Raw genomic sequence first — 57,671 nt, 5'->3', positions numbered from 1 at the left:
GCCTGCGGCATGAGCGACGGTGCGACGAATGGCTCAACTGCGGAAATGGGCGATAGCACGTCGATTTTTTGGTCAGGCCTGCCAATTCCCATATAGCGGCGCAAACCTGTTCCGGCTTTGCCCGTCTCGAGCAATTTGGTTGCTTCACCGAGATCTTCAAGATAGAAGGAATTCAGTAGCGAAGGTTCAGGCGGCGCCTTGGTCTTGAAATGATGAAACACCTTAATCGCGAATGTGGGTGGCTCAACCAAATGCTCGGGTACACCGAACTGAGACACAAGCCATTTATAAGCGTTAAGAACGACATCCAAATCGATCGGTATGGGTTCTCCATCCTCGTTGTGGCGGCGAACCATTCGATCCAGATGCTCGATAATGCGCGGTTCAACATTCGGCCAATTCCCTAAGCTCCCAAGCTTCTGGTCGAGAGCCGGCTTGAGTGCCCAGGCAAAACTGGAAACGGCAACGCCTTTGTCCTCAAGCACATAGCCTTCTTTGTCGATCAGGATCGAGCCGATGGCCGCTTTCTTACCGTCCGGGCGTGAACGCTCCTCATCCTCGCCAAAAACCTCGACCAGCTCGTCCGTCGCCTTGTCGAGAGCGATGGAGCCGAGGACGATCTCGAAATAAAGCTTATAACTGGGCTTGCTGCGGGCATTTGGTCCCCATGGAACACCTCGCTCCAATAGAGCAACCCTGGAGCGGTCGCCGGTTGCCATATCCTCTGGGCGTTTATAACCTTGAGGCGATAGTGCTTCGAGGGCTGTCCATGCTGCCAGTATTGCTCGCGCATCATTCGCCTTATCCGACGGAGAGAAAGACGAGAGTGGACCTAGATCGATTTGGCCTTTGTCGAATTGCTGTCGCTTGGCAGTGTCTGGGATAGCCTTCGGTTGCATTTGCTCTACAGCTGCAGGTGCATTGTGGGGCACAGCTTGAGAAAATTGTATGGACGCCGAACCGGGATTACATGTTGATGGGCTGGAAGCCGACATGGCGACCTCGCTGCGGTCGCTAAGTGCAGTTAGAGATTGCTCGATTTTAGACGTCAGCGTCCGCGCCCTGGCAGTGTTGCGAAAGGTCAGCTCGCTCAACAGCTGTTCAAGTTCACTAACATTGTTGCGGGACTGTTCGAAGATTGTTTCCAGATCGAAGATAGATTTTTGCGCATACTGCCGTGTCTTCATTTATTTCTGCGGCTCCATATCCCTTCAGTAAAGAGATATTATGCTAATTTGCTTGATTTCTAAATGTATTAACTTGCGTTCCTGACACAGATCCAGATCTCGGTGGGATGGCTGGTTACGTGTGAAGACGCACTGTGTGCAAATCAATATAATGCAGGTTCGTTGGTATATGACTCGATGGTTGATGGCTAGTGACCCTGACCCCGAATATGATCCTTGCATAATCAGGAATAACCGGCTTCAGGTTGGCTGTTTATTCTGGCAACCTGCAGATTTTTCGGCGAATTCGGATGGGGTCATCCACCCCGGCGCAGAATGGGGACGATTCTGGTTATAGTGTATGCGCCAAGCCTCGATTTTGCGCCGGGCATCCTCCATGGACATAAACCAGTTCTCGTTCAGGCACTCCTGACGCAACCTGCCGTTGAATGATTCCACCGTGGCATTATCCGTGGGCGTACCTGGCCGTGAGACGTCAATCCGGATATCACGTTCGTACACCCACTTATCCAGCATTTTTCCCGCAAATTCAGAGCCATTATCTGTTTTAGGAGCTGCGGTAACGGACGTCTCAACGCGATGATATTCAGCATCCCAGCCACTTCTGAAGAGCGCAGGTTCTGGCCTACGCAGATGCCCAGATATTCGCGCGTGTAGAGATCGATTACCGTCAGCAGGCGAAGCCGCCCACCGTCAAACCGCGCATCATAGACAAAATTCATTCCCCATAAGTGATTGGGATACAGCCCCTGCGGCTGGGGTTGACGTTTCAGCGCAGATTTATTGCGGCGGGGGCGTTTTAACCGCAGCGATAATCCCAGCTCGCTGTAAAGCCGATAAATACGCTTGTGATTATCGCGCCAGCCTTCCCGTTTCAGCATGACGTGAATCCTGCGGTAGCCATAGTGGACGCGGGTTTCGGTTATCTCCCTGATGCGCAGCCGCAGCGCGCAGTCGTCAGCCGCAACAGAGCGGTAACGGAACGAACTGCGGCTGATCTTAAGCGCGAAACAAACCTGTCTTTCACTGGCGCTGTAGCGGGTCTGCAAGTCCCTGACCCACACGCGCAGGCGTGCCAGCGTCAGCTCTTTTTTGCCAGAACGTCCTGCAGCATGGCCTTGTCGAGGCTCAAATCTGCAACCAGCTTCTTCAGGCGTAGGTTTTCCACCTCGAGCTGCCGCATATGCTTCAGTTCTGAAGGAGAAATCCCGCCGTACTTTTTGCGCCAGGTGTAAAACGTGGCATCGTAGATGCCCAGCTTGCGGCGGACTTCCGGTACGGGCGTACCCAGTTCAGCCTGCTTCAGGGCAAAGACAATCTGCTCTTCGGTGAATCGTGACTTTTTCATCGGCACAACCTCCGCTCAGGGAAGTGAATATCATGCCGGAATTCTGTTTCTGAATGGAGCAGGATTTCGGGTCAGGGTCAGTACTCACTTAAAATGAAGATGGAAGATTGTTGTACTCATCAAAGTACTCATTTTTGACAGCGTTGTTACGAGATGAATTGAGACATTCTGAAATGAAAAATCCACGCAATTGCGTGGATTTTATAGGGTTTTTCTGTTGTTATGAGATTCAGCGAAACCTGATGAGACAGCAGATTTTATTTAGACGTTGAACAGGAAGTTCATCACGTCGCCATCTTTCACGATGTACTCTTTACCTTCCGAGCGCATCTTGCCGGCTTCTTTCGCGCCTTGCTCACCTTTGTAGGTGACAAAGTCATCAAACGCGATGGTCTGTGCGCGGATAAAGCCTTTCTCGAAGTCGGTATGAATCTTACCGGCAGCCTGTGGCGCGGTCGCACCCACAGGGATGGTCCATGCGCGCACTTCTTTCACACCAGCGGTGAAGTAAGTTTGCAGGTTGAGCAGGGCATAACCTGCACGGATCACGCGGTTCAGACCCGGCTCTTCCAGACCCAACTCCGCCATGAACTCGTCACGCTCTTCGTCATCCAGCTCAGCAATGTCGGATTCAACGGCTGCGCACACTGGCACCACCACTGAACCTTCGGCTTCCGCAATCGCACGCACCTGATCGAGGTAAGGGTTATTTTCAAAACCGTCTTCGTTAACGTTGGCGATATACATGGTTGGCTTCAGGGTCAGGAAGCTCAGGTAGCGGATGGCCGCTTTCTCGTCTGCATCCAGTTTCAGCGCGCGCAACATGCCAGCTTCGGACAGGTGCGGCAGGCACTTCTCTAATGCAGCCAGTTCAGCTTTAGCATCTTTGTCGCCGCCTTTGGCTTTCTTCTGGCAACGCTGAATGGCACGTTCACAGGTATCCAGATCGGACAGCGCCAGTTCGGTGTTGATGACGTCAATATCTTCCGCCGGGTTCACTTTGCCGGAAACGTGAATAATATTGTCGTTCTCGAAGCAACGCACCACGTGGCCGATAGCTTCGGTTTCACGGATGTTGGTCAGGAACTGGTTACCCAGACCTTCACCTTTGGATGCGCCTTTCACCAGACCGGCGATATCGACGAATTCCATGGTGGTCGGCACAACACGCTGCGGCTTAACGATTTCGCTCAGCTGATCGAGGCGCAGATCGGGCATTGGCACCACACCGGTGTTAGGCTCGATGGTGCAGAACGGAAAGTTGGCTGCTTCGATACCCGCTTTGGTCAGCGCGTTGAACAGGGTGGATTTACCGACGTTCGGCAGGCCCACAATACCGCATTTAAATCCCATGGTCTGATTACCTTTCTCACTGAGTGTGCGGCACTGGCTGGCAGCGCCGACAGATTCAAAAAATTTCGCGCATTATACACAGAATTGCCTTCTGCGGCGCGGGAATTGGCCTTAGCCAGCCTTGAACGCATGCAGGCGGTTCATCGCCTTGATTTTGTCTTCTTTCAGCCACAACTCAGTACAGCGCACCGCTTCATCCACGGCATCATCAATCAGCTTTTGCTCGCTGGCTGGGGGTTTACCCAGCACGAAGCCGGTGACTTTATTACGATCGCCGGGATGGCCAATGCCAACCCGCAGGCGATGGAAATTGTTGTTATTGCCCAGTTTACTGATGATGTCTTTCAGACCGTTGTGTCCGCCGTGTCCACCGCCCTGTTTAAATTTGGCGATGCCCGGAGGCAGATCCAGTTCATCGTGTGCCACTAAAATCTCTTCCGGTGCGATGCGATAAAACGTCGCCATCGCGCCCACCGCTTTGCCGCTGAGGTTCATAAAGGTAGTGGGCACCAACAGGCGCACATCTTCACCCGCCAGTGACAGGCGCGCGGTATAGCCGAAAAATTTTGGCTCTTCTTTTAACGACTGATTATGTCTTTCGGCCAGCAAATCCACATACCAGGCACCCGCGTTATGACGCGTTGCGGCGTATTCAGCGCCGGGATTGGCCAGCCCCACAATCAGTTTAATGCTGCTCACGATGTTTATCCTGTCTTGCTGCGGAAAGGGCGATAGTTTACTGCCTGCAAGCGGCGATGACAAAGGGTGCTGAGCACAGATGATACCTCTGAGTGACTTATCAATTTCTATCGAAATCAAGCCTCTGGCCGTAAAGAAATGTCAGAAATTGTGAAGGATGTGTGATCCTGCCCGCAACTTAACCTGCGGTCATTGCCTAAACTTATGACAAGTTAACCATACGTGCTGTTTTGCTTTTTCATAAGGATGGGGGTGAATCATGAAACGTCAACAATGCCGCTATTTAGGTAATGGCCTGATGTGTTTAGGTTTACTGACGATGGTGTTAGGCGTCGGCTATTCCATTATTAATCAGCTGCCTGCGTTAAACCTGCCGCAATTTCTTGCCCATGGTGCCATGTTCAGTATCTTTGTCGGGGCACTGCTGTGGCTGGTCGGCGCGCGTGTCAGTGGACGTGAGCGTGTTGAAGACCGTTACTTCTGGTTGCGCCATTACGGTGACAAACGCTGCCGCCGCGATCACTCCTCACATTAAGAGAGAGCCGCTTCCTGCATCGGCTGTAACTGCACGAAATAACGCTCGACGCGGTTACGGCCACTGGCTTTTGCACGATACAACGCTTCATCTGCCAGCCCGAGTAAAATCGGGAAGGTGTGATCGCGATGATAAGCGGTGGCATAGCCAATACTCACCGTGTAGCAAACATCGTTAGGCTGTGAGAGCTGCGTGGCCAGTCGGATTCGCTCACACACACGTTCCGCAGCTTCACTATCGCCTGGTAAAATCGCCGCAAACTCTTCGCCACCCAAACGGGCGAAGTGACCCTCTGCGGGTAATAACGCCTGCACCACCTGACAAAAATCGATCAATACGCGGTCACCCTGCTGATGGCCGTAACGATCGTTGATGCCTTTGAAATGGTCGAGATCAAACAGCACGGCCGAGTAAACCAGGGGTTGCGGATTACGCGTGTTGCGTAAAACTAATCTGTCGGCTTGCTCGAACAGGGCGCGACGATTCCAGACGCTGGTCAGGGGATCGTGAAGCGAAGCGCGTTTGTGAGCTATCTGCGTGCGTTCGTTGACCATCGCCAGAATGGTAAAAGTCAGGCCAATCACAAACAGAATGGACTCCAGAATCACATAAACCGAAAAACTCGAACCTGCTATTGCACCGCGCACCGGTGTGGCGATGGCGTCATCAAGGAAGATACGCGCCACGTGAAACAACAGATGGATCCATAGCAACATCTGTGCGGGCCAAAAAGTCACTTGCAGGGCATCGCGTGATTGCCATAACAACCTTATCAGTGCGCCGGTGTAAATGATACACAGCAGGCACAGCACTAAAACGCGTTTAGGCTGACTGGCATAAAACTGTGGGAACGTGCAAAGAATGGCCCATAACAGTGCGCCCGCTAACCAGCTGAAGCCTAAGGGCTTATTGCAGAAAGCACGGAAAGCATTGAGCAGATTGCCGTAGGCCAGCAGCATCACCACGTTGCCAACAGCAATGGGGAGAAAAACAAAGCCAGCACTGCGCAGACTGCTGAGGAAGACCGCCATCAGGGTCAACGTGAGCGCCAGCGTAGTGAACCCCAGCACGCGATCGTACTGTGCACCTACCCAGGCGAACACCAAAATAATGCTCAAAAACCCCAGCACATAGAGCTCGCAAACAAACAGCGTGTAGATGTCGAGAGTCATAGTGGTCGGAGTTCTCAGAAAAAAGTGTGGAGAAAATACCACTAATCAATGGCCCGCTAAAGCGAAGCATCGCATGTCGTTTGAAAAGAGTGTAAGGCAGGGAGAATAGCGAGTTTTAACGAAATTTATCGCGAAAATATCTGCGCTGAAAGCGGCTTAATCGGTAAATGAAGCGGATGGTCAGAAATAAAAACCGGGCGCGGGGCCCGGTTTCATGCAATGTATTAATGTTCGAACATTGCGGAGATGGACTCTTCGTTACTGATACGGCGAATCGCTTCGGCCAGCATGCCAGAGAGCGTTAAGGTACGCACGATTGGCAACGCTTTCATCTCGTCTGACAGTGGAATGGTATCGCACACGATAACCTGATCGATCACTGACTTACGCAGGTTTTCCACCGCGTTGCCAGAGAAGATTGGGTGAGTCGCATAAGCGAAGACACGTTTCGCACCGCGTTCTTTCAACGCTTCAGCTGCTTTGCACAGCGTACCGCCGGTGTCGATCATATCGTCGACCAGTACACAGTCACGACCCGCCACGTCACCGATGATGTGCATCACCTGAGAAACGTTCGCACGCGGGCGACGTTTATCGATGATAGCCATGTCAGTGTCATTGAGCAGTTTAGCAATAGCACGCGCACGCACGACGCCGCCGATGTCCGGGGAAACCACAATCGGGTTTTCCAGGCCAATCTGCAGCATATCTTCCAGCAGGATTGGGCTACCGAACACGTTATCAACCGGGACATCGAAGAAGCCCTGAATCTGTTCGGCGTGCAGATCAACCGTCAAAACACGGTCAACACCTACGCTGGAGAGGAAATCGGCGACCACTTTGGCGGTGATAGGCACACGAGCAGAACGCACGCGGCGGTCCTGACGGGCATAACCAAAGTAAGGGATAACAGCAGTAATACGACCAGCAGAAGCCCGACGCAACGCGTCGACCATCACAACCAGCTCCATCAGATTATCATTGGTGGGGGCACAGGTGGACTGGATGATGAAAATATCACCACCGCGTACATTTTCGTTGATCTGTACACTTACTTCACCATCACTGAAACGGCCGACAGCGGCGTCTCCGAGGCTAGTGTAAAGGCGGTTGGCAATACGTTGTGCTAGTTCCGGGGTGGCGTTACCAGCAAATAGCTTCATATCAGGCACGAGAAGAACCTCAGGCTTGGCGTCCAGAGAATGAACGTTTCAAAAGTAACCGGCGAATACTTTTGAAGTCGTTCATACGGGTGTGTTAATGCGTCACGTGCAGTGCCTGGAACAGGGTGGCACTGTCACGCAAACGCTTAGAGCCCGGAAAGGGTACGTTGCAACGGCGAGTGATTAAGCCCGCGAGCCACAAATCCGTTAATCCATTTCGGGGCAAGCTCCAGCACCTGACGAGCAGCGGACTCGGTGTTAAATTCAGCAAACACACAAGCTCCCGTCCCGGTCAGGCGCGACGGCGCGTATTCTAGCAGCCAGGAAAGCAGCGCATCAACCTCGCGAAAACGTTTTCTTGCCACAGCTTCACAATCATTGTGAAAAGGACGCTGTAACAGTTCATCTAATGTGCGTATCGGTGAATTGCGCGTCAAGTCAGGATCGCGAAAGATATCCGGCGTGCCGATGCTGATGCCAGGATGCGCCACCAGATACCATTTTTCTTCCGGTTCGGCGGGCTGAATCTCTTCGCCAACCCCTTCAGCAAAGGCAGCGTGACCGCGCACGAACACCGGAACATCGGCACCGAGCTTGATACCCAGCGTGGCTAACTCATCCACGTTAAGACCGGTTTGCCACAAATGGTTGAGCGCCACCAGCACGGTCGCGGCGTCAGATGAGCCTCCACCGAGACCGCCACCCATCGGCAGGCGTTTCTCCAGCGCAATTTGCGCACCCGCGTTTTCGGGCAGCGTACCGCGAACGGCCGCTGCCTGTTTTAACATTCGCGCCGCCCGCACGATCAGGTTCTCGTCGTCGGCAACGCCCGCCAGAGGCGTCAACAGCGTAATTTTCCCGGTGCTATCAGGCGTGATTTCCAGCGTGTCGCCGTGATCAAGAAACTGAAACAGCGTTTGCAGATTGTGGTAGCCGTCAGCTCGACGGCCAGTAATGTAGAGAAACAGATTCAGTTTTGCCGGAGCAGGCCAGGTGGTGATCATTGCGTGGTCCAGCTATCCATGCGCAGTTTGATACGCTGACCACCTTCTGTCAGTTCCAGGTTGGCCGGCAGCGGTGGATTGACCTTGCTGTCATAATCAGCGATGTTCACTTTCCACTGCTGGCCATTACGGCTGTAATTCACACTCTGCAACTGATAGCTGTTGTTGAGCTGATAATCCGTGGCATCACCCGGCAGACCCATCATCCACTGACGCAGATTCGCGAGTGGGATATCCATGCCGGTCAACTGTGAAATCATCTTCTCAGCGTCATTGCTCACATAGCGCTTGCCTTTGTTATCGACGATTTGCACCACCGAACCCTGCGCATCAAGTTGCAACTCGGTGCTGCCTAGCGGATTGGTTAACAACAGACGATAGCGATCGGCGGCAGTTTGCTGCCAGTTAAAGCGCGCATAGACTTTTTGCTTGTCAGAGAGATAAGCAAAGGCGCCACGCGTTTGATATTGGGTGATTTTCTCAACGGCTTGTTGATGCTGCTGCCATTGTGGTGACGTGGTGCTGGGGCCAGGACCTTGTGGTTTGTTGATGCTACAAGCAGCCAGCAATACGCTGGCAAGGGGCAAAAGGCGCAACAGCTTGCGCGGGGGCAAATGCATCACGTGGTCGTCTCCTCAGACACGTTTTTACTTCGTAACCGATAACGCTAACCATCCAATACTATGCCGTCAATGCCGATGTAAGGATAATTGCGCACGATCAGTTTAATCTTATTACAGTCATAGCCTTTGTATGGCTTTTCTTGATCTGTGGCATCTTGTAGAATGCGCTTCACAAAGCCCTGACAAATATTGGGACATCCCAACCCGAATCACCATGACGCTGCTTGCTCTCGGAATCAACCACAAAACCGCACCTGTTGCGCTGCGCGAACGCATTGCGTTTCTGCCAGACACGCTGGATCAGGCTCTGAATAGCCTGCTATCTCAGCCGATGGTTCAGAGTGGTGTGGTGCTCTCAACCTGTAATCGTACTGAACTCTATCTCAGCGTAGAGCAGCAGACAGATTTGCAGGAGAGGTTGGTGCGCTGGTTGTGCGAGTATCACGATCTGCGTGAAGAGGATGTCCGCGCCAGCCTTTACTGGCATCAGGACAACGCCGCCGTCAGCCATCTGATGCGCGTTGCCAGCGGTCTGGATTCGCTGGTATTGGGCGAACCGCAAATTCTCGGCCAGGTTAAAAAGGCCCATGCTGATTCTTCGCGTGACCATGCGCTAAGCAGCGAGCTGGAACGCATGTTCCAGAAAACCTTCTCCGTCGCCAAACGTGTTCGCACCGAAACTGAAATCGGTGCCAGCGCGGTCTCTGTCGCCTTCGCTGCCTGTTCTCTGGCGCGTCAAATCTTCGAATCACTCAGCACGGTAAATGTGTTGCTGGTGGGCGCCGGGGAAACCATCGAGTTGGTGGCGCGTCATCTGCGTGAACATAAAGTGCAGAAGTTGATGATCGCCAACCGCACGCGCGAACGTGCACAGTTGCTGGCCGATGAAGTGGGCGCCGAAGTGATTGGGTTGGGCGATATTGAAACGCGCCTCGCCGATGCGGATATCATTATTTCTTCTACCGCCAGCCCGCTGCCGATTATTGGCAAAGGCATGGTGGAGCGCGCGTTGAAAGCACGTCGCAACCAGCCGATGCTGCTGGTGGATATCGCCGTACCACGTGATGTCGAACCTGAAGTGGGCAAGCTGGCGAACGCCTATTTGTATAGCGTCGATGATCTGCAAGCGATCATCGAGCAGAATATGGCGCAGCGCAAAGCCGCTGCCGTCCAGGCCGAAAGCATTGTCGTGCAGGAAAGTGGCGAATTTATGGCGTGGCTGCGTGCGCAAAGCGCGGGCGACACCATTCGCGAATACCGCTCACAGGCTGACGACGTGCGTGCCGAGTTGCAGGAGCGTGCGATTGCCGCGCTGCGTCAGGGCGCGGATGCCGAGAAAGTCTTGCAAGAGTTAGCGCACAAGCTGACCAACCGACTTATTCATGCACCAACCAAATCACTGCAGCAGGCCGCGCGCGATGGCGACAGCGAACGCCTGCAGATCTTACGTGACAGCCTCGGTTTAGAGTAATCTGGTCTGTCACGACTTATCACTGGGATACCCTCTATTACATGAAGAGCTCTATTGTTGCCAAGCTGGAAGCCCTCCAGGAACGCCACGAAGAAGTTGAAGCGTTGCTGGGCGATGCCGGCGTCATTGGCGATCAGGAACGTTTTCGCGCGTTATCACGCGAATATGCACAGTTGACCGATGTGACCCGTTGCTTCCGCGACTGGCAGCAGGTGCAGGAAGATATCGAAACGGCTGAAATGATGCTCGACGATCCTGAAATGCGCGAAATGGCTAACGAAGAGTTAAAAATCTCGCGTGAGAAACGTGAAGACCTGGAGCAGCAGCTTCAGGTGCTGCTGCTGCCGAAAGATCCTGACGATGAACGTTCCTGCTTTGTTGAAGTGCGCGCCGGAACCGGCGGTGACGAAGCGGCAATTTTCGCGGGCGATCTGTTCCGTATGTACAGCCGTTATGCTGAAGCACGCCGCTGGCAGGTTGAGATCATCAGCGCCAACGAAGGTGAGCACGGCGGCTATAAAGAGGTGATCGCGCGTATTAATGGTGAAGGCGCTTATGGTCGCCTGAAGTTTGAATCCGGCGGTCATCGCGTTCAGCGTGTACCGGAAACCGAATCACAGGGCCGTATTCATACCTCTGCCTGTACCGTGGCGGTGATGCCGGAATTGCCTGAAGCAGAAATGCCAGAAATCAACGCGGGCGATCTGAAAATCGATACCTTCCGTTCTTCAGGGGCTGGTGGTCAGCACGTTAACACCACCGACTCGGCGATTCGTATTACCCACTTACCCACTGGTATTGTGGTGGAGTGCCAGGACGAACGTTCGCAGCACAAAAACAAAGCCAAAGCGCTGGCGGTGTTGGGTGCGCGTATTCATGCCGCCGAAACCGCTAAGCGTAATGCGGCAGAAGCCTCAACCCGCCGTAACCTGTTAGGCAGTGGCGATCGTTCCGACCGCAACCGCACTTACAACTTCCCGCAGGGACGAGTGACCGATCACCGCATTAACCTGACGCTATACCGCCTGGATGAAACCATGGAAGGCAAGCTGGATACGCTGATTGAGCCGATTGTGCAGGAGTATCAGGCCGATCAGCTGGCCGCGCTGGCTGGACAGGATTGATGATGATTCGCCACTGGCTCAAGCACGCAGTGGTCGCGCTCTGTGGCGGAGACAGCCCTAAACGGGATGCGGAGATTTTGCTGGGGTTCGTAACGGGAAAATCACGCAGTTGGCTGGTGGCGTTTGACGATCACGAACTGGACGCCTCCCAGCTTGCCCAGCTCGATGCGCTTCTGGCGCGTCGGGTAAACGGCGAACCGATTGCGCATCTGGTGGGTGAACGTGAGTTTTGGTCGCTGCCGCTGCGCGTTAATGATGCCACCTTGATTCCACGGCCGGATACCGAAGTGCTGGTGGAGCAGGCGCTACTACGCATACCCGCAACTCCATCCTTCTTACTCGATCTTGGCACCGGCACGGGCGCTATCGCGTTAGCGCTGGCGAGTGAACGTCCTGACTGCCAGGTGCTGGGCTGCGATCGAATCCCACCAGCTGTAGCGCTGGCGGAAGAGAACGCTCAGCGGCTGCATATCAGCAATGCACGTTTCCTGCTTAGCCACTGGTTTAATGACATTCCCGCTCAGCGTTTCGATGTCATCGTCAGTAATCCTCCTTATATCGACGCCGCCGATGAACATCTGCAGCAGGGAGATGTGCGCTTTGAACCGCTCAGCGCACTGGTCGCCGACGAGGCCGGGCTGGCCGATTTACGTTTGATTATTCACCTTGCGCCGCAGTGGTTGCAGCCTGGCGGCTGGCTGTTGCTGGAGCACGGCTGGCAGCAGGATAAAGCGGTGCGCGAGATCATGACGCAGCACGGCTACCAGCAGGTCAGCAGCATTAACGATTATGGCGGCAATCCGCGCGTCACACTTGGGCAATTTTTTTGATTTGAGGAAGCACCATGGCAAGCTGGTATCCGCTGGTTAAACATTTTCACCTGCTGACGGTAGCGTTGACGATCAGCTTGTTTCTGCTGCGCTTTTACTGGTTAACCACCGGCTCAGCGATGCTTCAGCGCCGCTGGGTACGCATTGCGCCGCATATTAATGACACCTTTTTACTGCTCAGTGGCGTGTGGCTGGTGGTGATCACACACTTTTATCCGTTCTCACCACAAGGAAGCTGGCTGACGGAGAAGCTGTTAGGGGTTATTATCTACATCGCCTTAGGTTCCGTGGCATTGAGCCGTCGCCCACGCAAGATGGGGACACGTTGGATCGCTTGTCTGATTGCAATCGTAGCACTGCTGTTTGTGATTAAGCTGGCGATGACCAAAATGCCGTTATTGGGGATAGTATGACCTCGCCAGAGCTAGTTGATTACAGTGAAACACCGTTGAGTGAAGCGGTGATTGGCGCAACCTGCGCCATACGCAATGATTTTTCTGCGCCATCCGTTCAGCAACAGCTGGCGGCATTAGTTGAAGAAGCACGGGAATACGTCAGCAGCGAACAGGATGCCGACTTGCAACTGGGCAAGTTGCTTGAATTGTTTTATCGCCAGTGGGGCTTTGGTGGCGCCAGCGGCGTCTACAATTTGTCCGATGCGCTGTGGATCGATAAAGTGCTGAAGAGCCGACAGGGCACCGCCGTATCGCTGGGGGTGATTCTGTTACACATCGCCGACGAGCTGGAGCTGCCGCTGATCCCGGTGATTTTCCCCACTCAGCTGATTCTGCGTGCAGACTGGCTGGACGGTGAAATGTGGTTGATCAACCCTTTCAACGGCGAAACGCTGGACACACATACGCTGGAAGTGTGGCTGAAGGGCAATATCAGCCCGACCGCGAAGCTCTACAATGATGATCTGGATGAAGCCAAAACCATCAACGTGATGCGTAAAATGCTGGATACGTTGAAAGCGGCGCTGATGGAAGAGAAGCAGATGGAACTGGCGCTCAACGTCAGCCAGGTACTGCTGCAGATTGATCCCGATGACCCGTATGAAATCCGCGATCGGGGGTTAATCTACGCTCAGCTTGAGTGTGAACATATCGCACTGACCGATTTGACCTACTTCGTTGAACAGTGTCCAGAAGACCCGGTCAGCGAAATGATTAAAGTGCAGATTCACGCAATTGAACAGAAACAGGTGACGCTGCACTAAGCGTCATCTCGACAATAAGGAAAGGGCATGACTCAGAAAGTAGTAAATATCGGCGATATCAAGGTCGCAAACGATCTGCCATTTGTTCTCTTCGGTGGCATGAACGTGCTGGAATCGCGCGACCTCGCCATGCGTATTTGCGAACACTATGTAAAAGTGACCGATAAACTCGGTATCCCTTACGTGTTCAAAGCCTCTTTTGACAAAGCTAACCGCTCTTCCATCAAATCCTACCGTGGCCCGGGTCTGGAAGAGGGCATGAAGATTTTCCGGGAGCTGAAACAGGCGTTCGGCGTGAAAATCATCACTGATGTGCATGAAGCTTCACAGGCGCAGCCGGTGGCGGATGTTGTTGATGTGATTCAGCTGCCTGCGTTCCTGGCGCGTCAGACCGATCTGGTGGAAGCGATGGCGAAAACCGGTGCAGTCATCAACGTTAAGAAACCGCAGTTCGTGAGCCCAGGCCAGATGGGTAACATTGTCGATAAATTCGCGGAAGGCGGTAACGACAAAGTGATCCTGTGCGATCGTGGCAGCAACTTCGGTTACGACAACCTGGTTGTTGATATGCTGGGCTTCAACGTGATGAAGAACGTCACCAACAACAGTCCGGTGATTTTCGACGTGACCCACGCTCTGCAGACGCGTGATCCGTTCGGCGCGGCTTCTGGTGGACGTCGTGCGCAGGTCGCTGAACTGGCACGCGCGGGTATGGCGGTGGGTATTGCCGGTCTGTTTATTGAAGCGCACCCAGAACCGAACAGCGCGAAATGCGACGGTCCATCCGCGCTGCCGCTGGACAAGCTGGAGCCATTCCTGGTGCAGATGAAAGCGATTGATAATCTGGTGAAGAGCTTCCCGGAACTGGATACCAGCAACTAATTGCGCTATCCAGATGTAAGAAAGGCGCCGATGGGCGCCTTTTTTTTGCTTTTAATCTGAGCGTCCCACGCTACAACATAATTGTCAGTAAATAGCCGGCGAACAGTGCCAGATGCGCGGCGCCGTTCAGCACATTGGTACGCCCGGTTGAGAACGAAATATGGCACAAAATCAGTGCGGCACTCATGATCACCATATGTGGTGGCTCAAGACCAAATATCAGCTGCTGACCGGTCAGGGTCGCGATGATGCTCACCGCCGGCACCGTCAGGGAGATGGTGGCTAATACCGAACCAAAGAACAGGTTCATCGCGCGCTGTACCTGGTTCATTAACACCGCTTTGATTGCCCCTAACCCCTCCGGCGACAGAATCAGCAACGCCACCAGGAAACCGGTGAACTGCTCAGGTGCATTGAGTTCTGTCAGCAGATGCTCCAGCGTGTTGGCGTTCATCTTGGTCACGCTGATCACGGCGATCAGATGAATGATCAACCATACCGTGTGCCACAGTGAGCTATGCGCGGAAGGTTTACCGTGATGCGGGTCGCCATCGTCACCGTCATCCTCATGCTCATAAACAAACAGGCTCTGATGTGTTTTGGTCTGAATCAGCAGGAACACGCCGTACATCGCAGCGGAGATCGCGGCAATGATCAACGCCTGAGCCGTGGTGAAGTTACCGCCTGGCAGCGCATTCGGAAACACCAGCACCAGAATCGCCAGCGGGAAGATGGCAATCATGTACTGCTTTACGCCCGCCAGATTGACATATTGGGTGGCGAATTTGCGTCCGCCGAGCAGCAGCGCAAAGCCCACCAGACCGCCGGTCACAATCATGATGATGGAGTAGAGCGTGTCGCGCATTAGCGCAGGTGCGGCATCACCGGTGGCCATCAAGGCGGAGATCAAACTGACCTCCAGAATCACCACGGAGAGGCTCAAAATCAGCGAGCCATAGGGTTCACCCAGGCGGTGTGCCAGCACGTCAGCATGTCGCACCACGCTGAAAGCACTGCAAAGGATGGCGACCAGCGCCAACAGGTTGATGCCGATAACTGGCAATAATGCCGTCTGACCGCCAAAGAAGCTCAGCACCGTCAGCGCGACAATCGGGAAAATCAGTGAGTACTCGGTATGTCGGGTTTTCTCATGTGTAGCCATTCACCATCCTCTCCGGCAAAAAGAACAAAACAGGCGATCAGTGCCTGATAAATATAATGACTTTTCTGACGCAGCGCAGTGTAACTTTTCAACAGTTGTGTTTCAGGCTTTTTACGCGACTTTACTTAGTCAGGTTTTTAATGCTAACAGGTCAAAATTAGGTGTTATCAACCAATAACAACTAATTTTCATGCTGTTGAAAAATAGTAATGTCACTCTTTGGATAAAATAATTCCTGTTTTTACCTAATTGGAATGCGGTTTATTGGCGCTTTGGGGATTAAAAAAACCTTGTGTAACTAAAGTACATGTTTGCAATTTTTCCGCTATCTTCCAGACTTAATAGGATCCATAAATCAGGAGGAATCATGCCGTATTCATCCAATCGTGAATTGCCTGACAGCGTGCGCCATGTCCTGCCAAATCACGCTCAGACCATTTATCAAAAGGCGTTCAATAGCGCCTGGGATCAGTATAAAGATGAAGAAGACCGCCGTGGTGATGAATCACGTGAGCAGGTTGCGCACAAAGTTGCCTGGGCAGCAGTCAAGCATGAGTACGCCAAAGGCGATGACGACAAATGGCATCCTAAGCACTAGCCACACTCGCGGGTCATAGCGACCCGCTTCACTGTTTTCATTCCCCCTATTCAAGTTATCTGCCAGGCAGCCGATGCTATTTACAAAGAATTTCCCCTTTGTGATCGGGGTCAATCTTGAAACTTTTGTTAAAAATGCATTAATGTCTTCTCTTAAGTCGACGCAACGCGTGTTGCCTTTAAGACATCATCTTTGAGGAGCCGAACCGACAGGATGTCAGCGCAGTAGAGGAGGTCGCATTGTTAACCCGGGAATTTCTTTTAAAAGCGGATTGTAAAACATCGTTTGGCGATATCGACGAAGCGCTGCTGTGGAGCTGTGAAAAGCGTGCCGCGTCACTCGCTGCCACACTGGCTTGTCGCCCTGACCAAAGCCCGGTGTGGATTTTTGGCTATGGCTCCCTGATGTGGAACCCGGTTTTTGAGGCGGAAGAAGTGGCTTCCGGACGACTCGAAGGCTGGCATCGTGCTTTCTGTCTGCGTCTGACCGCCGGCAGGGGCACGGTCTCGACGCCCGGTCGTATGCTGGCGCTAAAAGAAGGCGGTTCAACCAGTGGTCTGGCTTTCCGTTTACCCGAAGCGCGGCTGCATGACGAGCTGGAGCTGCTGTGGAAGCGCGAGATGATCACCGGCTGTTATCTGCCCACCTGGTGCGAACTGGAACTGGACGATGCTCGCAAAGTGACGGCGTTGGTATTTATCATGGATCCGCGTCACCCGCTGTATGAAGCAGACTCCTGTCGCAGCACCATCGCACCGTTGATTGCCCAGGCCAGCGGACCATTGGGCACCAATGCTCAGTATCTCTACTCCCTCGAACAGGAGTTGGGTAAACGCGGCATGCAGGAAGACGCGTTGACGCGTCTGGCTGCTGAGGTGAGGGCGCTGCAGCAATCTGCAGCGCGTTAACTACGGTTTACCCGGATTAATCAGCCAGGTTCCGGGCTTGTCGATGGTCAGTGATTGGCTCATTACCTGGCTGCCATTTTGCACTTCAATTCGATAACTTCCTGCCGCCAGATTGAGTGAAGCAAAGCCACTGCTGGTGGGTTTCACATCCTTCGCTTCGCCGTTGAGCAGCACTTTCTCGCCCTCCTGCAAGCGCAGATAGACGGTTGCCATACCTGGCGCGCTGGCTGCTGCACTCTGACTCGCCACCGGCGCTGACGCAGAAGGGGTCGCGGCTATCGGAGCGGTTTCACTGTGGCGATTGGTTTTCCACACCACCACCACCACGGCCAGAATGGCAATGGCCGCGGCGGCGACCAGACCAGGCGAAAGGCGACGCACGTTGCGTGGCGTGACAGGTTCAATCGCCGCCGCGGCATGATTCACCGCCATCACCTGCGGTTCAGGCACCGGCACTACGGCGACGGGTTCAGGCGTTGGGGCTTCTAAGGTGACCGGGAAGGTGGTGACAAGTGCTTCAACATCACTCACCGGCAGATCGATCAGGCTGGCAAACGCATCAATACTCTGCGGACGGTCACCGGGTTTCATTGCCAGCGCACAGTCGATGGCATGCAGTAGCGGCAGCGAATAGCCTGCTGGCTTGCGTTCAACCAAAGGTTGATAGTTATCCTCGATGCAGCGCACCACGCTGACAGGCGGCGCGTGGCCGGTAATCAGATTGTGCAGCACCGCGCCTAGCGCATAGATATCGGTCCAGGGGCCTTGCTCTACCTCACCTTCTTCGCTGTATTGCTCAATCGGGGCAAAGCCGGGCTTCAGCATGATTTCGGTTTCATCAGAGAGATTACCGATCTCCTTACGGGCTGAACCAAAATCGAGTAACACCGGCAGCTGATTTTCCTGGATTTGGATGTTATCCAGCGAAATATCACGGTGCAGATAACCTGCGGTATGGATGGTGTTAATTGCGCCAAACAGCGGCGGTAACAGCCGACGAATCCAGGACTCATCGATACTGTCCGGGCTGGTCACCTGCCACTCTTTTAATGTCATCCCGCTGTAATAGAGTGTGCCCATGTAGGCGGTGCCGTTCTCTTCCCAGAAGCGCAACACGTGCAGCAGGCCGGGATGATTGAAGCGTGCCAGCAGACGGGCTTCCTGAATAAAGCTGTTTCGTCCGGCATTGAACAGTTTCTGGAAACGTTCGCCGCGCAACTCCAGTGACAGATCCGCGGCACGTACTGCCAGCGAGACGGGCATGTACTCTTTGATGGCGATGGTGCGTTCCAGCTGATGGTCCCAGGCACGGTAAACAATGCCAAAGCCGCCGCCGCCAATCACTTCCTTGATTTCAAATTCATTAAACCGGTAACCCGCAGGCAGGGCATTCGGTGTGTGGTTTTCGTTTGCCGACATAGTGAACTCTCTGAACACGTCCTGTAGCGCCTGCCAGTCTGTTGACGTCAGGCGACGACCGCTAATTAATTAATGTTACGCCAGGCACCAATCGCCGGATCGGCAAGATCCGCATGCAGGGTGTCAATCAGTAACACAGTCACTTTTTGCTGTGGCATAAACTGCGACGACCAGGCGCCGCGTAAAGTTTCAACCCGGCTCTTCACCGCATCACTGTCCTGTCCTGCTGTCTTATCCATTTTAATCAGCAGGTTGCCAGTGAATCGCCATACATGTTGCTGGCTGTCGAACGGCAGCACTAGCCAGCTATCTTCGGCATCCGGACGCGCCACAATCATGCGCTGTTTGTTCACTGCCACCACTTCCAGTGCCGGGCCGCTGAGTTTCAGATTGGCAATGGGATAGCCCTGATAGAAATTCACCGCCAGCGAGCGCGTTTTGTCTCCGCTCATCAGTGTTAACTCACTGGGGCCTTCCAGCCAGCCTTCAGTAGAACAGTGCTGTTGTGGGTTATCCGGAATAAACAGCGAGTCGCCGTTTTCGTCCCAGGAGGTGCGGAAATGGCAACCTGCGGGTAAAGCGAAGTGTTGCAAAGGGCTGTTATCTGCCGGTCGCGAAAGATCCAGCGGGGCGGCATTGCTGGCACTGGCGCTGGCGGTGGCATCGTTGATCACGATTGGCCGCCAGTTCTGCAGTTTTGCTGCGCTGCCGTTGGCCAGTACGCTGCCGTCTTTGTTAGTCATCTGCCATGGGATTTCGTCCAGCGTGCCGCATTGATTCGCCAGCAGTGTGCCAACGCGTGGCAGGAAGCTGGTCAGAATGCTGGAATCGGTGCTTTTGCCGGAAACAATACGCAACGGCAAGGTCTCTTTGCACCAGTCGTTGGGTGAATTGCTGGCCACATTATCGATATAGACTTCAAGCGACAGACTCGGCGAATAGACCACACGATAATCATCAGCTTGTGCATTTAGAGCCAGCAACAGGGTCGCTAAGCCCGGCAACCACACTTTCATAAGGGTCCTTGGGATCAATAACGTGTCGGCAGAAAACGTGCCGCATCAGCCTGGGAATAAAGCAGCGTCGCTTCCTGCGGTTCGCCAATCCAGATGGCCAGAGCGCTGAGATTGTCGCTTTTTACACTGCGGTTAACGGCTTGTTCCATCAAAGTCAGCCACTCTTCGCAGGCATTGACCATGCGCAGGGCTTGTTCCATCTCGTGAGTGGTCAGATTGAGCCAGAACCCGTCCGTGCAGACGAGAAACGCATCGCCATCCGTTAAGGGAATCACTTCACTAAAGGTGGCGGGACGGGCAGGCTCAACGCCGAGCGCATTATAGAGTAAATTACTGTTAATTCCGGTATTTTCATAGCCTGCTTCGCGCAGCTGCTGGGCCAGACTATGGTCACGTGTCACCTGACTCAACACCCCATGACGGAAGTGATAAACCCGGCTGTCACCTGCATGCGCCCACCATGCGCGCTGTGTCTCGCGGTCAATAAACAGCGCGGCCAGCGTGGTGCTCATGCGTGCATATTTCGGATTTTTTCCCTGCGCCTCAAGCAACACCTGCTGACAGTGCTCAATCGCTGCGCGTGTGCTTTCGGGCGTGAACGTCGGACTGTTGTGTAACTGTGTCAGCAGCGTATCGCGCACGATTTGCGCCGCTTTATCACCGCCAGGCAAACCGGCCACACCATCGCAAACCAGAAAGCAGGCTTTGTGCTCATCCAGCTCGGCCCCGGTGCGATCCTGGTTTTCATCGCGCATTCCCTGCTGGCAACGGCTGGCAAACATCATTTTCATGCGTCTGTCCGAGTCTGGGAATCTTTATATTGATTCACTTCCATGTCATACGCGTGCAGGAAGGCTTCACCAAACAGGGTATGGAAGTCATCTTCAATTTCACCGGCAGTGCGTTGGTAGTGGCGTGAAAAGTAATCCCACAAGGCCGCTTTACGGCCGCCGTTAAACGGTAGCTTAGGCAACACGCCATCTTTACGTGCTTCCTCTTCCAGCCGTTGCGGATTGAAGGATTGCAGCATCGCCGCGATGATCGCGCGGATGCCAGCGATCATACCCAGTTGATGCGCCTGCAAATCCACCAGTGCATCGCGCACCGCCGCTTCTGGCGGCATAAAACCGGGCATCTGACTCTGATAAATCTGCATCAATACCGTTTTGCCCGAAGGCAAAATTTTAAACGGATTGTTGGCTTCATTGAGGATCATCGTCATATCGGCTTTCACGCCGCGTTTGAGGATCGAACGGGAAGAGAGCAGGGCAACAGTGCCTTGCGAGAACAGGCTCAGCATGCGGCCCGTCACGCGCATCTGCTCTTCGGTGATCGTCGTGAGATGGCCATTATTTAACCCCATGCCTTCCAGCAGCGCGGCCATTAACTTGTCTTGATCCGCATGCGGCAACGTGGCGGGAGCCGAAGGAGCATCACTTTGTGGATCAATACCCAGGCGTGGGTCAGTACGGCGCTCCGGACGCGCCGCAGTGGGTTCCGGCACCACGTCGAATGCCTGCTGCATACCGAGTGGATCGGCTGCACTGTCCGCGAAGAACGTGAGCGGGTCATCCTGCTGGGTGCTCTGGCAGGCAGGATCGCGCACTTCAAGGCCATAATCGCCGATTTGCAGTGCATCACCATGCTGTAATTGCACTTGTGAACCGCGCTGTAGCGCCACACCGTTCAATACCACCGAGGTCACACTGCCCTGATTGGTCAGGCGACACTCACCTTCCGGGGAGATATGCACTAACGCCTGCAAGCGTGAAATGGCGCGCGATTCGTCAGGCAGTACCAGATCGTTATCCTGACTGCGGCCAATGGTTCCCCCAGGCGGTTTAAAAGCAACCGTCTTTGCTGGCACATCCGTATTGCACTGCACAATGGTAAATTGCATGAGTCATCCTGTTAACAAGGCAAACGCTGCGGCTCATTCAAACATGGGTGGATAGAGGCCGTTGCGTCCCGGCTGTGCACCTGCCGCCGGGTTAAACAGTAACGCAAAAAGTTGCGCGGTGAGCGGCCCACTGTGTTTATGTGTGGCGTGGGCAAAACCGTCACTGCGATTACTCCACCAGTAGCTAATGTGCTGCTGGGGGTCAAATTTATCCGCCACTTCACGCCAGCTCAGCGTACAGGGCAGATCATCAAAACCAATCACATCCATAATATCGCTGTGCTGATTATCCGGGACCACCAGCGGCGTCACGCGTTGCATCTGCTGCTCCAGCGCATCGGGGTTCAGCCGGTCACGCACGCCGCGCAGTAGCAGCGTGCCCAGCTCCTGAAACCAGTCGCCCGACATGGCCAGCTGAGCGCTGTGCCAGTGGCTGAGCGGAAAACTTCGCAAGGCCAGCAGCGGCCAACTGCGCCCCACGCGATCGCACGAGGGCAGCAGGCAGCCCATCTGCACCTGCTGACGCAGCGGCGACAGCGGCAGAACAAAATTCCAGACAGGTGCGCGCAGAAACAGCTGAGTGGAGGCATCGGGTTGCTGATGCCAGTGCATGAGCCCCTGTTGAAACCAATGGCTCCAGGGCGTCACGGTATTCTCACTCAGGCGCTGGCGCAGGAAATCGCCGGTAGCCGGCAATTTGCCGTACCAACCCGGCGCGGTGTGCGTCGCCATGGTTACCTCACCATTACTCACTGTGTCCGGTCAATCGCTGCGAAGCCCGCTGTGGTGCAATCGCCAGCGAACTGCCATTCGCATCAGCAATTTTCAGATTTTCTGCAAGCTTGCGCATCATTAGTGCGTTATCTCGCGCATAAGGTGACGACTGAATCTGCTGATCCAGAAGCTGGCTAAGATGCCAGTCAAGCTGCTGCAAATCCCGGGCGCTGACATCATCTGGCAGATTGCGTTGAAGATTCTGCATCAGCCAGGCACGCAGGAATTCGCCGTCATAATTGCGCGGCTGATACAACATCTGATAGGCACGCAGCGCATTGCGGCTGTATTCATTGTCGTTACCGGGATCATCACGCAGCAAATTGGTGATTTGCTGGGCCACGCGCGGTAACAGCAGAGACTTAAGCGCATTTTGATAAAGCACCCATGCCGCATCGCTTACCTGGTTGCCACGATACAGACCCACGCGCATGCTAAGCGGTGGATTGTCGAGGGAAAAGCGCTCCGACAAAGGCAACTTCACCAGGTTATTTAAGAAGGGTAGCAGATCAAAGATATTATCGGCTGGCTGATGAATCACCTGCTGACTCTGACGAGTCATCGGCTCAATACGCGCGGCGACCTGGTTAAGATATTGCTGGTTCTGGAAATAGCTGGCCAGCCATAAACCGGAGAGCAAGAGCAGTGCACCAGTCAGAGCACCGTAGCCAATCCAGTGAAACAGGCGATTGCGGTATTCCCAGTGGCGGTTGCTGCCCGCCAGGCCACTTTCGCGGAACACCAGATCGCTCAGCAGGTCACGGATAAAGAAGCTCTGGCCTTTGTTGCCAGGGATGGGATTATTACGAGTCACGCTATCCCAGGTTGCGAAGCTACTCTCACCGGTGTGCGGCAACTGCAGCTTACGGTTGAGTTCGCCCATGATGCGGTCAAACGGTAAGCCTTCCTGCGTGCCGCTGGTAAAGAATAAGCCGCGCGCTGACCAGGCAATCTCATCCTCATGGCGCGAGAACACCACATCAAGGTACTCATTCAGCAGCGGGCGCAGGGAGCTGAACTCCTGGGGAAACAGGAAACAGTCTGCACGCAGGGTGAGATCGCGTTCGTTTGCCATCACCGTCGGCAGTTGCTGCTGCAGGCGCTGTTCTAAACGCTGATATTGCAGGCTAAAGCTGTTATGCCAGTCATCTTTGTGCGGTTTGCCGGGTTCCCAGGGGAAGGTGAATCCCCAAATGGCGTCGCGCTGTGGTTTGCTCAAGCCTTCGTTAAAGCTTAAAAAACCTTTCAGCAGATCGGTCTTGGTCACCATCACATACACCGGGAAATGAATACCGGTTTGCTGATACAACTCCTGCATGCGGCTACGCAACGCGCTGGCCTGCGCATGGCGTGCTTCCGCGGAATCGGTGAGCAGATCAGCCACGCTGATGGTCATGATCACACCGTTGATTGGCTGGCGTGTGCGATAGCGTTTCAGCAGGTTAATGAAACTCTGCCACTCGGCGCCATCGCGCGCACGCTGGCTCTCCTGCAGGGCATATCGCCCTGCGGTATCGATCATCACCGCACTGTCGGTAAACCACCAGTCGCAATGACGCGTGCCGCCGACGCCGCGAATCGCCGCTTTGCCAAGACTATCAGTCAGCGGAAACTCCAGTCCGGCATTAAGCAGGGCGGTAGTTTTGCCCGCGCCGGGCGCCCCAATCATGACATACCAGGGCAGCTGGTAAAGATAGTGGCTCTGAAAGCGTGCCAGCCAGTTCTGTTGATGACGACGACCAAACTGTGTGCGTTTCAGCCGCAGCGCTGCTTCGCTGAAGCGCTGAGCCAGCAGCGTATCAGTGGCCTGACGATCGGACAGCTCTTCGTGACTCATCTCCTGCAAGCGGTTGAGGAGTTTACTGTTAAACCAGCCACGCCAGATCGCCGGGATAAACTGGAACAGCACCCAGCAAAAGAACAGCAAACCGACCAGCAGTTGACGAGGAAACACCGGCTCAAGCGGACGGGTGTCTCCCCAACTCCACAGCGGGCCGAGCATCCACAGCACACAGCTTAAGGCGGTGACACCAATCAGGCTCCACAGCAGGCGGTGGGTTAACAGATGTTGCAGCGATGCGCGCATCACTCACCTCCTGGATGATTGCCGAGGGTTTCCGGTGCGGCAAACAGAGTGATCTCCACACGCCGGTTGCGCGCGCGGTTTTCATTGCTGTCATTGGGCAGCAGCGGATTACTGTCGCCGCGACCTTCCGCTTTCACACTGTGCCCTTCAGCCAGTTGCGGATTCAGCAACTGGGTCACCGCGCGTGCGCGCGCAAAGGAAAATTCATAGCTTGAGGCAAAACGCCCATCCACCGGGCTGTTATCGGTATACACCGACACCAGTACCGTGCCTTTAACGGTTTTCATGGCGCTGGCAACGTGCGCCAGCAACGCGCGACCGACCTGATTGACTACGGTACCGTCCGGGGAGAAGAGTTTATCGGCAGGTATGATCACTTTACTGCCAAATGCGCCATCGCTGACTTCCAGCTGACCGGCGGCAATCACATCATTCAAACGCTGATGCAAATCCAGCAACGCCTGCGGTGAGGTAGGTCGACGGCCAGGCATAATTTGTGGCAGCGGGGTTTGATAGATGGCGCGCAGCAGCGGCTCGGCCGCATTGCCCAGCCGCCAGTTCAGGCCGCTGTAAATCAGGCAGGCAATCAGGGCCGCTAGCATCGCGCAGGCCCAGAGCGGTACCATCGGACGGGTTAAGCGACTGACCAGAGGATGCACCTCCACCAGTGGCGCGGCCGGGTTAGCGGTCGACGGGCGGGTTTCCTGGATCAGTTGAGCGAGACGTTTACGAATCCCTTCACACTGTGCACGGCCAGCATCGCTGCCGCGATAACGGCCTTCATAACCCAGCAGCAGACAGTAATGAATCAGCTCCAGCAACCACAGGTGTTGCTGCGGGCTTTGCGAGACGCGGGAAAGCAGCTGAAATACTTTTTCGCCGCCCCAGCTTTCATTATGGAAAGTGACCAGCATGCCGTTCCCGGACCACACACCACGCGTACCCCACGGGGTTTGCGCGGCGGCTTCATCCAGTACGCTGCATAAGCAGTAGCGTGCACCAATAATCATCTCAAACGGCAAACCGGCTTGCTTGCAGCGATGTTCGAATTGGCGGATCTCTTCAATCAGTAACTGACGTAAACCGGCGGGATCGTCATGCGTAGCAGCCTGCCGTATACGGACAACGGCATTCAATATCGGTGCTGCGGCATTAAGCAAAAGGTTATCGTTGCCCGCGACAATGCCATCGCGGACAACAGAATCCTGGGTCATTAAATATCTTTTTTCCTGGCAATGGCGCCAGGGAGCGTCCACAGAGTGCGACCTTGCTGTGAACAATCTGCGCCATATTGCATTATCAGTCTAGGATCCAGGTCGCGGTATCGTTGGTGCGGCAAGCCTTGCTGGCACCGCCAACGGCCACGCAGACCTGTTTAGTACGGCGGGGACGTGGACGGTCGCTACGCACGGTGGCGTCATAACGGCTACTTTCAACCCCGGCTTTCGGCGGGATGTAACCAATCAGCTGTCCATTGGGTTCATCGGCAACGGCTAACCAACTGTGGTCGACACGTCCTAGTACTTCAAACGGTTTCGCGTTATCGAGATAACGAACAACCTTGCCGCCATAATCAGGCGTGGTCATCACCGACGCCGCATAGAGTGCGCGGAAACTCTCATTAACCGGCGTGAATTCGCCTGGCGCTGCCACCGCATGACGGTGGACCAGCTTGACACCATTGACCTCACTGGTGACCAGGGTGTCATCAGTCATCGGCGGTGGTGGCGCTTTACAACCCGCCAACGTCAATACTGCCAGCAGAGTGAGCAACAGACTCTTATTCACCATGAACCTCAAATTTCATCAGATTAGCTGCAGATTAATATGTGGCACACGCATCTAAGGCGGGCAGAGTATGCAGCGGGAAAGCCATCAAAAAACAGTCAGATTACAGAAAGATAGTGCTGTGCTCAGTCTACCTAAGACTTTTGAGAATTCAATCCATTGCATAGCGAGAAAACCCGTGCTATTGGGCGAAAATAGCGCATATCAGGGGGATAGAAAAACTGTGCCTGTAGTGATAGATAAGCTGAGTTTACTTATTTAGTCGTGTAAGCGTGTGACGCAGGCGATAAAGCCGAAGAGCCGCAGAAAGATGTCTCGGTATTGATAAGTAATCTTAATCTTTCCTTAAGGTTGAAAAAAGATTGCGCAGGTAAACAATTTTCTTACTTTCGGAATTTCCGCGCGCATTTCCGCCAGTGCTAAAGCCAGTCCGGCACGGCTTTTGCTTAAAATCGTTATGTCTATTTTGCGCGAGAAAACGTGATGAGCCGGGCCCTAGAGTATTTGCATGCCAGCCGCGCCAGCGAAATTGCAAGCTTGCGACGGCTAATGCGCACAGGCGAACAGATTCTCGCCATCAGTGAGTTGATTCACGTGCTGCAACGTGAACGCGGTGCCAGCAACATCTGGATCTGTTCAGCCGGACGGCTGTTTGGAGATGAGCTGGACGCGCGCGCGCGTGAGGTTGAGCAGCGTCAAAAAATTGCCTTAACAGTCCTGCCGGAAGCGGTGGCACAGCCGGGTTACAGCCGTTTCTGTATGCTGATTGCGGCAGCACTGCAGTCGTTAGAGAGTCTGCCATCACTACGTCAGCATATTCGGGAGGGGCAATACAGCCATGCAGAGGCGATGGAGGGCTTTAATCACATTATTCGTACCTTACTGAATCTGGTCTTCGAGGCTACGGATACCGCCAGTGAGCCCGCAATTTCCCGTGCACTGATTGCGCTCTTTAGCTTTATGCAGGGTAAGGAGCTGGCGGGTCAGGAGCGCGCCACGGGGTCTGCCGGTTTTGCTGCCGGGCAGTTTACCCCGGAACAGCGTCAGCGGATTCAAATGTTGATCGCCGCTCAGGAGCAAAGCTTCGCAACCTTTAGTCAGTTCGCGGATGCGCAAAATCAGCAGCAATGGCTGTTGATGGCGGATGCGGACAGCCAGATTGAGCGTCTGCGTCGCATTGCCTGCACCGGCGCGCAGTGCGGTGAAAATGGTGTGTTGCAATGGTTCACGCTGCTGAGCCAACGTCTCGATCAAATGAAACAGATCGAGGATGGGTTATGCAGCACATTAATGGCGTGTTGCCAGCGTGCCATTACCACCAGCGAACAAGCTGAACCGCAACACCTGGCGACCAATCAGGACGCGAGCTTCTCCTTGTATGTCGCAGGCGCCAGCTGGCTGGGTGAACAGGAAGCAACGCTGGACAGTAACGGCCTTGCCCCTCAACTCGGCCGCTCGGTGTTGTCGCTGATCCGTGAGCAGGCGCAACGTTTACAGGCGCAGGCGGATGAACTTGCCACCATGCGTGCTTCTCTGGATGAACGCAAAATCATCGATCAGGCCAAAGGATGGCTGATGCAGCAGCACGGTTTTAGCGAGCAAGATGCCTGGCAAGCGCTGCGTAAAAGCGCCATGAATCAGAACAAACGCATGCTGGATATTGCGCAGGCGATCCTCGCCGTGGCGGCGACGCTGAAGCCATAACCCAAAGGAGGTAGCTGCACAAACCTTGTGCGTATTGTGCGTCAGGGCAGTGCAAAGCGTCGTCAGCTTCCTGCGTCATACCCGCGGTAATATTGATTTTTCAGTGAAAAATTTTCTGGCACAGGCTTTGCAATATTTCATAGACATTGCGCATTTGTTTCGCCAACGGCGGTGAAGTGAGTGCTTTGGATAAAGGCGTCCGGCCCCATGTTTTAACGACATGCGGGAGGACGCCTTTTTTTATTTCTTTTTTTCAGGAAGCGCATGATGAGTAAAACGCGGTTTGCAGTCTCACGTCGTCAGTTCCTGCTGGGTAGCGCGGTGGTGTGGAGCAGTTATTTACTGCCAGGCTTACGTAATGCGGTGTGGGCCGCCGGTTCAGATGCGCCCGAAAAGAGCAGCGTGCGCGTCGGCTTTATTCCACTCACTGACTGTGCTCCGGTGGTGATGGCGTCGGTAAAAGGTTTCGACAAAAAATACGGGCTGACGCTACAACCGAGTAAAGAAGCCAGCTGGGCGGCGGTGCGTGACAAACTCACGGCCGGTGAACTGGATGCCGCGCACGCGCTGTACGGCATGATCTACGGCTTACAGTTGGGTGTGGCAGGGCCACAACACGACATGGCCAACCTGATGACGCTGAATAACAACGGTCAGGCCATCACGCTCGCTAATCAATTGAAAGAGCAGAAGGTCACAGATGCTGCCAGCTTGCAAAAGCTGATCGCCAGCCAGGCCAAAGGCACTTACACCTTTGCGCACACTTTCCCCACCAGCACCCACGCGATGTGGCTCTATTACTGGCTGGCAAATGCCGGCATCGATCCGTTTGAAGATGTGCGCACCGTCGTGGTGCCACCGCCGCAGATGGTGATGAACATGAAAATGGGCAACATGAGCGGATTCTGTGTGGGCGAGCCATGGAATCAGCGTGCCATCAGCGACAACATCGGTTTTACCGCCACCACTACACAGCAAATCTGGCCCGATCATCCGGAAAAAATTCTCGCCACCCGTGCGCAATGGGTCAAAGAAAACCCCAATACCGCGCGTGCGATGACGGCAGCGGTACTGGAAGCCGCGCGCTGGATCGATGCTTCTGATGAAAACCGTCAAGAGACCGCTGCTGTGTTAGCCGGGCGGGCATGGATCAACACCAAAGTTGAAACCTTAGAAGGGCGCATGCTCGGCCAGTACGAAAACGGACTGGGCCAGCAATGGCAGGATGCCCATGCCATGCGTTTCTTCCACGATGGCGAAGTGAGCTACCCGTGGCTGTCCGACGGCATGTGGTTCCTGACGCAAATGAAGCGCTGGGGCCTGGTGAAAACCGCACCGGACTACGCTGCTGTTGCCCGTCAAATCAACCGTATCGATATCTATAAGCAGGCTGCCACGGCAGTCGGCAGTATTTCTGTTCCCGCCAGCGAAATGCGCAGCAGCACGCTTATCGACGGCAAAGTGTGGGATGGCAGCAACCCTGCCGCCTATGCCGACAGTTTCACCATCAAACGTAGTTAAGTGAGGTCAGCATGAAATCTGAAGCTCGTACGCTGAACGCCGCGACGCCCGTCGTCGCTCAACCGGCGCAGGTGATTGCGCTTAACGTGCCAAAGAAACCGCGCGCACGTCAGCGCTGGCTGCGACCGCTGCTACAGCGACTGATCCCGGCGAGTTGCGGCGTCATTCTGCTGCTGTTTGTCTGGCAACTGGCATCGATGTCGAGCAAAGGCTTCCCAACGCCTTTTGCCACCTGGCAGGCGGCCGTGACGTTGTTCGCCGATCCCTTCTATAACAACGGCCCCAACGATCAGGGTATTGGTTGGAACGTGGTGGCCTCGCTGCAACGCGTGGCGGTGGGATTTGGGCTGGCGGCGCTGGTGGGCATCCCCGCCGGTTTCCTGATTGGCCGCTTCACCTTTGTGGCGCGCATGTTTAATCCAATCATCGCGCTGCTGCGTCCGGTCAGCCCACTGGCATGGCTGCCGATTGGTCTGCTGCTGTTCCAGCGTGCGGAACCCGCTTCCAGCTGGACCATTTTCATCTGCTCGATCTGGCCGATGGTGATCAACACCGCCGAGGGCGTGCAGCGTATTCCGCAGGATTACCTCAACGTCGCCCGCGTGCTGCAACTCAACGAATGGACGGTGATGCGGCGCATCCTGTTCCCGGCGGTATTGCCCGCCGTGCTCACCGGCATGCGTCTGTCGATGGGTATCGCATGGCTGGTGATCGTCGCTGCCGAGATGCTGACCGGTGGGCTCGGCATTGGTTTCTGGATCTGGAACGAGTGGAACAACCTCAATGTGGAAAACATCCTGATCGCAATCGTGGTGATTGGCGTGATCGGGCTGTTGCTGGAGCAGGCACTGATGCTGCTGGCACGTCGTTTTAGCTGGGATAAATAGGGAGCCGATGATGAATCCGATTATTCGCGTACAACAGGTGAGTCAGCGTTTTAATACCGCCAGCGGTGAATTTCTGGCTCTCGATAACGTGAGTTTTGATATCCACGCGGGCGAAACATTGAGCCTGATTGGTCACTCCGGCTGCGGTAAATCCACCTTGCTCAACCTGATTGCCGGCTTAACCCAACCCAGCAGCGGTGTGCTGCTGTGTGAAAACCGTGAAATCAGCGGCCCCGGCCCCGAGCGTGCGGTGGTGTTCCAGAACCATTCGCTGCTGCCATGGCTCACCGCGTATCAAAACGTCGAGCTGGCGGTGCAGCAGGTGTTTAAAGGGCAAATGAGCAAGGGCGAGATGAGTGAGTGGATCGAACACAACCTCAATCGTGTGCAGATGGGCCATGCCATGCACAAGCGCCCCTCGGAAATCTCCGGCGGCATGAAACAGCGCGTGGGTATTGCACGTGCGCTGGCGATGAAACCGCGCGTGCTGCTTTTAGATGAACCCTTTGGGGCTCTCGACGCCTTAACGCGCGCCCATCTGCAAGACAGCGTGATGCGCATCCAGCAGGAGCTGAAAACCACCATTGTGCTGATCACCCATGACGTGGATGAAGCGGTGTTGCTGTCGAATCGCGTGCTGATGATGACCAACGGCCCGGCGGCGCAGGTTGGCGAGATCCTCACGATTGATCTGCCGCGTCCACGTTCCCGCGTGGTGCTGGCGGATGAGCCGCGCTACCACCAGCTACGCCAGCAGGTTCTGCATTTCCTCTACGAAAAACAGACGGCAGTGGCGTAAGGAGCGGGCGATGGTACAGCAGCTGGTGGTGATTGGTAACGGGATGGCGGCGATGCGCATGGTGGAAACCTTGTTGCAACGGGCGCCAGGCTGCTATGCCATCACGGTGATTGGCCGTGAAGCACAGGGCAATTACAACCGTGTGCTGCTGTCACCGGTGCTGTCTGGGGAAAAAGACTTCGCTGATACGCTGATTCATACGCCGGAATGGTATGTCGCACACGACGTGCAACTGCTGATGGGTGAAGAAGCGCTGCAGGTGGATCTCACTGCACGGACGGTGTTCACCGACCAACGCACGCTGCACTGGGACAAGCTGGTGTTCGCCTGTGGTTCACAACCCCGAATGCCGGATCTGCCGGGTGTTGAGCGTCCGCAGGTGTTGGGATTTCGCACCTTGCGCGATGTCGACACCATGCTGGCGCAGGATGGACCCGTGGTGGTGCTGGGCGGCGGATTGATTGGCGTGGAAGCGGCTGCGGCGCTGCGTCTGCGCGGTCGCGACGTCACGCTGCTGCATCACCGTCCATGGCTGTTAGATCGCCAACTGGATCAACAGGCAGGTGCGCTCTTGACCCAGCATCTCACCCAACGCGGGATCCACTGCCGCCTTGGCGTGTCGCTGCAATCGATCCATCGCGATCACGTTACGCTCACCGATGGCACGTCACTGCCTGCTCAGCAGGTGGTGATGGCGATTGGCGTCGTGCCTGAAATCGCACTGGCACAGCAGGCTGGCGTACCGTGCCAGCGCGGGATTCTGGTCAACCGTCAGCTGCAAACCTCGGTCGCTCACGTCTATGCACTGGGCGAATGCTGTGAAATCGACGGTGAAACCTTTGGTCTGGTGGCGCCTTGCCTCGCTCAGGCTGAGGTGCTGGCGGCACAGCTGGCCGGCGAGCCAGTGGCGGATTTTTACCATCAGGAGAGCGGTACGCGGCTCAAAGTCACTGGCATTGAGATGTTCAGTGCAGGCGACATCCGCGAAGGTGAATCCATCATCAGTTTTGATCCTTTCGACGGCCACTATCGCCGTCTGTTCTTACGCGATGGCGCACTGCGCGGCGTGCTGCTGTTTGGTTACAGTCAGGGCGCCAGCATGCTGCTAACCCAATTACAACAGGCGGAACACGTAGGCATTCACGCGCTGTTCGGTCTGGATAATCCCTTAACGCAGCCTGGTGCTGCAGGAAGCAATGTGATGAGCAAACCTCTTCTCGCCGTGGTGGGCCACGGCATGGTCAGCCACCATTTTCTTGAGCAGCTGGTGAGTCGCGAACTGCATCACCACTACCATGTCGTGGTGTATGGCGACGAACCTCAAATGGCGTATGACCGTGTGCACCTGACGGAATACTTCACCGGAAAAAGCGCCGACGATCTGTCACTGGTCAGCGAGAACTTCTTCGTGCAACACGGAATAGAACTGCGCACGGGGTGCGAAGTGCTGGCGATTGATACCGACAAGCGCAGTCTGCGTGATGCCAGCGGAGCAGAACTGGCGTGGGACAAACTGGTGCTGGCCACGGGTTCCGTACCCTTTGTGCCACCGGTGCCGGGGCGAGAGAGCCCACGCTGTTTTGTCTATCGCACGTTGGCCGATCTGGATGCCATCGCGGCCTGCGCCAACCAGGCCACGCGCGGTGTGGTGATCGGCGGTGGTTTACTCGGGCTGGAAGCGGCTAATGCGCTCAAGCAACTGGGACTGGAAACCCACGTGGTGGAGTTCGCTCCACGTCTGATGGCGGTGCAGCTGGATGACGGTGGCGCGCAGATGCTGCGCGGCAAAATTAGCGCACTGGGCGTGCAGATCCACACCAGCAAACAGACCGAAGCGATTGAAAGCCAGCCGGACGGCAGCGTGCAGCTGCGCTTTGCCGATGGCAGTGTGTTAGAAACCGATCTGATTGTGTTCTCCGCGGGCATCCGACCCCGTGATGCACTGGCGCGGGCGGCGGGTATTCAGCTCGGCGAACGGGGCGGCATTGCCATTAATGACGGCTGTGAAACCAGCGTCGCAGGCGTCTATGCGATTGGCGAGTGTGCGCTGTGGCAGGGACAGATTTTTGGGCTGGTCGCGCCGGGGTATCAGATGGCGCGGGTGCTGGCAGCACAGCTGGCGCAGGAGGAGCTGGCGTTCAACGGCGCGGACATGAGCACCAAACTCAAACTGCTTGGTGTAGAAGTGGCATCGTTCGGTGATGCGCATGGCCGTACCGCAGACAGCCAGAGTTATCACTGGACCGACAATCCCAAAGGCATCTACAAAAAGCTGGTGGTGTGCAAAGACAGCAAAACATTGCTCGGCGGGGTACTGGTCGGTGACAGCGGTGATTACAGCAACCTGTTACAGATGATGCTCAACAAGATGCCACTGCCGAGTGAACCAGAAAGCCTGATTCTGCCGCAGCTGGCAGGCGCGCCCTCTAAAGCGCTGGGCGTGGCCGCGTTACCGGAAACCGCACAAATCTGCTCCTGCCATAACGTCAGCAAAGGCGACATTTGTGACGCCGTGCAGGCTGGTTGCGGCGATATGGCCGCGATCAAAAGCTGCACCAAAGCCGCTACCGGCTGTGGCGGCTGCAGCGCACTGGTGAAACAGGTCATGGAACTGGAGCTGGCGAATCAGGGCGTGGTGGTAAAAAAGGATATCTGCGAGCACTTTGCCTACTCTAGGCAGGAGTTGTATCACCTGATTCGCGTCGGCAAAATCACCACCTTTGATCAACTGATTCAGCAACATGGTCGTGGCCATGGCTGTGAGGTGTGCAAGCCGCTGGTGGGCTCGCTGCTGGCTTCGTGCTGGAACGAGTATCTGCTTAAACCGCAGCATTTACCGTTGCAGGACACCAATGACCGCTACTTTGCCAACATCCAGAAAGATGGCACTTACTCGGTGGTGCCACGTGTGCCTGCCGGGGAAATCACACCCAAGGGGCTGATTGCGATTGGTGAAGTGGCGGCACGCTACGATCTCTATACCAAGATTACCGGCGGACAGCGCATCGATCTGTTTGGTGCACGACTCGAACAGTTGCCGGACATTTGGGAAACCCTCATTGCCGCGGGCTTTGAAACCGGCCATGCCTATGGCAAATCATTGCGCACCGTGAAGTCCTGTGTGGGGTCGACCTGGTGCCGTTATGGCGTACAGGACTCCACCGCGTTCGCTATTACGCTGGAGAACCGCTACAAAGGGCTGCGTGCCCCGCACAAAATTAAAATGGCGGTGTCGGGCTGCACGCGTGAGTGTGCAGAGGCACAGAGCAAGGACATTGGGGTGATCGCCACTGACAAAGGCTGGAACCTTTATGTCTGTGGTAATGGTGGCATGAAACCGCGCCATGCCGATCTGTTCGCCAGCGACCTGGACGATGCGACACTGCTACGTTATGTCGACCGCATTCTGATGTTTTATGTGCGCACCGCCGACCGTTTACAGCGCACCAGCGTGTGGATGGACAACATGGAAGGTGGGCTCGATTACCTGCGCAGCGTCATTATCGAGGATGCCCTCGGCATTGGCGACATGCTGGAGCAGGAGATGCAACGGGTGGTGGATCGCTACCAGTGCGAATGGCAGAGCACGCTACAGGATCCCTCCCGTCGCGCACTGTTTCATACCACGATCAACAGTCAACAAATGGATGAGACCCTCAACTATGTGCGTGTGCGCGAACAACGGCAACCTGCCGCCATGGACATCATTCCGGTCACCAATGTACCTGCTGAACCCTGGAGTGAAATCTGCGATGTGACCGCCATTCCTGAAGCTGCGGGCATGGGCGCACGACTGGGAAGCCAACGCGTGGCGCTGTTCCGTTTTGGCGAAGCCTTTTACGCCCTGGAAGATATCGAACCGGGCACGCAAGCCAGCGTGCTGTCTCGCGGCATTCTGGGTGATGTTGCGGGTGAGCCGGTGGTGATCTCCCCGCTGTACAAGCAGCGCATACGTTTACGTGATGGGCAAAGTTTAGATAACGCCGAGCATCAACTACGCTGCTGGCCAGTGCGCGTGGAGGGCAGCAAAGTGTGGCTGGGCCATCAACCCATTCTTGCGCTCGCGGCGGCATCATGAAAACCACCTGCCCATACTGTGGCGTCGGCTGTGGCGTGGAGATTAAGGCGCCGGATCAGCCGGTAAGCGGTGATCTGCAGCATCCGGCGAACTTTGGTCGCCTGTGTGTCAAAGGATCTGCGTTGGGTGAAACGCTGTCTCATGAGGGGCGTTTGCTTTGGCCGCAGATCCATGGCGAACGCGTCAGCATGGATCAAGCGCTGGATCATGTTGCACAGGGCTTGCGCGATATTATCGACAAGCATGGCCCGCAGGCCGTGGCGTTTTACGGTTCCGGCCAGCTGCTTACTGAGGATTACTACACCGCCAACAAGCTGATGAAGGGCTTTATCGGCGCCGCCAATATCGATACCAACTCACGGTTATGTATGGCATCGGCGGTGGTGGGTTACAAACGCGCATTCGGTGCCGATGCCGTGCCCTGCTGTTATGAAGACATCGAGCAGGCGGATATGGTGGTGCTGGTGGGTTCAAACGCGGCGTGGGCGCATCCGGTGGCGTGGCAGCGCCTGGTGCAGGCGAAAACCGATCGACCAGAAATGCAGCTGGTGGTGATTGATCCACGCCGCACCGCCAGCTGTGATATCGCCGATCTGCATCTGGCCCTGCAGCCGGGATCGGACAGTGCGCTCTTCGGCGGGCTGCTTAACTGGCTGACCGAGAATGAGGCGGTAGATGAAACGATGCTGCCGCATCTGGCGAACGTCGAAACCACGCTGGAGGCCTGCAAAGCGTGGGATCTGGCCACGGTGGCCGTCGCCTGTCAACTCAGTGAGCACGCTATTCTCAGCTTCTGGCAGCGGTTTGCTGCACGACCACGCGTACTCACGCTGTGGTGTATGGGCATTAACCAGTCACAAACCGGCAGTGACAATAACAATGCGATTATTAATGCACATCTGCTGAGTGGAAAAATCGGCTATGCAGGCGCGGGTCCCTTTTCATTAACCGGACAGCCGAATGCCATGGGCGGGCGTGAGGTCGGTGGCTTAGCGAATCAGTTGGCGGCGCACATGGGGTTCAGCGCAAAGGAAGTGGATCGCGTCAGTCGCTTCTGGAACAGCCCTCATGTGGCGCGTCAGCCCGGTTTAACCGCGGTTAATCTATTCAATGCGATTGATCGTGGCGAAATCAAAGCGGTGTGGATCATGGGCACCAATCCGGCGGTGTCGATGCCGGAAGGCAATCGTGTCGCTCAGGCATTGGCCCGGTGCGAATTGGTGGTGGTATCGGAAGTGAGCGCGCGCAGTGATACCGCTGATTTAGCTGACGTATTGCTGCCTGCGCAAGGGTGGGGCGAAAAGAACGGCACGGTGACCAATTCAGAACGCCGTATCTCACGTCAGCGCAGTTTTATCGCCCCAGCCGGCGAAGCGAAACCTGACTGGTGGTTACTGGCGCAAGTCGCTCAGCGTCTGGGATATACCGAAGCCTTTGCCTGGCAGCACCCCAGCGAAATTTTTGCGGAACATGCCGCACTGTCTGGCTTCGAAAACCATGGCCGCCGCGCCTTCGATATCAGCGCACTGGCACATATTACGCGAGAACAATATGACCAGCTCGCACCCGTACAGTGGCCGTTGAATGACCGCGCGCCGACGGGCACCGCACGACTGTTTGCCGATCGTCGCTTCTTCCACGCGGATGGCAAAGCACGTTTGCTGCCGCCCGCCATTCCGGTCAAGACGCTGACCAGCGCGCATTATCCCTTATTGATGAACACCGGGCGCATTCGTGATCAGTGGCACACCATGACGCGCACCGGCAACGTGCCGCGCCTGATGCAGCATTACGATGAGCCTTTTGTCGCGCTGCATCCGCATGATGCTGCGGCGCACGGCTTGAGCCAGGGCGACCTGACACGCGTACAGTCTGCGCTCGGCTGGTGGAGCGGCCGCGTCGTGATCGATAGCGGGTTAATGCGTGGTCAGCTGTTTATCCCGATGCACTGGACACGTCAGTTTAGTGTACAGGCAAATGTAGACGGCTTAGTGGCGGCTCACTGCTGTCCTGACTCTGGGCAACCTGCGTTGAAGCAGACCGCCGTGCGTTTGCAACCGCTGCGTCCGGCATGGCAGGGATGGCTGTTCCTGCCTGAGGTGATAACGCCGCAGCCAGTGCTGTATTGGTCGCGTGCGCCGCAGCAGGGGGCACAGCGTTATGTGCTGGCGGGCGAGGCGCAGGCAGCGGATTGGTTAATGCAGCTCCCCGCGATGCAGGAACTGCAGTGGCAACAGGCGCGGGCGGGACAGCAGCTGCACATGCTGGGCTGGCGCAACGGTCGTTTAATGTGTGCGTTTTATGCAGCTCCCTGGCTGCCAGAGATCGATCATGGCTTTGTGGCGCGAGCTTTTACGGAAACACCCTCTTCTCCACAGCAGCGCCATGTGCTATTGGGCGGACGTCCCGCATTGGGTGAAAGCCAGGGGCGGACGATTTGCAGTTGTTTCGGCGTGGGTGAAGTGGCAATCCGTCGGGCGATTGAGCAGGGCTGCGATTCTCCAGCGGCACTCGGTGCAGCGCTGAAGTGCGGCACCAACTGTGGCTCCTGTATTCCGGAGCTAAAAAACTTACTGGCAACCCTGCGCGTGGCGCAGTAGCGGAGAGCATCATGACTCAGGCCATTGGGCGTCTCGATAAACTGTTCAACCCCCAGAATGGAGAGGCGACGCCAGGGGGTGTCTGGCTGGTGGGGGCCGGGCCGGGCGATGTCGAACTACTGACGGTAAAAGCGTTGCGTTTGATCAAAAGCGCGGACGTGGTGGTGTATGACCGCCTGGTGAGCGACGCGATCATGGCTGAAGTCCCGTCCGGCACGCTGGCGATTGATGTCGGTAAAAAGCCCGGCAGCCATGGCCTGAAGCAGGCGCAGATTAATCAGCTGCTGGCGGATCTGGCGGCCAGTGGTCGATTGGTGGTGCGTTTGAAGGGCGGCGATCCCTTTATTTTCGGCCGCGGCGGGGAAGAGATGCTGTTTCTGCAGCAGGCGGGCATTGCCTGCCATGTTGTGCCCGGTATCACCGCAGCGGCAGGTTGTGCGGCGGCAAGTGGCATCCCATTGACGCATCGGGACTGTGCGCAGTCTTTGCGGTTAATTACCGGACATGGCAAAAGCGGCGAGCCGCAACTTGGCGACGCCAGCCTGGCTGCCCCCAATCAGACGCTGGTGTTCTATATGGGGCTGAAGTGGAGCGAGAGCATCAGCGCCCAGTTACAAGCCCATGGACGCGCTGCCACTACGCCAGTGGCGATCATTGAAAATGGTACACGGCCTGACCAGCGCGTGATGGTGACGACGCTGTCGGACCTGAGCGCCACTATTGCGCGTGAACAGGCGCAATCCCCCGCATTGTTGCTGGTGGGAGAGGTGGTGCGTTTTTATCGCCAGCCCCATACTGCTGATCTCAGCGCAATTTCACTTATGGCTAAATAAACTCGTATTTTCCCCCCTTAATCCACGCTTTAGCCTTGGCGGGTTTTGGCATCCTATGCTCAGAATTCCTGCCAGCTGAGGTATGTCGTGGCTGAAGAGAGCGACGAGGACAAAACAGAATCGCCCACGGCGCACCGACTAGAGAAGGCGCGAGAAGAGGGGCAGATTCCGCGATCGCGCGAGCTGACATCGGTACTGATGCTGCTGGCGGGCTTGCTGATCCTGTGGCTCGGCGGCGAACTGATGGCTGAACAGCTGGCCAGCATGTTGGCTACGGGCTTTCGTTTCGATCATGCCATGGTGACCGATGACAAAATGATCATCGCCCACATCAGCAACCTGATCGGCCAGGCAGTGATGGCGCTGCTGCCGTTGATGGCAGGTCTGGTGATCGTGGCGATTGCTGCACCGATGCTGCTGGGTGGGATAAATATCAGCGGTAAATCGATCAAGCTGGATTTCAACAAGCTGAACCCGTTGAGTGGTCTTAAACGCATGGTTTCCTCCCAGACATGGGCAGAACTGCTAAAAGCCATTTTGAAGGCGGTTTTGGTGGGGCTGGTGGGTGGCTGGTACATCTGGTCACACTGGCAGGAGATGCTGCGGTTAATCAGTGAATCACCCATCAACGCGCTTCATCACGGTTTAACCATGATTGCTATTAGCTGTGCGTTGATCATGCTGGGCCTGGTACCCATGGTCGGTTTCGACGTGTTCTGGCAGCTCTACAGCCATTTCAAAAAGCTGAAAATGTCCCGCCAGGAAATCCGCGACGAACACAAACAAAACGAAGGTGACCCGCACGTCAAAGGGCGCATTCGTCAGGCGATGCGTGCGGCGGCCCGTCGTCGCATGATGGCAGATGTACCGAAAGCCGACGTTATCGTCACCAACCCAACGCACTACTCGGTGGCGTTGCAGTATCAGGAAGGCAAGATGAGCGCGCCAAAGGTGATTGCGAAAGGGGCCGGAGATATTGCGCTAAAAATTCGTGAGCTGGCAAAAGAACATCGCATTCCGATTTTAGAAGCACCGCCGCTGGCGCGTGCGCTGTATCGACACACGGAAATTGGTCAGTTCATCCCCGGCGCGCTTTACGGTGCCGTGGCGGAAGTGCTGGCCTGGGTATGGCAACTGCGTCGCTGGAAACGTGAAGGTGGCCTGATCCCAACCAAACCAAAACAGCTGCCGGTTCCGGCAGACATGGACTTTGCAGGAGAGAACAGAAACGATGGCTAATCTGGCCGAAAAGCTGCGTTTACCGGGCAACTTTAAAGACACGCAGTGGAAGGTGCTGGCTGGACCGATACTGATCATGTTGATCCTGTCGATGATGGTGCTGCCGTTACCTGCCTTCATTCTCGACCTGCTGTTCACCTTCAACATTGCCTTATCGATCATGGTGTTGTTGGTGGCAATGTTTACCCAGCGTACGCTGGAATTCGCTGCATTCCCGACCATTTTGCTGTTCTCTACGTTGCTGCGCCTGGCGCTGAACGTCGCCTCAACGCGTATTATCCTGCTCGAGGGTCATACAGGGGCCGATGCTGCCGGACGCGTGGTTGAAGCTTTCGGCCACTTCCTCGTGGGCGGTAACTTTGCCATCGGTATCGTGGTGTTCATCATCCTCGTTATCATCAACTTTATGGTTATCACCAAAGGTGCCGGACGTATCGCCGAAGTGGGCGCGCGTTTTGTGTTGGATGGGATGCCCGGTAAGCAGATGGCGATCGATGCTGACCTTAACGCCGGATTAATCGGCGAAGAGGAAGCCAAACGTCGTCGTAGCGAAGTGACCCAGGAAGCCGATTTCTACGGCTCAATGGACGGTGCGAGTAAGTTCGTACGTGGTGACGCCATCGCCGGTATTTTGATTATGGTGATTAACGTCATCGGCGGTCTGCTGGTGGGCGTGGTGCAGCACGGCATGGATCTGGGGCACGCAGGTGAAACCTATACACTGCTGACCATCGGTGACGGCTTGGTGGCACAGATCCCGGCGCTGGTCATCTCTACCGCTGCGGGTGTTATCGTGACGCGCGTCAGCACCGATCAGGATGTGGGCGATCAGATGGTCTCCCAGCTGTTCAGCAATCCGCGCGTGTTGATGCTGAGTGGTGGTGTTATCGGTCTGCTCGGCCTGGTGCCGGGTATGCCCAACTTTGTCTTCCTGCTGTTTACCGCCGCGTTGCTCGGTCTGGCCTGGTGGTTGCGCGGTCGGGAGATGAAACCGAAGACTTCCTCGGAACCCACTAGTCTGGTCAAAACGCAGGAGACCCCCGCCACGGTGGAAGCTTCCTGGAAAGACGTACAGCTGGAAGATTCGCTGGGTCTCGAAGTGGGTTACCGCCTGATTCCCATGGTTGATCATCTGCAAAACGGTGAGCTGCTGGGCCGCATCCGCAGTATCCGTAAAAAAGTCGCACAGGAGGTGGGCTTCCTGCCGCCGGTGGTGCACATCCGTGACAACATGGAGTTGCCGCCTGCGCGTTACCGCATCCTGATGAAAGGCGTGGAAATTGGCAGCGGTGATGCCTATCCGGGCCGCTGGATGGCGATCAACCCTGGTACCGCAGCCGGCTCTTTGCCGGGTGAACCGACAGTCGATCCTGCCTTCGGTTTAGCGGCAATCTGGATTGATAGTGCGTTGAAAGAGCAGGCGCAGATTCAGGGCTTTACCGTGGTAGAAGCCAGTACCGTGGTGGCAACGCATCTGAACCACCTGATTGGTCAATACGCCAGCGAGCTGTTTGGCCGTCAGGAAGCGCAGCAGCTGCTGGATCGTGTGACCCAGGAGATGCCGAAGCTGACGGAAGATCTGGTGCCGGGCGTCATCACCCTGACCACCCTGCACAAAGTGCTGCAGAACCTGTTGATTGAGCGCGTTTCGATCCGCGATATGCGCACCATCATCGAAACCCTGGCGGAACATGCGCCGGTCCAGACCGATCCGCAAGAGCTGACCAGCGTGGTGCGTGTGGCGCTGGGCCGTGCGATTACTCAGCAGTGGTTCCCGGGTAACGGTGAAGTGCAGGTGATTGGACTGGATGCCACCTTAGAACGCCTGCTGCTGCAAGCCTTGCAGGGCGGCGGCGGGCTGGAGCCCGGTCTGGCCGATCGTCTGTTAGTGCAGACGCAGGGCGCATTGCAACAGCAAGAGATGACGGGAGCACCGCCGGTGCTGCTGGTGAACCACCCGCTGCGTGCCTTACTGGCGCGATTCCTGCGCCGCAATCTGCCACAGTTGGTGGTGCTGTCAAATATGGAACTGACCGACAATCGCCAGATCCGTATGACTGCCACCATCGGAGGTAAATAACTATGCGTCGTTGGTGCTGGGCATTAATGATGTTACCGATGATGGCGTTGCCGCTCTATGTGGATGCAGCAGGATCCTGGAATGACAGTGCCAGTGGCCCGAGCCTCGGCGCGCGCGGCAACTGGCACACGACGCCGGCTTTGAAAGCACCTTCGCCCGCTGTGGGCACCATCACGGTGGTGAACTGGCGTTACCAGTTGAGCCGTCCAGCCCCCTCGGGGCTGATTGTGCGTTTGTGTGCGACTCAGCGTTGCGTAGAGATTGAGGGCGGCAGTGGTTCAACGCGTAGCCTGGCGAATATTCCGGCTGACGAGACGTTGCATCTGGCGTTCGGTTTTCAGGGGAAGGGGGCGTTACCGCCGGGATTACGAGTGGTGAGCAGTGAAGTGACGGTGAATTACCAATAGCCAATAAAAAACCCGCCGAGGCGGGTTTTTTGTTATTACATACGCTCTACGGTTTTGATACCCAGCGTATCCAGACCTTGTTTCAGCGTTTTAGCGGTCAATGCCGCCAGTTGCAGACGGCTGTTACGCACCTGTTCATCCTCGGCGGAGAGGATTGGGCAGTGCTCGTAGAAGCCAGAGAACAGGCCAGCCAGATCGTACAGGTAAGCACACATCACATGCGGTGTGCCATCACGCGCGACCTGGGTGATCACTTCTTCAAACTGTAACAGACGAGTCGCCAGTTGTGCTTCACGCTCTTCGGTCAGCACGATGTCGCCGCTCAGGCTGTCAGCTTCAATGCCGGCTTTACGGAACACAGAAAGCACGCGCGTGTAGGCATATTGCATGTAGGGTGCAGTGTTACCCTCAAACGCCAGCATGTTATCCCAGTCGAAGATGTAATCGGTGGTGCGACTTTTTGACAGATCGGCATATTTCACCGCGCCGATACCCACCACTTCCGCCAGATCCTTCAGCTCTTGCGCTGACATTTCCGGGTTTTTCTCGCTGACCAGCGCATGCGCACGTTCCACGGCTTCATCCAGCAGATCTGCCAGCTTAATGGTGCCACCGCTGCGGGTTTTAAATGGACGACCATCTTTGCCCAGCATCATGCCAAACGCATGGTGCTCCAACGGCACAGACTCGGGCACGTATCCGGCTTTACGCACAATGGTCCACGCCTGTTGCAGATGTTGATGCTGGCGCGAATCGATGTAGTAAAGCACGCGGTCGGCATGCAAGGTTTCATAGCGGTATTTGGCGCAGGCGATATCGGTGGTGGTGTAGAGGTAGCCGCCATCCTTTTTCTGGATGATCACGCCCATCGCTTCGCCTTCCTTGTTTTTAAACTCATCAAGGAACACCACGGTTGCGCCTTCGCTGGTCACGGCCAGCCCCTTTTCACGCAGGTCGCTTACGATGCCAGGCAACATATCGTTGTACAGGCTTTCACCCATCACATCTTTACGCGTCAGCGTCACGTTCAGGCGGTCATAGACTTCCTGATTCTGGCTCATGGTGATATCAACCAGTTTTTTCCACATTGCGCGGCAATATTCGTCGCCGCCTTGCAGTTTCACCACATAACCACGGGCGCGTTCGGCGAAGGCTTCGTCCGCATCATAGGTGACCTTGGCTTCGCGGTAGAACTCTTCCAGGTCCGCCAGCGCGATATCTTCGTGATGCTCATTCTGCTGCTTTTCCAGATAGGCAATCAGCATACCGAACTGGGTGCCCCAATCGCCGACGTGGTTGGCGCGGATCACGTTGTGGCCGAGAAATTCCAGCGTACGTACCGCAGCGTCACCGATGATGGTGGAACGGACGTGACCGACGTGCATCTGCTTGGCGACGTTGGGTGCCGAGTAGTCAATGACAACGGTTTGTGGCTTGAGGCTGCTGACGCCAAGGCGCGGCAATTGCAGAGCCTGCGCGGCCTGGGTAGCCAACCAGTTGCGATCGAGGAAAATATTGATGAAGCCGGGGCCGGCGATTTCGACTTTGCTGGCGATGCCGGCGAGATCCAGATGCTGAATCACCTGTTCAGCCAGCTGGCGCGGAGCCTGACCGAGCTTTTTCGCCACAGCCATGATACCGTTCGCCTGATAATCACCGAACTGCACTTTAGCCGACTGACGAACCTGAGGTTCACAATCCGCTGGCGCACCCGCCGCTACCATTGCCTGACCGACTTTATCGGATAGAAGAGCCTGAATATTCACCGCGTTACCTTCATATGCTGAAAAGGCCCGCCAGTGGCGGCGAGCCGATGCCTTCATCCCGCAACAGCGCGGCGGGACGGAAAAATAAGAGGGGAAGTATACGTGAAATGTTAAAGTGCGTCAGCTTTTAGCATGCGCAATGGCGGGTAACAGCAACCCGCGCGCCGATTAACGGCGACGCGGGTGACGACGAGGATTTTTAACGCTTTTGTCTTCACGCACCTTCCAGTGGCGGGAAATTGCAAATCCCATCAATGCAATCAGGACCGCGACAACAATGAGCATAGACATAGAGCCATTCCTTGTAGTTGTGAAACACAAATTTATAAGAAAGGGTATCAAGCTGCAATTGTTTGCAACTGAAATAAGACTTATCTCATTGTATTAATTATCGTTAATATTAACAGTGATTTAAGGTGTTTTCATAAAGTAACTGCTGGACCTGTTTAGGCGAATAATCCTAAAGAGAGGGCCTATTTATGCGGTTTCAGGTCTTTTTCATGATGAAATCGGAGGAATCCGACGACTTTGTCAAGGGGATTCTGAAGCGCTGCTGTTTTTAAATTGATTAAAATAATTGAACTGATATTGATGTATCTGGAGTGTTGAGATGAATTTTCCTGCGGAACTGAGTGATTTAGAACAAGATCTGGCTCGATTTGAGCACGCCTTGCAGCAATTTGCTGAAAGATTAGGGCTGCGGTTATCCGAACATGAGGCCGATCACCTGGCGGTGCGCTGCCACCAGTTCGCAACGGCGGAGCGCTGGAAGGCGGGATTGCTGCAGATGGGCAGTCAGTTTTCCGAAGCGATGATCAACGGGCGTCCGATCTGCTTGTTCAAATTGCATCAGCCGTTAACGCTCGCTGGATGGCTGGTCGATGTGATTGAGTTACCCTGGCCGGGTGAGAAATTGTATCGCCATGAAGGCTGGGAACATGTGGAAATCGTGTTGCGCGGTGAGCCAGAAACATTGGGCATGCGCGCGATGGCCTTGCTCTCCGATCATGCACTGACGCAACCCGGCATTTCGTTTAAAACCAGCGCGCCAAAAGGTGAGCATGAGCGTTTGCCCAACCCGACACTGGCGGTGACGGACGGGCAAACCACCATCAAGTTTCATCCCTGGCGATTAGAAGAGATTGTCGCCAGTGAACAAGGCTAACGCCGTGCCATGACCGCGCTGTGCAATCGGCTCACCGCTTGCTCCAGTAAAGCGCGCGTGCAGCCGAAGTTAAAGCGCACGAAGTTGTCATTCCCAAAATCGCGGCCGGGTGAAAAACCGAGGCCGTGTTTTTCAAAATAGAGAGCGGGACTGGCCACATCCAGCTGGCTGGCATCAATCCAACCGAGATAGGTCGCTTCGGGCGAATTCATCTGCAGTCCGGGAAGTGCATTCACCTGCGCCACCAGCCAGTCGCGATTCGCTCGCAAGTACTGGATTTGCGCCTCCAGCCATGCATCACCTTCACGCCAGGCTGCTTCTGCTGCCACCAGTGCGAGAATATCGACCCCAGGCACAATACCTTCGCGTACCTGTTTAAACCGTTTGCGTAATTCAGGATTGGGGATAATCGCCATTGATGCGCCCAGACCGGCGATGTTGAAGGTTTTCGACGGCGAGATCAGCGTAATGCTGCGCTGTGCGGCATCATCACTCAATGCCGCGAAAGGCGTGTGGCGGGCATCAGGCGACAAAATCAAATCACAGTGAATTTCATCAGAACAAACGATTAAATCGTGTTGCTGAGCAAACGCCAGTTGCGCCTCCAGTTCCTCGCGACGATACACCGTGCCGCCGGGGTTTTGCGGATTGCACAGCATCAGCAGACGTTCATTACCCTGCATCGCAGCCGTATCGAGATCGACGACCCAGCGGTCGTGCTGTAATTGCAGCGGCAAATTGATCTGTTCACGCTCGGCGAGTTTTGAAGCAGCGCGGAACGGTGGGTAAATCGGTGTTGGCGCGACTGTGCGTTGCCCAGCCTCGGTAAACGCGCGGACCGAAAGGTTAAGGCCACTGACGACACCAGGAAGCATAACGATCCATTCCGGCTGAATATGCCAGTTGTAGCGCTGCGCCAGGCGGGAAACAGTGATATCAATCAATCCCGTGGGCGTACCGCCATAGCCAAAAACACCGTGATCGGCGCGTTTTTTAATGGCCTCAATAATGCAGGGTGGCGAGCGAAAATCCGTGTCTGCAACCCATAAAGGCAGCACATCACGATCGCCATATTTGTGCCACTTCAAACTATCGCTGTGACGACGGTCTATCCATTGATCAAAATCGAATGCCATAGTGAGGTTTCCACGTAAACTGTCCAATTAAGCAGACTAACTTAAGCCATCCTCTCGAGCCAGAAGTCATGAAAAGGAGCAAGCTATGACGAAACTGGAAATTTGTTGCTACGGCATCGACTGTGCAATGACTGCACAGCAGTCCGGTGCCGATCGCGTGGAACTGTGCAGTGCCCCACGCGAAGGCGGGCTGACGCCGTCAGCTGGCGTGCTGGAAGCCGCACAGCGTGAACTGTCCATCCCGGTTCACCCGATTGTTCGCCCGCGTGGCGGCGATTTTTGTTACACCGCACAGGAATTTGAGGTGATGAAATCCGATGTTGCGCTGATGCGTGAACTCGGTTTCCCTGGCGTGGTGATCGGCATGCTAGATGAAGATGCCCATGTTGATATTGTGCGCATGCGGCAGATCATGGCGCTCAGTGATGGCATGGCGGTGACCTTCCACCGCGCTTTTGATTTGTGCCACAGCCCCAAACGCTCGCTGGACGTACTGGCGGATTTAGGCGTTGCGCGTATTTTGACTTCCGGCCAGCAGCAGAGCGCGGAAACTGGAATTGCATTGTTGCGGGAACTAAATGAACTGAGTACGGGTCTAATTATTATGGCCGGTGCCGGAGTCCGCTTGAGCAATTTGCAGAAATTTATTGATAGTGGTCTGCAGGAAGTCCACAGCTCCGCAAGCCGATTAGTTGCTTCGCCGATGCGCTACCGTAAAGCCGGTGTTTCTATGTGCTCCGAAGCAGAAGTCGACGAATTCAGCCGAACTTGTGTCGATGGCGATGTGGTCGAAGCGATGAAAAGTATGCTGGAAATGACCGCGGTTCGTGTCGCCTGAGTTCGCACCCGTTTTGCCGCGCAGCACGCCAAAACTCTGACGTGATGTTTGCAAGTACCAAACCCCAGCGCATTTGCTGGGGTTCTTTTTATCTGCCGTATAGCCGTTGATAGCGCATTGTTAAAAAAGATGCTTTGATTACTCTATGGCTTAGCGCGGATAACATTCATGAAATCCTACTCTTGTGCTGTTTTAGTGCTGCTGTTCCCCCTGTCTGGCACGGTGCTGGCGGTGAGCACTGCCTGTCCGCCTCTGAGCAAAAACATTACCAGCAGCAACAACTGGATTATGCTGGGGGGAGATGCCAAAGGCGCGGTACGTCAGGTGGTGGCAGGGGAATTCGGTAAAGATGTCGACTCGCAGAAACGCGTGCTGGGGCAGTTCGATCAGTGCGGGGATTTGATGGTTGCCGACATTACGTATGACAAGAACGAAGGCAACGTGGTGCTGACCATGGAACAGCACATCGCCCGCGTGCAGCGAGGTTGGGTGGCGGAGTATGCCTACCTGGTCAAAGTGGTAAAAGCGGGCAAAGAGGAAGTGGTGGATAACCGCCAGGGCACCATCAGTTGGCAAATGGGCCAGCATGGCAACATCATCAGTTCGTCCGACAAATTCACCAGTATGGGCAAAGATGGCTTCACCGATACCACCTACCGCTACGATAAACATTTTCGCCTGGAAAAGAGCGTAGCGCGTGGCAGTGATGTGATGACCAACGGAGAGAGCACCTGGCGCTGGAATCCACAAGGGCTGGTCACCTCATCGTCCAGTGCACGCGGTAAAGACACCTACAGTTATGATAAGCAGTGGCGAGAGCTGCGGCTTAATGGCTTCGCTACCACGCCTGTCAGTACCTTAAGTTCAGTTGATGAGTGTCAGTTATGGGATGAGATGGGCAACTGTACGCTGAGTTATCTGCATGAAACCGAGGTGTTCGCCAAAGGCACCATCGAGCGTCACCTGAGCTCTGCCTATAAATATCAGTATTGGGATCGCCCGCCAGCCGTGGCGGATGAGGGGGAATAAAGGCGTTTTATCATTGCTGGCAGGTTGAGAATTATTATCAATTGCTGACGGAAGGTAACTATCGTCAAGATGTTGCGGCAAGGTTAAGATAGCGGCCAACTGACAGGGAGCTCGCCATGACACTGATATTCTCATTTCTTTTTGCCATTACTATTCTGACCTTAACGCCAGGCTTTGATACCGCGCTGGTGCTGCGTTCCGCTGCCGCACAAGGCTGGAAACGGGCATCAGCCACCGCTTTGGGCGTCACTATGGGCTGTCTGGTGTGGGGCGTAGCGGTGGGGCTGGGTCTCGGCGCGCTGCTGCTGGCTTCCGAAATGGCGTATAACCTGCTGAAGTGGGTCGGCGCCGCCTATCTGCTCTATCTCGGCGTTAAACTGCTGTTGAATCCCCGCACCCAGGCGGAAGAGAGCCAGAGTGTGCAGGGCAAAGAGCAAAGCTATTTCGCCTGCTTCTCGCGAGGATTATTCGGCAATCTGTTAAATCCGAAAGTCGGTGTGTTTTATGTCACTTTCCTGCCACAGTTTATTCCGGCCGGTGCGTCAGTGGCGCTATGGTGCACCCTGATGGCGTTAACGCATATGATGATTGGCCTGGTGTGGAATGCGGTATTGATTGGTGGCAGTCAGTATTTTGCTGCGCATCTGCGTCGTCCAACCGTGCTGAAAGTGATGGATCGTTTGACGGGCTGTGTGTTTATCGGTTTCGCCGCGAAGCTGGCGCTGTCGCGGCGTTAAGCATTACGGCTTGCGTGCCACCAGTAACGCGCGTAGCGGTGCTGGATAACCTTCAATGGTTTTGCTGCTGTCGTTAGGATCAAGGAACTCGGCCAGTGATTCGCTGGTCATCCAGCTGGTGCGACGTTGCTCTTCCGTTGATGTCACCGCGTAATCCGCGATGCGCACATCGACAAATCCACACTTCTCCAGCCAGCCTTTTAACGCGGCGGCAGACGGAATAAAGTAGACGTTACGCATCTGCGCATAGCGTTCACCCGGCACCAGAACGGTGTTTTCATCGCCCTCAACCACCAGCGTTTCCAGCACCAATTCTCCCTCGCTGACCAGTTGATTTTTCAACTGCAGTAAATGATCGAGCGGCGAGCGGCGGTGATACAGCACGCCCATGGAAAACACGGTGTCGAAAGCCTGCAAGGCGGGCAGTTGTTCGATGCCAAGTGGCAGCAGATGCGCGCGACGATCGTCACCCAGCAGCTTGCGCACGGCTTCGAACTGACACAGGAACAGCTGCATCGGATCGATGCCGACCACCAGCTTCGCGCCTGCGCCAATCATGCGCCACATGTGATAGCCGCTGCCGCAGCCGACATCCAGCACCGTGCGATGCGTCAACGGCGAGATATGCGGCAGCACGCGATCCCATTTCCAGTCCGAGCGCCATTCGGTATCAATCTCGGTGCCGTAAAGGGAATAAGGACCTTTGCGCCAGGGCATCAGGTTGCGCAACAGGTTTTCAATACCAAGACGTTGGCGATCGGTGAGATCGTCAGCCGTGGCCGTGACGCTGTTGACCAGATCCAACGTTTGCGGGTTTAGCAGCGGCAGATAATCCACTGACTTTTCCCAGTCGCGGAATTTACCGTGCAGATTTTCACGCTGCCAGGCCGCTACTTGCGCGGGTAAGACTTCCAGCCAGCTCGCCAATGGGCCGGTGGCGATTTGCTGATAAAAACGGCCAAAATCAATCATTTCAACGCTACCAAAGAACCAAAGTTAAAGCACTGGAACCACAACTCAGCGTGGGCAAAACCGGCGGTTTTCAGACGCGCTTTGTGCGCTTCTACACTGTCGGTGAGCATGACGTTTTCCAGCATGCTGCGTTTCTGGCTGATCTCGAGTTCGCTGTAGCCGTTAGCACGTTTAAAGTCGTGGTGCATGTTGAACAGCAGATCGCCCACTTCGCTATCTTCGAAGCTGAACTTCTCAGACAGCACCAGCGCGCCGCCAGGGTTCAAGCCGTTGGCGATTTTTTTCAGCAGTTCCAGACGTGCAGGAGGCTCAAGGAATTGCAGGGTAAAGTTCAGCACCACCATTGAAGCATTCTCAATATGGATATCCTGAATATCCGCTTCAATCACCTGCACCGGCGTGTCCGCGCGGAAGGCATCAATGTGACGGCGGCAACGCTCCACCATCGCCGGAGAGTTATCCACGGCAATAATCTGGCAGCCCGGCACGTGAATATTGCGGCGGACAGAGAGCGTGGCGGCACCCAGCGAGCAGCCGAGATCGTAAACCTGGCTATCAGGCTTCACGAAGCGTTCTGCCAGCATGCCAATCATCGAAATGATGTTGGAATAACCCGGCACCGAGCGCTGAATCATATCGGGAAAGACTTCAGCCACGCGCTCGTCAAAGGTCCAGTCACCCAGCTTATCGATGGGCGCAGAGAATAGCGTATCGCGGTCAGACATAATGAAAAGTCCGGAGAGAGGAATCGGAAAGGGCGCTATTCTGTCAGAAAGTCCCGCAGGCTGCACCCGCTTTGAGTTTAGAACAAGCTGCTTTGTTGCGGCCAGTCGGGCAGATTGCGCAGCGAAGGCTCAAGCTGCAACAGTTGAGGCCACAGCGCCTGCAGCAAGGGAAACACCTCGCCCATATCCGGCGTATGGATAAACAGCATCGGATCGCTTTCTGTCTGCCACTCCGCCAGTTTATGTTGCCACGGCTGGAACAGCGGCACGCTCTCATCCACGCTATCGCTGCCGATAAAGCGCACCATCGGTTGCAAACCGCTGCGCACAGCATGCGGTGGCACGCGCGGTTTTTTCGCCCGGGCGTCCACGGCGGCGGCGCTTTGCGAGGTGGACGCGTGCACCGGACGGCTATCGAGGATCACGCGATTCACGCCGCGTTCCATCAGGCCACGGTTGAGCGCGCGCTCAGCCTCGCCTTTGGCAAAAAACTGCTCGTGGCGCACTTCCACGCCGTAACTAAACCCGCGCGGCAGGCTATCAAGGAACAGCCACAAGTCTTTCAATTGCGCAGGTGAAAAGGTCGCCGGCAGTTGCAGCCAATACTGCCCGATGCGCTGGCTCAACGGATCGAGCAAGCGAAAGAATTCGTTCAGCAGTTCATCGCAGCTCCGAAGCGCGGCTTTATGGCTGATGCTGTTGGGAAATTTAAAGCAGAAGCGAAAGTCATCGTGTGTCATATCGCGCCAGCGCATCACTGCTTCCGGCGAGGGCAGCGCATACAGCGTGGTGTTGCCTTCCACGCAGTCAAACAACTGCGCGTAATCCGCCAGAGTTTCCAGGCCATACTGCTTCCAGCGGGGATGCTGCCATTGCGGTAATCCAATGCGAAGTGTCAAACGTGGCTCCTGAATCCTTTTGCGGGCGGGAATAGGCCAGGTAATGTACCCTGTTTTGGTGTTGGCAGGAAAATCCGTGCGATAAACCGCAATGTTTTGTCCGCTTTGATCTGGCTCTACTTATCCTGCCTGGGTTTTTCCATTATAATAGCCGCCTTTTTTGCGACAGCATCTCAGAAGGTTACGCGGCCTGATGCTGTCTGGCAGCAGCGGCGAAGTTAAAAGGATACGTTATGCGTACAGAATATTGCGGACAGCTCAATCTGTCTCACGTGGGTCAGCAAGTCACACTCTGCGGTTGGGTTAACCGCCGTCGCGATCTGGGCAGCCTGATTTTTATCGATATGCGCGACCGTGAAGGTATCGCTCAGGTATTCTTCGACGCCGATCATCAGGACGCTTTCCAGCTGGCCTCTGAGCTGCGTAACGAATTCTGTATCCAGATCACCGGCACCGTGCGTGCGCGTGAAGAGAAAAACCGCAACAGCGATATGGCCACCGGCGATGTCGAAGTGTTTGCTCATGCGCTGAACATCATCAACCGCGCTGAACCACTGCCGCTGGACTCTAACCAGACCAACAGCGAAGAAGCGCGTCTGACCTATCGCTATCTGGACCTGCGTCGTCCGGAAATGGCGCAGCGTCTGAAAACCCGTGCGAAAATCACCAGCTTCGTGCGTCGCTTTATGGATAACGAGGGCTTCCTCGATATCGAAACCCCGATGCTGACCAAAGCCACGCCAGAAGGTGCGCGTGACTATCTGGTGCCAAGCCGCGTGCATAAAGGCAAATTCTATGCGCTGCCGCAGTCCCCACAGCTGTTCAAACAGCTGCTGATGATGTCCGGTTTCGATCGCTATTATCAGATCGTTAAATGCTTCCGTGATGAAGACTTGCGTGCTGACCGTCAGCCAGAATTCACCCAGATCGACGTGGAAACCTCTTTCATGACCGCCGAGCAGGTGCGTGAAAAGATGGAGCGTCTGATTCGTGAACTGTGGATCGACGTGAAAGGCGTGGATCTCGGTGACTTCCCGCAAATGACCTTTGCCGAAGCCATGAACCGTTACGGTTCTGACAAACCCGATCTGCGTAACCCAATGGAGCTGGTGGACGTGGCTGACCTGCTGAAAAGCGTGGAATTCCAGGTGTTCGCTGGCCCGGCTAACGATCCGAAAGGTCGTGTTGCCGCGCTGCGTGTGCCGGGTGGCGCAGCGCTGACGCGTAAGCAGATCGACGAATACACCAAGTTTGTTGAGATCTATGGCGCCAAAGGTCTGGCGTGGATGAAGATCAACGAGCGTGCAAAAGGCTTCGAGGGTGTACAGAGCCCGGTCGCGAAGTTCCTGACGCCAGAAATCGTGGAAGCGATTCTGAACCGCACCACTGCGCAAGATGGCGATCTGATCTTCTTCGGCGCTGACCGTGCCAAAATTGTCACAGATGCTCTGGGTGCACTGCGTCTGAAAGTGGGCCGCGACCTGAAGATCACTGACGAAAGCATGTGGGCACCGCTGTGGGTCATCGACTTCCCAATGTTTGAAGCGGATGAAGAGGGCGGTCTGGCTGCGATGCACCACCCGTTCACCTCGCCGAAAGAACTGACGGCTGAACAGCTGGCGGTCGACCCGACGCAGGCCGTGGCGAACGCTTACGATATGGTGATCAATGGCTACGAAGTAGGCGGCGGTTCCGTGCGTATCCACAACGGTAAAATGCAGCAGACCGTGTTTAGCATTCTCGGTATTACCGAAGAAGAGCAGCGCGAGAAGTTTGGCTTCCTGCTGGATGCCCTGAAATACGGCACACCACCGCATGCGGGCCTGGCCTTTGGTCTGGACCGTCTGACCATGCTGCTGACCGGCACCGACAACATCCGTGATGTTATCGCGTTCCCGAAAACCACTGCAGCGGCGTGCCTGATGACCGAAGCGCCAAGCGAAGCCAACCCGGCAGCGCTGTTGGATCTCGGCATTCTTGTGGCGCCGAAGAAAGAAAAGTCAGAGAACAAGTAATGGGCTATAAACATCCGGTTTCAGTGCTGGTGGTGATTTTTGCGCGAGATACTGGCCGGGTGTTAATGCTGCAGCGACAGGATGATGAAAGTTTCTGGCAATCCGTGACGGGCAGCCTGGAAGCGGGTGAAAGTCCGCGCCAGGCGGCAGAACGCGAAGTGTCGGAAGAGCTGGGTATCGATGTCGCGGGCGAACAGCTGGTGCTGGATGATTGCCACAAACACATTGAGTTTGAAATCTTCCCGCACTATCGCCATCGCTACGCACCTGGCATCACGCACAACCGTGAGCACTGGTTCCGGCTGGCACTTCCGCAAGAGCGCGATCTCCTACTGACGGAGCATCTCGCCGCGCGCTGGCTCGATCCTGCCGCAGCCGCAGCCCTGACCAAGTCCTGGAGTAACCGCCAGGCAATCGAAGAATTTACCTGAATGCCCGCCGCCGCGCGTTTTTCCGGCGACGATTAAGGTAGATTCCAGAATTTCGACGAAGCTTATTTCCTTCGTACTAAAATCCGGTGCAAGACGTTTACCTTGCACCGCTAAAATTGAACAGATGGCGTAATCGGCACAGATTGTCAGTTCTACGCCGCCCTAATATTGAACAGTCGAGCGTAATCGGCGCAGCGTGGTCGGTTACCGCCAGCGCGCAGCAACCGGAGCGTACTTTTGTACGTGAGGATGGCGAGCACTGCCGGGAGCCGAGATCGCAAGTAAGATAGCTCGTGCGAAATAAAAGATCGGAGAAATACTCAAGATGGCTGGACATAGTAAGTGGGCAAACACCAAGCACCGCAAGGCGGCGCAGGACGCTAAGCGCGGTAAAATCTTCACCAAAATCATTCGTGAGCTGGTGACCGCAGCGAAACTGGGCGGCGGCGATGCCGGCTCGAACCCGCGTCTGCGCGCAGCAATGGACAAAGCCCTGTCCAACAACATGACCCGTGACACCATGAACCGTGCGATTGCACGCGGCGTGGGCGGCGAAGATGATTCCAACATGGAAACCATCATCTATGAAGGTTACGGTCCAGGCGGCTCAGCGGTGATGATCGAGTGTCTGAGTGACAACCGTAACCGTACCGTGGGCGAAGTGCGTCACGCCTTCACCAAAACCGGTGGCAACCTCGGCACCGACGGTTCCGTTTCTTACCTGTTCAGCAAAAAGGGTGTGATCTCCTTTGCGCCAGGCCAGGATGAAGATGCGGTCATGGAAGCGGCGCTGGAAGCCGGTGCGGAAGATGTGGTGAGCTACGACGACGGTGCGATTGATGTGTTTACCGCGTGGGAAGAACTGGGTGCAGTGCGTGATGCGCTGGAAGCCGGTGGCCTGAAAGCGGATACCGCTGAAGTCTCAATGATCCCTTCCACCAAAGCGGAAATGGATGCGGAAACGGCACCGAAACTGTTGCGTCTGATCGACATGCTGGAAGATTGCGACGATGTGCAGGAAGTTTATCATAATGGTGAAATTTCTGATGAGATCGCGGAAACGCTGTAATGGCGTTTTCCATTAACCGAACAGCCGGAGGCGCGTAGTGGCGATCATTCTCGGGATTGACCCCGGCTCGCGCGTCACCGGTTACGGTGTGATTCGTCAGGTTGGCCGCCAGCTCAGCTATCTGGGCAGCGGCTGTATCCGCACCAACGTTACCGATCTACCTTCTCGCCTCAAATTGATTTACGCCGGGGTGACGGAAATCATCACCCAATTCTCGCCAGACTATTTTGCTATCGAGCAGGTATTTATGGCGAAGAATGCAGACTCAGCGCTAAAGCTGGGCCAGGCGCGCGGCGCAGCGATTGTGGCGGCGGTGAATCTCGATTTGCCGGTGTTCGAATATGCAGCGCGTCAGGTCAAACAAACGGTAACCGGCACCGGTGGGGCAGAAAAAAGTCAGGTTCAGCACATGGTGCGCACCTTGCTGAAACTACCCGCTAACCCGCAAGCCGATGCCGCTGATGCGCTGGCAATCGCCATCACCCATTGTCACCTGAGCCAAAACACCACGCGATTGAGTGACGCTAAGCTGGTGATGACGCGTGGGCGATTGCGGTCCGGCTGACGAAAACCCAAACATTGAAGGCTGGATATTGATCCAGCCTTTTTTATGATATAAATACCCGTCATATTTCCACTGTCTGATGCGCGGGCTACCCTTGTTCACCTGAATCACTGACCTCAGTGCGTTCATCGTGATGCGCTCGCTTGCCGCTTTAACGTCAGCGGAAATCAATCAGGTATTTTTAGGATTACATAAGGAACTGCTCAGGTGATTGGTCGCTTACGAGGCTATATTCTGGAAAAACAGCCGCCGCTGGTGTTAATTGAGGCGCACGGTGTGGGTTATGAAGTGCACATGCCAATGACCTGCTTCTACGAGCTGCCGGAGATCAATCAGGAAGCGATTATCTTCACCCAGTTTGTGGTGCGTGAAGATGCGCAGCTGCTGTTCGGCTTCAACAACAAACAAGAGCGTGCGCTGTTCCGTGAACTGGTAAAAGTGAATGGCGTGGGGCCAAAGCTGGCACTGGCGATCCTTTCTGGCATGTCAGCACAACAGTTTGTGACCGCCGTTGAGCGTGAAGAGATCGCGTCATTGATCAAGTTGCCTGGCGTCGGCAAGAAAACCGCCGAGCGTCTGGTGGTGGAGATGAAAGACCGCTTTAAAGGCATGCACGGCGATCTGTTTGGCAGTGATTCGACCTTCACATTGACCACGCCGTCTGAAGCGCCAGCAGCGAATGACGCTGAGGCCGAAGCGGTTGCTGCACTGGTGGCGCTTGGCTATAAACCGCAAGAAGCCAGCCGCATGATCAGTAAAGTCGGCAAACCTGATGCGGATTGCGAAACGCTGATCCGTGAAGCTCTGCGCGCAGCTATTTGAGGTAATGCATGATTGAAGCCGATCGCCTGGTCTCGGGCGGCTCTATAAATGAAGAAGAGAGCCTCGACCGTGCCATTCGCCCTAAGCTCCTGGCGGAATACGTGGGGCAACCGCAGGTGCGCGAGCAGATGGAGATCTTCATCAAAGCGGCGCAACTGCGTGGCGATGCGCTGGACCATCTGCTGATTTTCGGCCCGCCGGGATTAGGTAAAACCACGCTGGCTAACATTGTGGCGAATGAGATGGGCGTGAATTTACGTACCACCTCCGGTCCGGTGCTGGAAAAGGCGGGCGATCTGGCTGCGATGCTGACCAACCTCGAACCGCATGACGTGCTGTTTATCGATGAGATCCACCGCTTATCACCGGTGGTGGAAGAGGTGCTCTATCCGGCGATGGAAGACTATCAGCTGGATATTATGATTGGCGAAGGCCCAGCGGCGCGCTCAATTAAACTCGATTTGCCCCCTTTTACCCTGATTGGCGCCACCACGCGCGCGGGCTCGCTGACATCACCGCTGCGCGATCGCTTTGGCATCGTGCAACGTCTTGAGTTTTACAACGTACCGGACCTGCAACACATCGTCAGCCGCAGTGCAGCGTGCTTAGGATTGGCGTTGAGTGAAGAGGGCGCGCTAGAAGTGGCGCGCCGTGCCCGAGGTACCCCGCGAATCGCCAACCGTTTATTGCGTCGTGTACGCGATTACGCTGAAGTTCGTGCCAACGGTGTGATGAGTGGGGAAGTCTCTGCCAGCGCACTCGATATGCTCAACGTCGATAATCAGGGTTTCGATTATATGGACCGCAAGCTGTTGCTGGCGATCATCGACAAGTTCTCGGGTGGTCCAGTGGGGTTGGATAACCTGGCGGCGGCGATTGGTGAAGAACGGGAAACCATTGAAGATGTGATTGAACCCTTCCTGATTCAACAAGGATTCATTCAGCGCACGCCGCGCGGCCGTCTGGCCACGCAGCATGCCTATAAGCATTTCGGCATCAGCCGCGAAGAGTAAAGCCGGCGTTTGTCCGGCTTAGCGATTTCACGATCGGGCATTCACGAAGGGGCCATTAATGGCTAATGCCGATCAGTTAA

General features: G+C 55.4%; 51 protein-coding genes and 1 pseudogene (1 of these 52 running past the window's edge). 29 read left to right on the top strand and 23 right to left on the bottom strand.

All coding sequences use genetic code 11. The features are described 5' to 3' along the window. The 4 genes and pseudogenes from VH86_RS11550 to pth all read right to left on the bottom strand — a co-directional run. Nucleotides 1–1,187, bottom strand: partial view of an ATP-binding protein gene (locus tag VH86_RS11550; protein WP_045832946.1) — the beginning only. 2,443 nt of this gene lie to the left of the window's left edge; only the first 1,187 of its 3,630 coding nucleotides appear in the window; its start codon is at nt 1,185–1,187; the stop codon falls past the left edge of the window. A gap of 240 nt (nt 1,188–1,427) precedes the next feature. Continuing rightward, nucleotides 1,428–2,535 (bottom strand): annotated as a pseudogene (locus VH86_RS11545) (IS3 family transposase). A gap of 261 nt (nt 2,536–2,796) precedes the next feature. Beyond that, nucleotides 2,797–3,888 carry a redox-regulated ATPase YchF gene (gene ychF / locus VH86_RS11535; protein WP_034824290.1) on the bottom strand — a complete coding sequence of 364 codons (1,092 nt, stop codon included), beginning with the start codon at nt 3,886–3,888 and terminating at the stop codon, nt 2,797–2,799. 111 nt (nt 3,889–3,999) lie between these two features. Next, nucleotides 4,000–4,587: an aminoacyl-tRNA hydrolase gene (gene pth / locus VH86_RS11530; RefSeq protein WP_038646426.1), complete on the bottom strand. Its 588-nt coding sequence runs from the start codon at nt 4,585–4,587 to the stop codon at nt 4,000–4,002. A gap of 259 nt (nt 4,588–4,846) precedes the next feature. On the opposite strand from pth, the gene ychH reads away from it, so the two are divergent. After that, nucleotides 4,847–5,122, top strand: a complete 276-nt coding sequence (ychH, locus tag VH86_RS11525; RefSeq protein WP_045816019.1) for a stress-induced protein YchH — start codon at nt 4,847–4,849, stop codon at nt 5,120–5,122. Here the strand turns inward: ychH and VH86_RS11520 are convergent. The 4 genes from VH86_RS11520 to lolB all read right to left on the bottom strand — a co-directional run bounded on the left by VH86_RS11520 (nt 5,119) and on the right by lolB (nt 9,081). Next, the gene (locus VH86_RS11520) at nt 5,119–6,294 is read right to left on the bottom strand and encodes a GGDEF domain-containing protein (protein WP_045832944.1); all 1,176 of its coding nucleotides are present in this window, start codon (nt 6,292–6,294) and stop codon (nt 5,119–5,121) included. The two genes, ychH and VH86_RS11520, sit on opposite strands and share 4 nt — an antisense overlap. 224 nt (nt 6,295–6,518) lie before the next feature. Beyond that, on the bottom strand, nt 6,519–7,466 hold the full coding sequence (gene prs / locus VH86_RS11515) for a ribose-phosphate diphosphokinase (protein ID WP_034824282.1): 948 nt from the start codon (nt 7,464–7,466) through the stop codon (nt 6,519–6,521). Between the two features lie 137 nt (nt 7,467–7,603). Beyond that, nucleotides 7,604–8,458, bottom strand: a complete 855-nt coding sequence (gene ispE, locus VH86_RS11510) for a 4-(cytidine 5'-diphospho)-2-C-methyl-D-erythritol kinase (protein WP_197080212.1) — start codon at nt 8,456–8,458, stop codon at nt 7,604–7,606. After that, on the bottom strand, nt 8,458–9,081 hold the full coding sequence (gene lolB / locus VH86_RS11505) for a lipoprotein insertase outer membrane protein LolB (RefSeq protein ID WP_045832942.1): 624 nt from the start codon (nt 9,079–9,081) through the stop codon (nt 8,458–8,460). Before lolB ends, ispE begins: the two co-directional genes overlap by 1 nt. A 217-nt stretch (nt 9,082–9,298) precedes the next feature. Here lolB and hemA point away from each other — a divergent pair, with 217 nt between their 5' ends. Genes hemA through kdsA form a run of 6 tightly spaced genes read left to right on the top strand, consistent with a single transcriptional unit; the run spans nt 9,299 to nt 14,610 of the window. Further along, complete coding sequence (hemA, locus tag VH86_RS11500; protein WP_045832941.1) at nt 9,299–10,555, top strand: glutamyl-tRNA reductase; 1,257 nt, start codon at nt 9,299–9,301, stop codon at nt 10,553–10,555. 41 nt (nt 10,556–10,596) lie between these two features. Beyond that, entirely contained in the window at nt 10,597–11,679 is a 1,083-nt protein-coding gene (gene prfA, locus VH86_RS11495; RefSeq protein WP_045832940.1) for a peptide chain release factor 1, read from the top strand. Continuing rightward, nucleotides 11,679–12,509 carry a peptide chain release factor N(5)-glutamine methyltransferase gene (gene prmC / locus VH86_RS11490; RefSeq protein ID WP_045832939.1) on the top strand — a complete coding sequence of 277 codons (831 nt, stop codon included), beginning with the start codon at nt 11,679–11,681 and terminating at the stop codon, nt 12,507–12,509. The genes prfA and prmC overlap by 1 nt, the downstream gene beginning before the upstream one ends. A 14-nt stretch (nt 12,510–12,523) precedes the next feature. Beyond that, nucleotides 12,524–12,922, top strand: a complete 399-nt coding sequence (locus VH86_RS11485) for a SirB2 family protein (RefSeq protein WP_034824269.1) — start codon at nt 12,524–12,526, stop codon at nt 12,920–12,922. Then, nucleotides 12,919–13,728 (top strand): invasion regulator SirB1, encoded by an 810-nt coding sequence (sirB1, locus tag VH86_RS11480; protein ID WP_034824266.1) that lies wholly within the window; start codon nt 12,919–12,921, stop codon nt 13,726–13,728. The genes VH86_RS11485 and sirB1 overlap by 4 nt, the downstream gene beginning before the upstream one ends. A 27-nt stretch (nt 13,729–13,755) precedes the next feature. Next, nucleotides 13,756–14,610 carry a 3-deoxy-8-phosphooctulonate synthase gene (kdsA, locus tag VH86_RS11475; protein WP_045832938.1) on the top strand — a complete coding sequence of 285 codons (855 nt, stop codon included), beginning with the start codon at nt 13,756–13,758 and terminating at the stop codon, nt 14,608–14,610. Between the two features lie 70 nt (nt 14,611–14,680). On the opposite strand, the gene chaA is transcribed toward kdsA, so the two are convergent. Continuing rightward, a complete protein-coding gene (gene chaA / locus VH86_RS11470; RefSeq protein ID WP_038646443.1) occupies nt 14,681–15,772 on the bottom strand; it encodes a sodium-potassium/proton antiporter ChaA in 1,092 nt (363 codons plus the stop codon). 367 nt (nt 15,773–16,139) lie between these two features. Between chaA and chaB the strand changes: the two genes are divergently transcribed. Continuing rightward, entirely contained in the window at nt 16,140–16,370 is a 231-nt protein-coding gene (gene chaB / locus VH86_RS11465; protein ID WP_038646446.1) for a putative cation transport regulator ChaB, read from the top strand. A gap of 239 nt (nt 16,371–16,609) precedes the next feature. Continuing rightward, nucleotides 16,610–17,278 carry a gamma-glutamylcyclotransferase gene (locus tag VH86_RS11460; protein ID WP_038646448.1) on the top strand — a complete coding sequence of 223 codons (669 nt, stop codon included), beginning with the start codon at nt 16,610–16,612 and terminating at the stop codon, nt 17,276–17,278. Here the strand turns inward: VH86_RS11460 and VH86_RS11455 are convergent, their stop codons facing one another. The 8 genes from VH86_RS11455 to VH86_RS11420 form a co-directional block, all read right to left on the bottom strand. Next, a complete protein-coding gene (locus tag VH86_RS11455; RefSeq protein WP_045832937.1) occupies nt 17,279–18,697 on the bottom strand; it encodes a serine/threonine-protein kinase in 1,419 nt (472 codons plus the stop codon). 65 nt (nt 18,698–18,762) lie between these two features. Further along, entirely contained in the window at nt 18,763–19,713 is a 951-nt protein-coding gene (locus VH86_RS11450) for a hypothetical protein (RefSeq protein ID WP_038646453.1), read from the bottom strand. A 14-nt stretch (nt 19,714–19,727) separates the two neighbouring features. Beyond that, nucleotides 19,728–20,504, bottom strand: coding sequence for a PP2C family serine/threonine-protein phosphatase (locus VH86_RS11445; RefSeq protein WP_045832936.1), 777 nt, complete (start codon nt 20,502–20,504; stop codon nt 19,728–19,730). Beyond that, nucleotides 20,501–21,613: a type VI secretion system-associated FHA domain protein TagH gene (gene tagH / locus VH86_RS11440; protein WP_045832935.1), complete on the bottom strand. Its 1,113-nt coding sequence runs from the start codon at nt 21,611–21,613 to the stop codon at nt 20,501–20,503. Before tagH ends, VH86_RS11445 begins: the two co-directional genes overlap by 4 nt. Nucleotides 21,614–21,646: 33 nt before the next feature. Then, nucleotides 21,647–22,345, bottom strand: coding sequence for a type VI secretion system-associated protein TagF (gene tagF, locus VH86_RS11435; protein ID WP_045832934.1), 699 nt, complete (start codon nt 22,343–22,345; stop codon nt 21,647–21,649). A 13-nt stretch (nt 22,346–22,358) separates the two neighbouring features. Next, nucleotides 22,359–24,473, bottom strand: coding sequence for a type VI secretion system membrane subunit TssM (tssM, locus tag VH86_RS11430; RefSeq protein ID WP_045832933.1), 2,115 nt, complete (start codon nt 24,471–24,473; stop codon nt 22,359–22,361). Beyond that, the gene (gene icmH / locus VH86_RS11425) at nt 24,473–25,687 is read right to left on the bottom strand and encodes a type IVB secretion system protein IcmH/DotU (protein ID WP_045816031.1); all 1,215 of its coding nucleotides are present in this window, start codon (nt 25,685–25,687) and stop codon (nt 24,473–24,475) included. The genes tssM and icmH overlap by 1 nt, the downstream gene beginning before the upstream one ends. An 85-nt stretch (nt 25,688–25,772) precedes the next feature. Continuing rightward, nucleotides 25,773–26,264, bottom strand: a complete 492-nt coding sequence (locus tag VH86_RS11420) for an SH3 domain-containing protein (RefSeq protein WP_197080211.1) — start codon at nt 26,262–26,264, stop codon at nt 25,773–25,775. 480 nt (nt 26,265–26,744) lie between these two features. Between VH86_RS11420 and VH86_RS11415 the strand changes: the two genes are divergently transcribed. From VH86_RS11415 to VH86_RS11370, 10 genes are all read left to right on the top strand, one after another. Continuing rightward, on the top strand, nt 26,745–27,965 hold the full coding sequence (locus VH86_RS11415) for a nitrate regulatory protein (RefSeq protein ID WP_045832932.1): 1,221 nt from the start codon (nt 26,745–26,747) through the stop codon (nt 27,963–27,965). A gap of 264 nt (nt 27,966–28,229) precedes the next feature. Next, the gene (locus tag VH86_RS11410) at nt 28,230–29,486 is read left to right on the top strand and encodes a CmpA/NrtA family ABC transporter substrate-binding protein (RefSeq protein ID WP_369800325.1); all 1,257 of its coding nucleotides are present in this window, start codon (nt 28,230–28,232) and stop codon (nt 29,484–29,486) included. Between the two features lie 11 nt (nt 29,487–29,497). Continuing rightward, nucleotides 29,498–30,373, top strand: a complete 876-nt coding sequence (gene ntrB, locus VH86_RS11405; RefSeq protein ID WP_045832930.1) for a nitrate ABC transporter permease — start codon at nt 29,498–29,500, stop codon at nt 30,371–30,373. Between the two features lie 10 nt (nt 30,374–30,383). Continuing rightward, complete coding sequence (locus VH86_RS11400; RefSeq protein ID WP_045832929.1) at nt 30,384–31,172, top strand: ABC transporter ATP-binding protein; 789 nt, start codon at nt 30,384–30,386, stop codon at nt 31,170–31,172. 10 nt (nt 31,173–31,182) lie between these two features. Next, nucleotides 31,183–35,250 carry a nitrite reductase large subunit NirB gene (gene nirB / locus VH86_RS11395; RefSeq protein ID WP_082082851.1) on the top strand — a complete coding sequence of 1,356 codons (4,068 nt, stop codon included), beginning with the start codon at nt 31,183–31,185 and terminating at the stop codon, nt 35,248–35,250. Then, the gene (locus VH86_RS11390) at nt 35,247–37,850 is read left to right on the top strand and encodes a nitrate reductase (RefSeq protein ID WP_045832928.1); all 2,604 of its coding nucleotides are present in this window, start codon (nt 35,247–35,249) and stop codon (nt 37,848–37,850) included. The genes nirB and VH86_RS11390 overlap by 4 nt, the downstream gene beginning before the upstream one ends. Nucleotides 37,851–37,861: 11 nt before the next feature. Then, nucleotides 37,862–38,683, top strand: a complete 822-nt coding sequence (cobA, locus tag VH86_RS11385) for a uroporphyrinogen-III C-methyltransferase (RefSeq protein ID WP_045832927.1) — start codon at nt 37,862–37,864, stop codon at nt 38,681–38,683. Nucleotides 38,684–38,770: 87 nt separating this feature from the next. Beyond that, the gene (gene flhB, locus VH86_RS11380; RefSeq protein ID WP_034828621.1) at nt 38,771–39,922 is read left to right on the top strand and encodes a flagellar biosynthesis protein FlhB; all 1,152 of its coding nucleotides are present in this window, start codon (nt 38,771–38,773) and stop codon (nt 39,920–39,922) included. After that, a complete protein-coding gene (gene flhA, locus VH86_RS11375) occupies nt 39,915–42,002 on the top strand; it encodes a flagellar biosynthesis protein FlhA (RefSeq protein WP_045816039.1) in 2,088 nt (695 codons plus the stop codon). The genes flhB and flhA overlap by 8 nt, the downstream gene beginning before the upstream one ends. A 2-nt stretch (nt 42,003–42,004) precedes the next feature. Beyond that, on the top strand, nt 42,005–42,409 hold the full coding sequence (locus VH86_RS11370; RefSeq protein ID WP_045832926.1) for a flagellar protein FlhE: 405 nt from the start codon (nt 42,005–42,007) through the stop codon (nt 42,407–42,409). A gap of 35 nt (nt 42,410–42,444) precedes the next feature. On the opposite strand, the gene argS is transcribed toward VH86_RS11370, so the two are convergent. After that, nucleotides 42,445–44,175, bottom strand: a complete 1,731-nt coding sequence (argS, locus tag VH86_RS11365) for an arginine--tRNA ligase (protein WP_045832925.1) — start codon at nt 44,173–44,175, stop codon at nt 42,445–42,447. Nucleotides 44,176–44,343: 168 nt separating this feature from the next. Continuing rightward, nucleotides 44,344–44,466 carry a hypothetical protein gene (locus tag VH86_RS26280; RefSeq protein WP_007889544.1) on the bottom strand — a complete coding sequence of 41 codons (123 nt, stop codon included), beginning with the start codon at nt 44,464–44,466 and terminating at the stop codon, nt 44,344–44,346. Nucleotides 44,467–44,785: 319 nt separating this feature from the next. Between VH86_RS26280 and VH86_RS11360 the strand changes: the two genes are divergently transcribed. Next, nucleotides 44,786–45,340 carry a VOC family protein gene (locus VH86_RS11360; RefSeq protein ID WP_045832924.1) on the top strand — a complete coding sequence of 185 codons (555 nt, stop codon included), beginning with the start codon at nt 44,786–44,788 and terminating at the stop codon, nt 45,338–45,340. Here VH86_RS11360 and VH86_RS11355 read toward each other — a convergent pair. Continuing rightward, the gene (locus VH86_RS11355; protein ID WP_045832923.1) at nt 45,337–46,476 is read right to left on the bottom strand and encodes a MalY/PatB family protein; all 1,140 of its coding nucleotides are present in this window, start codon (nt 46,474–46,476) and stop codon (nt 45,337–45,339) included. The genes VH86_RS11360 and VH86_RS11355 overlap by 4 nt on opposite strands. 85 nt (nt 46,477–46,561) lie before the next feature. Between VH86_RS11355 and cutC the strand changes: the two genes are divergently transcribed. The 3 genes from cutC to VH86_RS11340 all read left to right on the top strand — a co-directional run bounded on the left by cutC (nt 46,562) and on the right by VH86_RS11340 (nt 49,080). Continuing rightward, nucleotides 46,562–47,314, top strand: a complete 753-nt coding sequence (gene cutC / locus VH86_RS11350; RefSeq protein WP_045832922.1) for a copper homeostasis protein CutC — start codon at nt 46,562–46,564, stop codon at nt 47,312–47,314. A 168-nt stretch (nt 47,315–47,482) separates the two neighbouring features. After that, on the top strand, nt 47,483–48,343 hold the full coding sequence (locus VH86_RS11345) for a hypothetical protein (protein WP_045832921.1): 861 nt from the start codon (nt 47,483–47,485) through the stop codon (nt 48,341–48,343). Between the two features lie 116 nt (nt 48,344–48,459). Then, nucleotides 48,460–49,080, top strand: coding sequence for a LysE family translocator (locus VH86_RS11340; RefSeq protein WP_034828637.1), 621 nt, complete (start codon nt 48,460–48,462; stop codon nt 49,078–49,080). 3 nt (nt 49,081–49,083) lie between these two features. Here VH86_RS11340 and cmoB read toward each other — a convergent pair whose 3' ends face one another. The 3 genes from cmoB to VH86_RS11325 all read right to left on the bottom strand — a co-directional run bounded on the left by cmoB (nt 49,084) and on the right by VH86_RS11325 (nt 51,676). Next, nucleotides 49,084–50,052, bottom strand: coding sequence for a tRNA 5-methoxyuridine(34)/uridine 5-oxyacetic acid(34) synthase CmoB (cmoB, locus tag VH86_RS11335; RefSeq protein ID WP_045832920.1), 969 nt, complete (start codon nt 50,050–50,052; stop codon nt 49,084–49,086). Further along, nucleotides 50,049–50,777: a carboxy-S-adenosyl-L-methionine synthase CmoA gene (gene cmoA / locus VH86_RS11330; RefSeq protein WP_038646496.1), complete on the bottom strand. Its 729-nt coding sequence runs from the start codon at nt 50,775–50,777 to the stop codon at nt 50,049–50,051. Before cmoA ends, cmoB begins: the two co-directional genes overlap by 4 nt. Before the next feature lie 77 nt (nt 50,778–50,854). Continuing rightward, nucleotides 50,855–51,676 carry a DUF72 domain-containing protein gene (locus tag VH86_RS11325; RefSeq protein WP_045832919.1) on the bottom strand — a complete coding sequence of 274 codons (822 nt, stop codon included), beginning with the start codon at nt 51,674–51,676 and terminating at the stop codon, nt 50,855–50,857. A gap of 233 nt (nt 51,677–51,909) precedes the next feature. On the opposite strand from VH86_RS11325, the gene aspS reads away from it, so the two are divergent. The 6 genes from aspS to ruvB all read left to right on the top strand — a co-directional run bounded on the left by aspS (nt 51,910) and on the right by ruvB (nt 57,591). Then, complete coding sequence (gene aspS, locus VH86_RS11320) at nt 51,910–53,691, top strand: aspartate--tRNA ligase (RefSeq protein ID WP_045832918.1); 1,782 nt, start codon at nt 51,910–51,912, stop codon at nt 53,689–53,691. Then, nucleotides 53,691–54,122: a dihydroneopterin triphosphate diphosphatase gene (nudB, locus tag VH86_RS11315; RefSeq protein WP_045816048.1), complete on the top strand. Its 432-nt coding sequence runs from the start codon at nt 53,691–53,693 to the stop codon at nt 54,120–54,122. Before aspS ends, nudB begins: the two co-directional genes overlap by 1 nt. Before the next feature lie 325 nt (nt 54,123–54,447). Then, complete coding sequence (locus tag VH86_RS11310) at nt 54,448–55,191, top strand: YebC/PmpR family DNA-binding transcriptional regulator (protein WP_038646507.1); 744 nt, start codon at nt 54,448–54,450, stop codon at nt 55,189–55,191. A 37-nt stretch (nt 55,192–55,228) separates the two neighbouring features. Beyond that, nucleotides 55,229–55,756, top strand: a complete 528-nt coding sequence (ruvC, locus tag VH86_RS11305) for a crossover junction endodeoxyribonuclease RuvC (protein ID WP_038646509.1) — start codon at nt 55,229–55,231, stop codon at nt 55,754–55,756. A gap of 207 nt (nt 55,757–55,963) precedes the next feature. After that, nucleotides 55,964–56,578, top strand: coding sequence for a Holliday junction branch migration protein RuvA (ruvA, locus tag VH86_RS11300; protein WP_045832917.1), 615 nt, complete (start codon nt 55,964–55,966; stop codon nt 56,576–56,578). A gap of 8 nt (nt 56,579–56,586) precedes the next feature. Then, nucleotides 56,587–57,591 (top strand): Holliday junction branch migration DNA helicase RuvB, encoded by a 1,005-nt coding sequence (gene ruvB / locus VH86_RS11295; RefSeq protein ID WP_045816049.1) that lies wholly within the window; start codon nt 56,587–56,589, stop codon nt 57,589–57,591. Nucleotides 57,592–57,671: the final 80 nt, after the last annotated feature.

The sequence above is a fragment of the Pantoea sp. BL1 genome, from assembly GCF_000963985.1.
GTDB lineage: Bacteria > Pseudomonadota > Gammaproteobacteria > Enterobacterales > Enterobacteriaceae > Pantoea > Pantoea rwandensis_B.
Note: the sequence above shows the minus strand (reverse complement) of the source record. Positions and strands in the feature narration are given on the sequence as shown.

Excerpts from the sequence above, each read along its gene's own strand:
- nudB (WP_045816048.1), top strand. The coding sequence starts at position 53,691 with ATGGGCTATAAACATCCGGTTTCAGTGCTGGTGGTGATTTTTGCGCGA.
- VH86_RS26280 (WP_007889544.1), bottom strand. The coding sequence starts at position 44,466 with ATGTCTATGCTCATTGTTGTCGCGGTCCTGATTGCATTGATGGGATTT.
- VH86_RS11345 (WP_045832921.1), top strand. The coding sequence starts at position 47,483 with ATGAAATCCTACTCTTGTGCTGTTTTAGTGCTGCTGTTCCCCCTGTCT.
- VH86_RS11340 (WP_034828637.1), top strand. The coding sequence starts at position 48,460 with ATGACACTGATATTCTCATTTCTTTTTGCCATTACTATTCTGACCTTA.
- icmH (WP_045816031.1), bottom strand. The coding sequence starts at position 25,687 with ATGACCCAGGATTCTGTTGTCCGCGATGGCATTGTCGCGGGCAACGAT.
- tssM (WP_045832933.1), bottom strand. The coding sequence starts at position 24,473 with ATGCGCGCATCGCTGCAACATCTGTTAACCCACCGCCTGCTGTGGAGC.
- aspS (WP_045832918.1), top strand. The coding sequence starts at position 51,910 with ATGCGTACAGAATATTGCGGACAGCTCAATCTGTCTCACGTGGGTCAG.
- sirB1 (WP_034824266.1), top strand. The coding sequence starts at position 12,919 with ATGACCTCGCCAGAGCTAGTTGATTACAGTGAAACACCGTTGAGTGAA.
- VH86_RS11520 (WP_045832944.1), bottom strand. The coding sequence starts at position 6,294 with ATGACTCTCGACATCTACACGCTGTTTGTTTGCGAGCTCTATGTGCTG.
- nirB (WP_082082851.1), top strand. The coding sequence starts at position 31,183 with ATGGTACAGCAGCTGGTGGTGATTGGTAACGGGATGGCGGCGATGCGC.
- VH86_RS11355 (WP_045832923.1), bottom strand. The coding sequence starts at position 46,476 with ATGGCATTCGATTTTGATCAATGGATAGACCGTCGTCACAGCGATAGT.
- kdsA (WP_045832938.1), top strand. The coding sequence starts at position 13,756 with ATGACTCAGAAAGTAGTAAATATCGGCGATATCAAGGTCGCAAACGAT.
- tagH (WP_045832935.1), bottom strand. The coding sequence starts at position 21,613 with ATGCAATTTACCATTGTGCAGTGCAATACGGATGTGCCAGCAAAGACG.
- flhA (WP_045816039.1), top strand. The coding sequence starts at position 39,915 with ATGGCTAATCTGGCCGAAAAGCTGCGTTTACCGGGCAACTTTAAAGAC.
- hemA (WP_045832941.1), top strand. The coding sequence starts at position 9,299 with ATGACGCTGCTTGCTCTCGGAATCAACCACAAAACCGCACCTGTTGCG.
- VH86_RS11415 (WP_045832932.1), top strand. The coding sequence starts at position 26,745 with ATGAGCCGGGCCCTAGAGTATTTGCATGCCAGCCGCGCCAGCGAAATT.
- VH86_RS11420 (WP_197080211.1), bottom strand. The coding sequence starts at position 26,264 with ATGGTGAATAAGAGTCTGTTGCTCACTCTGCTGGCAGTATTGACGTTG.
- VH86_RS11370 (WP_045832926.1), top strand. The coding sequence starts at position 42,005 with ATGCGTCGTTGGTGCTGGGCATTAATGATGTTACCGATGATGGCGTTG.
- VH86_RS11310 (WP_038646507.1), top strand. The coding sequence starts at position 54,448 with ATGGCTGGACATAGTAAGTGGGCAAACACCAAGCACCGCAAGGCGGCG.
- VH86_RS11410 (WP_369800325.1), top strand. The coding sequence starts at position 28,230 with ATGATGAGTAAAACGCGGTTTGCAGTCTCACGTCGTCAGTTCCTGCTG.
- chaA (WP_038646443.1), bottom strand. The coding sequence starts at position 15,772 with ATGGCTACACATGAGAAAACCCGACATACCGAGTACTCACTGATTTTC.
- VH86_RS11360 (WP_045832924.1), top strand. The coding sequence starts at position 44,786 with ATGAATTTTCCTGCGGAACTGAGTGATTTAGAACAAGATCTGGCTCGA.
- VH86_RS11455 (WP_045832937.1), bottom strand. The coding sequence starts at position 18,697 with ATGTCGGCAAACGAAAACCACACACCGAATGCCCTGCCTGCGGGTTAC.
- ychF (WP_034824290.1), bottom strand. The coding sequence starts at position 3,888 with ATGGGATTTAAATGCGGTATTGTGGGCCTGCCGAACGTCGGTAAATCC.
- cmoA (WP_038646496.1), bottom strand. The coding sequence starts at position 50,777 with ATGTCTGACCGCGATACGCTATTCTCTGCGCCCATCGATAAGCTGGGT.
- cobA (WP_045832927.1), top strand. The coding sequence starts at position 37,862 with ATGACTCAGGCCATTGGGCGTCTCGATAAACTGTTCAACCCCCAGAAT.
- prmC (WP_045832939.1), top strand. The coding sequence starts at position 11,679 with ATGATGATTCGCCACTGGCTCAAGCACGCAGTGGTCGCGCTCTGTGGC.
- VH86_RS11485 (WP_034824269.1), top strand. The coding sequence starts at position 12,524 with ATGGCAAGCTGGTATCCGCTGGTTAAACATTTTCACCTGCTGACGGTA.
- ntrB (WP_045832930.1), top strand. The coding sequence starts at position 29,498 with ATGAAATCTGAAGCTCGTACGCTGAACGCCGCGACGCCCGTCGTCGCT.
- VH86_RS11445 (WP_045832936.1), bottom strand. The coding sequence starts at position 20,504 with ATGAAAATGATGTTTGCCAGCCGTTGCCAGCAGGGAATGCGCGATGAA.
- VH86_RS11390 (WP_045832928.1), top strand. The coding sequence starts at position 35,247 with ATGAAAACCACCTGCCCATACTGTGGCGTCGGCTGTGGCGTGGAGATT.
- cmoB (WP_045832920.1), bottom strand. The coding sequence starts at position 50,052 with ATGATTGATTTTGGCCGTTTTTATCAGCAAATCGCCACCGGCCCATTG.
- ychH (WP_045816019.1), top strand. The coding sequence starts at position 4,847 with ATGAAACGTCAACAATGCCGCTATTTAGGTAATGGCCTGATGTGTTTA.
- cutC (WP_045832922.1), top strand. The coding sequence starts at position 46,562 with ATGACGAAACTGGAAATTTGTTGCTACGGCATCGACTGTGCAATGACT.
- chaB (WP_038646446.1), top strand. The coding sequence starts at position 16,140 with ATGCCGTATTCATCCAATCGTGAATTGCCTGACAGCGTGCGCCATGTC.
- VH86_RS11450 (WP_038646453.1), bottom strand. The coding sequence starts at position 19,713 with ATGAAAGTGTGGTTGCCGGGCTTAGCGACCCTGTTGCTGGCTCTAAAT.
- lolB (WP_045832942.1), bottom strand. The coding sequence starts at position 9,081 with ATGCATTTGCCCCCGCGCAAGCTGTTGCGCCTTTTGCCCCTTGCCAGC.
- tagF (WP_045832934.1), bottom strand. The coding sequence starts at position 22,345 with ATGGCGACGCACACCGCGCCGGGTTGGTACGGCAAATTGCCGGCTACC.
- VH86_RS11400 (WP_045832929.1), top strand. The coding sequence starts at position 30,384 with ATGAATCCGATTATTCGCGTACAACAGGTGAGTCAGCGTTTTAATACC.
- ruvB (WP_045816049.1), top strand. The coding sequence starts at position 56,587 with ATGATTGAAGCCGATCGCCTGGTCTCGGGCGGCTCTATAAATGAAGAA.
- prfA (WP_045832940.1), top strand. The coding sequence starts at position 10,597 with ATGAAGAGCTCTATTGTTGCCAAGCTGGAAGCCCTCCAGGAACGCCAC.